The 56,299-nt window shown below is 70.2% G+C and carries 51 protein-coding genes and 2 pseudogenes (2 of these 53 cut by a window edge); 21 read left to right on the forward strand and 32 right to left on the reverse strand.

The features are described 5' to 3' along the window. Together G3I71_RS04765 and G3I71_RS04770 are read left to right on the forward strand one after the other, a co-directional pair. On the forward strand, window positions 1–381 hold the 3' end of the coding sequence (locus G3I71_RS04765) for a diacylglycerol kinase (RefSeq protein WP_164312632.1). 510 nt of this gene lie to the left of the window's left edge; 381 of the gene's 891 nt are visible here — the last part of the coding sequence; the start codon falls outside the window, past its left edge; its stop codon occupies window positions 379–381. Window positions 382–629: 248 nt separating this feature from the next. Further along, entirely contained in the window at window positions 630–1,046 is a 417-nt protein-coding gene (locus G3I71_RS04770) for a DUF6086 family protein (protein ID WP_164312633.1), read from the forward strand. An 89-nt stretch (window positions 1,047–1,135) separates the two neighbouring features. Here the strand turns inward: G3I71_RS04770 and eutC are convergent, their stop codons facing one another. Continuing rightward, entirely contained in the window at window positions 1,136–1,945 is an 810-nt protein-coding gene (eutC, locus tag G3I71_RS04775; protein ID WP_164312634.1) for an ethanolamine ammonia-lyase subunit EutC, read from the reverse strand. Further along, window positions 1,942–3,336 (reverse strand): ethanolamine ammonia-lyase subunit EutB, encoded by a 1,395-nt coding sequence (locus tag G3I71_RS04780; RefSeq protein WP_164312635.1) that lies wholly within the window; start codon window positions 3,334–3,336, stop codon window positions 1,942–1,944. The genes eutC and G3I71_RS04780 overlap by 4 nt, the downstream gene beginning before the upstream one ends. A 144-nt stretch (window positions 3,337–3,480) precedes the next feature. On the opposite strand from G3I71_RS04780, the gene G3I71_RS04785 reads away from it, so the two are divergent. Next, the gene (locus G3I71_RS04785; RefSeq protein ID WP_164312636.1) at window positions 3,481–5,010 is read left to right on the forward strand and encodes an APC family permease; all 1,530 of its coding nucleotides are present in this window, start codon (window positions 3,481–3,483) and stop codon (window positions 5,008–5,010) included. Between the two features lie 210 nt (window positions 5,011–5,220). On the opposite strand, the gene G3I71_RS50185 is transcribed toward G3I71_RS04785, so the two are convergent. Further along, window positions 5,221–6,876, reverse strand: coding sequence for a hypothetical protein (locus G3I71_RS50185; protein WP_203729296.1), 1,656 nt, complete (start codon window positions 6,874–6,876; stop codon window positions 5,221–5,223). Between the two features lie 135 nt (window positions 6,877–7,011). Here G3I71_RS50185 and G3I71_RS04795 point away from each other — a divergent pair, with 135 nt between their 5' ends. Further along, window positions 7,012–7,257 (forward strand): hypothetical protein, encoded by a 246-nt coding sequence (locus G3I71_RS04795; protein ID WP_239148889.1) that lies wholly within the window; start codon window positions 7,012–7,014, stop codon window positions 7,255–7,257. A gap of 123 nt (window positions 7,258–7,380) precedes the next feature. Then, complete coding sequence (locus G3I71_RS04800; protein WP_164312637.1) at window positions 7,381–7,959, forward strand: maleylpyruvate isomerase N-terminal domain-containing protein; 579 nt, start codon at window positions 7,381–7,383, stop codon at window positions 7,957–7,959. 38 nt (window positions 7,960–7,997) lie between these two features. Here the strand turns inward: G3I71_RS04800 and G3I71_RS04805 are convergent, their stop codons facing one another. Together G3I71_RS04805 and G3I71_RS04810 are read right to left on the reverse strand one after the other, a co-directional pair. Then, window positions 7,998–8,207 carry a DUF397 domain-containing protein gene (locus G3I71_RS04805; RefSeq protein ID WP_164312638.1) on the reverse strand — a complete coding sequence of 70 codons (210 nt, stop codon included), beginning with the start codon at window positions 8,205–8,207 and terminating at the stop codon, window positions 7,998–8,000. Then, the gene (locus G3I71_RS04810) at window positions 8,204–9,073 is read right to left on the reverse strand and encodes a helix-turn-helix transcriptional regulator (RefSeq protein WP_164312639.1); all 870 of its coding nucleotides are present in this window, start codon (window positions 9,071–9,073) and stop codon (window positions 8,204–8,206) included. Before G3I71_RS04810 ends, G3I71_RS04805 begins: the two co-directional genes overlap by 4 nt. A 173-nt stretch (window positions 9,074–9,246) precedes the next feature. Between G3I71_RS04810 and G3I71_RS04815 the strand changes: the two genes are divergently transcribed. Then, window positions 9,247–9,702 (forward strand): ATP-binding protein, encoded by a 456-nt coding sequence (locus G3I71_RS04815; RefSeq protein WP_164312640.1) that lies wholly within the window; start codon window positions 9,247–9,249, stop codon window positions 9,700–9,702. Beyond that, window positions 9,690–10,040 carry a hypothetical protein gene (locus G3I71_RS04820; protein WP_164312641.1) on the forward strand — a complete coding sequence of 117 codons (351 nt, stop codon included), beginning with the start codon at window positions 9,690–9,692 and terminating at the stop codon, window positions 10,038–10,040. The genes G3I71_RS04815 and G3I71_RS04820 overlap by 13 nt, the downstream gene beginning before the upstream one ends. A gap of 106 nt (window positions 10,041–10,146) precedes the next feature. On the opposite strand, the gene G3I71_RS04825 is transcribed toward G3I71_RS04820, so the two are convergent. Next, on the reverse strand, window positions 10,147–10,662 hold the full coding sequence (locus tag G3I71_RS04825; RefSeq protein ID WP_239148891.1) for a GbsR/MarR family transcriptional regulator: 516 nt from the start codon (window positions 10,660–10,662) through the stop codon (window positions 10,147–10,149). Between the two features lie 73 nt (window positions 10,663–10,735). Here G3I71_RS04825 and G3I71_RS04830 point away from each other — a divergent pair, with 73 nt between their 5' ends. After that, window positions 10,736–11,662 (forward strand): ABC transporter ATP-binding protein, encoded by a 927-nt coding sequence (locus G3I71_RS04830; protein WP_164312643.1) that lies wholly within the window; start codon window positions 10,736–10,738, stop codon window positions 11,660–11,662. Next, a complete protein-coding gene (locus G3I71_RS04835) occupies window positions 11,659–13,281 on the forward strand; it encodes an ABC transporter permease (RefSeq protein WP_164312644.1) in 1,623 nt (540 codons plus the stop codon). Before G3I71_RS04830 ends, G3I71_RS04835 begins: the two co-directional genes overlap by 4 nt. A 103-nt stretch (window positions 13,282–13,384) precedes the next feature. Here the strand turns inward: G3I71_RS04835 and G3I71_RS04840 are convergent, their stop codons facing one another. Continuing rightward, the gene (locus G3I71_RS04840) at window positions 13,385–14,608 is read right to left on the reverse strand and encodes a cytochrome P450 (protein WP_164312645.1); all 1,224 of its coding nucleotides are present in this window, start codon (window positions 14,606–14,608) and stop codon (window positions 13,385–13,387) included. 241 nt (window positions 14,609–14,849) lie between these two features. On the opposite strand from G3I71_RS04840, the gene G3I71_RS04845 reads away from it, so the two are divergent. Continuing rightward, window positions 14,850–16,001, forward strand: coding sequence for a peptidoglycan bridge formation glycyltransferase FemA/FemB family protein (locus tag G3I71_RS04845; RefSeq protein WP_164312646.1), 1,152 nt, complete (start codon window positions 14,850–14,852; stop codon window positions 15,999–16,001). 66 nt (window positions 16,002–16,067) lie between these two features. Here G3I71_RS04845 and G3I71_RS04850 read toward each other — a convergent pair whose 3' ends face one another. The 5 genes from G3I71_RS04850 to G3I71_RS04870 form a co-directional block, all read right to left on the reverse strand. Further along, window positions 16,068–16,742, reverse strand: a complete 675-nt coding sequence (locus G3I71_RS04850) for a response regulator transcription factor (protein WP_164312647.1) — start codon at window positions 16,740–16,742, stop codon at window positions 16,068–16,070. Further along, the gene (locus tag G3I71_RS04855; protein ID WP_343242849.1) at window positions 16,739–18,133 is read right to left on the reverse strand and encodes a histidine kinase; all 1,395 of its coding nucleotides are present in this window, start codon (window positions 18,131–18,133) and stop codon (window positions 16,739–16,741) included. The genes G3I71_RS04850 and G3I71_RS04855 overlap by 4 nt, the downstream gene beginning before the upstream one ends. A 100-nt stretch (window positions 18,134–18,233) precedes the next feature. Next, a complete protein-coding gene (locus tag G3I71_RS04860) occupies window positions 18,234–19,130 on the reverse strand; it encodes an alpha/beta hydrolase (protein ID WP_164312648.1) in 897 nt (298 codons plus the stop codon). 214 nt (window positions 19,131–19,344) lie between these two features. After that, a complete protein-coding gene (gene kynU / locus G3I71_RS04865; RefSeq protein WP_239148893.1) occupies window positions 19,345–20,589 on the reverse strand; it encodes a kynureninase in 1,245 nt (414 codons plus the stop codon). Then, the gene (locus tag G3I71_RS04870) at window positions 20,582–21,427 is read right to left on the reverse strand and encodes a tryptophan 2,3-dioxygenase family protein (protein ID WP_164312649.1); all 846 of its coding nucleotides are present in this window, start codon (window positions 21,425–21,427) and stop codon (window positions 20,582–20,584) included. Before G3I71_RS04870 ends, kynU begins: the two co-directional genes overlap by 8 nt. A 386-nt stretch (window positions 21,428–21,813) precedes the next feature. Between G3I71_RS04870 and G3I71_RS50850 the strand changes: the two genes are divergently transcribed. From G3I71_RS50850 to G3I71_RS04895, 5 genes are all read left to right on the forward strand, one after another. Then, the gene (locus G3I71_RS50850) at window positions 21,814–22,023 is read left to right on the forward strand and encodes a hypothetical protein (protein ID WP_164312650.1); all 210 of its coding nucleotides are present in this window, start codon (window positions 21,814–21,816) and stop codon (window positions 22,021–22,023) included. A gap of 40 nt (window positions 22,024–22,063) precedes the next feature. Continuing rightward, window positions 22,064–22,675, forward strand: a complete 612-nt coding sequence (locus tag G3I71_RS04880; protein ID WP_164312651.1) for a hypothetical protein — start codon at window positions 22,064–22,066, stop codon at window positions 22,673–22,675. Further along, complete coding sequence (locus tag G3I71_RS04885; protein WP_164312652.1) at window positions 22,675–24,906, forward strand: ABC transporter substrate-binding protein; 2,232 nt, start codon at window positions 22,675–22,677, stop codon at window positions 24,904–24,906. Before G3I71_RS04880 ends, G3I71_RS04885 begins: the two co-directional genes overlap by 1 nt. Continuing rightward, a complete protein-coding gene (locus G3I71_RS04890) occupies window positions 24,906–27,143 on the forward strand; it encodes a bifunctional serine/threonine-protein kinase/ABC transporter substrate-binding protein (RefSeq protein ID WP_164312653.1) in 2,238 nt (745 codons plus the stop codon). Before G3I71_RS04885 ends, G3I71_RS04890 begins: the two co-directional genes overlap by 1 nt. A gap of 125 nt (window positions 27,144–27,268) precedes the next feature. After that, a complete protein-coding gene (locus G3I71_RS04895) occupies window positions 27,269–27,688 on the forward strand; it encodes a DUF3151 domain-containing protein (protein ID WP_164312654.1) in 420 nt (139 codons plus the stop codon). Window positions 27,689–27,865: 177 nt separating this feature from the next. Here the strand turns inward: G3I71_RS04895 and G3I71_RS04900 are convergent, their stop codons facing one another. From G3I71_RS04900 to G3I71_RS04960, 13 genes are all read right to left on the reverse strand, one after another. Further along, a complete protein-coding gene (locus tag G3I71_RS04900; protein WP_164312655.1) occupies window positions 27,866–29,374 on the reverse strand; it encodes an MFS transporter in 1,509 nt (502 codons plus the stop codon). 72 nt (window positions 29,375–29,446) lie between these two features. Beyond that, a complete protein-coding gene (gene fbaA / locus G3I71_RS04905; protein WP_164312656.1) occupies window positions 29,447–30,478 on the reverse strand; it encodes a class II fructose-bisphosphate aldolase in 1,032 nt (343 codons plus the stop codon). A 222-nt stretch (window positions 30,479–30,700) separates the two neighbouring features. Next, the gene (gene pyrE / locus G3I71_RS04910) at window positions 30,701–31,282 is read right to left on the reverse strand and encodes an orotate phosphoribosyltransferase (protein ID WP_164312657.1); all 582 of its coding nucleotides are present in this window, start codon (window positions 31,280–31,282) and stop codon (window positions 30,701–30,703) included. A 23-nt stretch (window positions 31,283–31,305) separates the two neighbouring features. Then, complete coding sequence (locus G3I71_RS04915; RefSeq protein ID WP_164312658.1) at window positions 31,306–32,106, reverse strand: aldose 1-epimerase; 801 nt, start codon at window positions 32,104–32,106, stop codon at window positions 31,306–31,308. 93 nt (window positions 32,107–32,199) lie between these two features. Next, window positions 32,200–33,102, reverse strand: coding sequence for a carbon monoxide dehydrogenase subunit G (locus G3I71_RS04920; RefSeq protein ID WP_203729299.1), 903 nt, complete (start codon window positions 33,100–33,102; stop codon window positions 32,200–32,202). Between the two features lie 129 nt (window positions 33,103–33,231). Then, window positions 33,232–34,860 (reverse strand): polyamine aminopropyltransferase, encoded by a 1,629-nt coding sequence (locus G3I71_RS04925; protein WP_164312659.1) that lies wholly within the window; start codon window positions 34,858–34,860, stop codon window positions 33,232–33,234. Window positions 34,861–35,047: 187 nt separating this feature from the next. Then, window positions 35,048–35,566 carry a DUF2617 family protein gene (locus tag G3I71_RS04930; RefSeq protein ID WP_164312660.1) on the reverse strand — a complete coding sequence of 173 codons (519 nt, stop codon included), beginning with the start codon at window positions 35,564–35,566 and terminating at the stop codon, window positions 35,048–35,050. Between the two features lie 921 nt (window positions 35,567–36,487). Further along, a complete protein-coding gene (locus tag G3I71_RS04935; RefSeq protein WP_164312661.1) occupies window positions 36,488–37,753 on the reverse strand; it encodes a site-specific integrase in 1,266 nt (421 codons plus the stop codon). A 772-nt stretch (window positions 37,754–38,525) separates the two neighbouring features. Beyond that, entirely contained in the window at window positions 38,526–38,768 is a 243-nt protein-coding gene (locus G3I71_RS04940; RefSeq protein ID WP_164312662.1) for an AlpA family transcriptional regulator, read from the reverse strand. 250 nt (window positions 38,769–39,018) lie between these two features. Then, a complete protein-coding gene (locus G3I71_RS04945) occupies window positions 39,019–40,647 on the reverse strand; it encodes an ATP-binding protein (protein WP_239148894.1) in 1,629 nt (542 codons plus the stop codon). After that, on the reverse strand, window positions 40,644–41,192 hold the full coding sequence (locus tag G3I71_RS04950; protein WP_164312663.1) for an HNH endonuclease: 549 nt from the start codon (window positions 41,190–41,192) through the stop codon (window positions 40,644–40,646). Before G3I71_RS04950 ends, G3I71_RS04945 begins: the two co-directional genes overlap by 4 nt. Then, window positions 41,189–41,335 (reverse strand): hypothetical protein, encoded by a 147-nt coding sequence (locus G3I71_RS04955; RefSeq protein ID WP_164312664.1) that lies wholly within the window; start codon window positions 41,333–41,335, stop codon window positions 41,189–41,191. The genes G3I71_RS04950 and G3I71_RS04955 overlap by 4 nt, the downstream gene beginning before the upstream one ends. Then, on the reverse strand, window positions 41,332–42,228 hold the full coding sequence (locus G3I71_RS04960) for an RNA polymerase sigma factor (protein WP_164312665.1): 897 nt from the start codon (window positions 42,226–42,228) through the stop codon (window positions 41,332–41,334). Before G3I71_RS04960 ends, G3I71_RS04955 begins: the two co-directional genes overlap by 4 nt. 210 nt (window positions 42,229–42,438) lie before the next feature. On the opposite strand from G3I71_RS04960, the gene G3I71_RS04965 reads away from it, so the two are divergent. The 3 genes from G3I71_RS04965 (at window position 42,439) to G3I71_RS04975 (ending at window position 46,292) form a co-directional block, all read left to right on the forward strand. After that, a complete protein-coding gene (locus G3I71_RS04965; protein ID WP_164312666.1) occupies window positions 42,439–43,200 on the forward strand; it encodes a GntR family transcriptional regulator in 762 nt (253 codons plus the stop codon). After that, window positions 43,197–43,754, forward strand: a complete 558-nt coding sequence (locus G3I71_RS04970; RefSeq protein ID WP_343242850.1) for an ATP-binding protein — start codon at window positions 43,197–43,199, stop codon at window positions 43,752–43,754. Before G3I71_RS04965 ends, G3I71_RS04970 begins: the two co-directional genes overlap by 4 nt. A gap of 1,347 nt (window positions 43,755–45,101) precedes the next feature. Further along, complete coding sequence (locus G3I71_RS04975) at window positions 45,102–46,292, forward strand: pyridoxal phosphate-dependent aminotransferase (RefSeq protein ID WP_164312668.1); 1,191 nt, start codon at window positions 45,102–45,104, stop codon at window positions 46,290–46,292. 221 nt (window positions 46,293–46,513) lie between these two features. Here G3I71_RS04975 and G3I71_RS04980 read toward each other — a convergent pair whose 3' ends face one another. Beyond that, window positions 46,514–47,260, reverse strand: coding sequence for a UPF0158 family protein (locus G3I71_RS04980; protein WP_343242851.1), 747 nt, complete (start codon window positions 47,258–47,260; stop codon window positions 46,514–46,516). Between the two features lie 428 nt (window positions 47,261–47,688). Next, window positions 47,689–48,243, reverse strand: coding sequence for a Uma2 family endonuclease (locus G3I71_RS04985; RefSeq protein WP_164312669.1), 555 nt, complete (start codon window positions 48,241–48,243; stop codon window positions 47,689–47,691). Between the two features lie 179 nt (window positions 48,244–48,422). On the opposite strand from G3I71_RS04985, the pseudogene G3I71_RS04990 reads away from it, so the two are divergent. Next, window positions 48,423–48,854: pseudogene (locus G3I71_RS04990) on the forward strand (aminotransferase class I/II-fold pyridoxal phosphate-dependent enzyme); the annotation flags it as partial. A 275-nt stretch (window positions 48,855–49,129) separates the two neighbouring features. Here the strand turns inward: G3I71_RS04990 and G3I71_RS04995 are convergent. The 5 genes and pseudogenes from G3I71_RS04995 to G3I71_RS05015 all read right to left on the reverse strand — a co-directional run bounded on the left by G3I71_RS04995 (window position 49,130) and on the right by G3I71_RS05015 (window position 54,918). Then, a complete protein-coding gene (locus G3I71_RS04995) occupies window positions 49,130–49,297 on the reverse strand; it encodes a hypothetical protein (protein ID WP_239148925.1) in 168 nt (55 codons plus the stop codon). Window positions 49,298–49,381: 84 nt separating this feature from the next. Then, entirely contained in the window at window positions 49,382–50,338 is a 957-nt protein-coding gene (locus G3I71_RS05000; RefSeq protein ID WP_203729301.1) for a hypothetical protein, read from the reverse strand. 531 nt (window positions 50,339–50,869) lie between these two features. Next, window positions 50,870–51,400, reverse strand: a complete 531-nt coding sequence (locus tag G3I71_RS05005) for a YbjN domain-containing protein (protein ID WP_164312670.1) — start codon at window positions 51,398–51,400, stop codon at window positions 50,870–50,872. Window positions 51,401–51,641: 241 nt separating this feature from the next. Continuing rightward, window positions 51,642–54,236: pseudogene (clpB, locus tag G3I71_RS05010) on the reverse strand (ATP-dependent chaperone ClpB); the annotation flags it as partial. A gap of 328 nt (window positions 54,237–54,564) precedes the next feature. Continuing rightward, entirely contained in the window at window positions 54,565–54,918 is a 354-nt protein-coding gene (locus G3I71_RS05015) for a hypothetical protein (RefSeq protein ID WP_164312671.1), read from the reverse strand. A gap of 332 nt (window positions 54,919–55,250) precedes the next feature. On the opposite strand from G3I71_RS05015, the gene G3I71_RS05020 reads away from it, so the two are divergent. Together G3I71_RS05020 and G3I71_RS05025 are read left to right on the forward strand one after the other, a co-directional pair. Then, entirely contained in the window at window positions 55,251–56,228 is a 978-nt protein-coding gene (locus G3I71_RS05020) for a helix-turn-helix transcriptional regulator (RefSeq protein ID WP_164312672.1), read from the forward strand. Window positions 56,229–56,255: 27 nt separating this feature from the next. Further along, window positions 56,256–56,299, forward strand: partial view of a helix-turn-helix transcriptional regulator gene (locus G3I71_RS05025; protein WP_164312721.1) — the 5' end (the start) only. It continues 955 nt past the right edge of the window; only the first 44 of its 999 coding nucleotides appear in the window; it begins with the start codon at window positions 56,256–56,258; its stop codon lies off the right edge, out of view.

The raw sequence follows: 56,299 nt of genomic DNA on the forward strand, positions 1-56,299 counted from the left end.
CTGCGGAGCTGCCAGTCCCTGGTACGGACTCTGGCGGCACGGCCGGTCCGAGGAGCGCGGGGAGCCCGGTCGGCCCCGCTGCCGGGCGGCCCCAGGCCCTCACGGCTGCGCGTCGAGGTGGACGGGGTGACCCTCGTGGACCTCGACCAGCCGGTGGAGGCGGTGACACTGACACCCGGGGTGTCCGGGGGCGCCCGGGTGGAGATCCGTCCGGTGTCGGTGGGGGCGGAGGCGTCCCCACTGGGAGCGGTGGGGGCGCGGGTGACGGTGTCCGGGGCGGATTTCCGGTACCGGGCGGACGCGGGGCTGGTCAGCGGGCCTGTGCGGCGGCGGACGTGGGTGGTGCGGGAGGGGGCGTGGGGGCTTACCTTGCCGGGGTGAGTGCTCGTACTCGTCGACCAGGCCACGGAAGCCACGGGCGACACGGGCGACACGATCCGGTTCGTACCAGCCGGGACGGCCCGGTATGGCGTCCCGGGCCACCGCGTCGCGGCCACTGGCCGCTGCCTTCCGTCCGGGCCACGACGCCCTGAGGACCGCCGAACGGGCCGGAGCCGCGAAAACCGGCTGACTCCGACGGATCCCCCGGCCTACTCTGCACTCCGCGATCACGGCCAGGAGGGGCAGCCATGAGCCAGTACTTCGACATGGGCGACGAGACTCTGTGGAATCCGTCGAACGGGGCCGCCCAGCTCTTCGTCGGGCAAGTCGGGCTGTACGAGGACGTGTTGGGGGTCCCGTCGGGCATCGGGCCGATGGAGAGCGACGAGTGCCAGGTCGACCCGGTCGTCTACGAGGCGTTCGTCGGCGCCCTGCTGACGTGGCGCGACCGTACGCAGCACCGCGTCATCGACGCCCTCAGCGCCGGGTTCATCGCCACAGCGCTGGCCCTTGGGGAACGGGCCCGCATCCGCGTGGACTGGCCGGAACCACGCATGGGCCACGAGGGCCGGACGGACATCGAGGTGCCGGCATTCCCACAGCACGACTGGGCAGGCACCGCACGCGAACAAGCCCGCGAGCTGGACCGGTCCATGGCCCGCTGACCCCCGCTGCCCCTGCCCGTCCCGTCCCGGCCCGGTCTTTCCGCCCGTCCGGGGTCCCCCTGCGAGAGCGATTCGGGGACAGGGCCCGTTCAGGGCGAAGCGGGGTCCGGGGCGGCAGCCCCCAGGGACGGGACAGGTAGAGGCGGCGGGGGCGAATCCGACTCGTCCTTCAGCCCCACCCCTGTCGCCCCCAGCTCCCGCGCCCTCACCATCAGCGCCGCCAGCTTCCCCGCCGCCGTCTCGTACGTCAGGCCCAGCGGGGGCCGGATGTTGGACAGACAGTTGCGGTCCGCGTCCGTGGTCGTACCCGGGCGCGGGGCGTACGTCAGATACGCGCCCAGCGAGTCCGCCGCCGACATGCCTGGCCGTTCGCCGATCAGGACGACCACCATCGCGGCACCCATCGCGTGGGCCACGTCATCGCCGAGGGCGACCCGCGCCTGCTCGGCCAGGATCACCGGCGCCACCCGCAGCCCCGGGTCCAGCAGTGCCGTGGTCGCCCGCACCATCGGCGCCGCGTGCTCGTGCACCGCCCGGCTGGACAGCCCGTCGGCCACGACGAACACCAGATCCCAGTCACCGCCGGGGAGATGCGCACGGTCGATGTCGTCCAGACGGCGCCCCAGGTCGGGGCGCTGGAGGTACGTGAACCGGTCACCGGCGGCGCTGCGCACCCGTACCGTCGGTTCGCCTGTCAGGCCGGCCGCGACGATCTCCGGTTCGAAGGGCGAGTGCACCGCGTCCCGGGCGGCGGCATGCGCGGCCTGCAGCTCCAGGCGGTGGCGGGTGGGGAGGGCCGAGCCCGCGCGGCCCAGGCCGATCCTGGCCTGCGTGTGCCGCCGTAGCGCCGCCCACATCGTGAAGTCATCGGCCACAGCCGACAGTTGACGATCCGTCATGCCGCCAGTTCCTTTCCGATCGCCGTCAGCGGATGTGCCGTACCGGAGACGTCCCGGATCGCTCCCCGCTCGTCCAGCAGGCCGATGCCGTCCAGCCACGCCTCGAACTCCGGTGCCGGGCGCAGCCCGAGGACCTCGCGGAGGTACAACGCGTCGTGGTACGAGGCGGATTGGTAGTTGAGCATGATGTCGTCGCCGCCCGGCGTGCAGATCACGAAAGACGCCCCCGCGACCCCCAGCATCGTGAGCATCGTCGCCACGTCGTCGTCATCGGCGTCGGCGTGGTTGGTGTAGCAGATGTCCAGGCCCATGGGCAGGCCGAGCAGCTTGCCGCAGAAGTGGTCCTCCAGGGCGGCGCGGAGGATCTGGCGGCCGTCGTAGAGGTACTCGGGGCCGATGAAGCCGACCACCGTGTTCACCAGCAGGGGGTCGTAGCGCCTGGCCACCGCGTAGGCGCGCGCCTCCACCGTCTGCTGGTCGACCCCGTGATGCGCGTCGGCGGACAGCGCGCTGCCCTGCCCGGTCTCGAAGTACAGGGCGTTGTGCCCGACCGTCCCCCGGTTCAGCTCCCCCGCCGCCGCGTACGCCTCGTCCAGCAGCCCCAGGGTCACCCCGAACGAGGCGTTCGCGGCCTGCGTACCCGCGATGGACTGGAAGACGAGGTCGACCGGGGCCCCGCGCTCCATCAGGTCCACGCTCGTCGTGACATGGCACAGCACGCAGGACTGCGTGGGGATCGCGTACCGCTGGATGACCCCGTCCAGCAGTTCCAGCAGGTCGCGTACCGCCCTCGGGCTGTCGGTCGCCGGGTTGATGCCGATCACCGCGTCGCCAGAGCCGAGCAGCAGCCCGTCCAGCAGGGCTGCCGCGACACCCGCCGGGTCGTCGGTCGGATGGTTGGGCTGGAGGCGGGTGGCCAGCCGCCCGGGCAGCCCGATGGTCGACCGGAAGGCGGTCACGACCCGCACTTTCCGGGCCACCGCGACCAGATCGGCGTTCCCCATCAGCTTGGACACCGCCGCCACCATCTCGGGCGTCAGCCCGGGCGACACGGCGGCCAGTACCTCCGCGTCCGCCGCCTCCGACAGCAGCCACTCCCGGAACCCGCCCACGGTCAGCGCGGCCACCGGCGCGAAGGCGGCCAGGTCGTGCGTGTCCACGATCAGCCGGGTCACGTCGTCGTCCTCGTACGGAATGACGGGCTCGGCGAGGAATTGAGCCAGCGGCACCTCCGCCAGCGCCCAGCGCGCCGCGACCCGTTGCTGCGCGGAGTCCGCGGCGAGGCCGGCCAGCCGGTCGCCGGAGCGCTCGGGGCTCGCGGCGGCGAGCAGGCGCGCGAGGGAGTCGAAGCGGTAGCGGTGGCCGCCGAGTGTGGAGGTGTACGTGCTCATGGCGACGACCGTACGAGCCACGTGTTGCCGTCAGATTTCTAAAGGTCTGGTTGACAAACATTTAACGCGCCGACACCCTTGAACGACTCATTCGGACTACAGAGTTCCACTCCACCGGCAGCGCATACAGGAAGGGGCCACCCGATGGCAGTGGACGAGGGCGTAGCCCCGGCGGCAGACAGGGACACAGGGACGGGGACCGACGACGACGGTACGGTCCACCGGCTGAAGCCGAACGCGATCGGCCTGCTGGGCGTGGTCTTCATGGCCGTGGCCACGGCCGCGCCGATCACCGCGATGACGGGCAACGTGCCCTTCATGGTGTCGTCCGGCAACGGCATCGGCGCCCCGGCGAGCTACTTGGTCGCAATGGTCGTCCTGGCAATCTTTGCCGTCGGCTTCACGTCGATGGCGAAGCACATCACGTCCACCGGCGCCTTCTACGGCTTCATCTCCTACGGCCTCGGCCGCACGGTCGGTCTCGCCTCCGGGCTCCTCGCGACCTTCGCGTACGTCGTCTTCGAGCCCGCCCTGATCGGCATCTTCTCGACCTTCGCGACCGACACCATCAAGGACCAGACGGGCGTCCACGTCCCCTGGTGGGTGTTCGCGATCGTCATGCTCGCGATCAACGCCACGGGCACGTGGTTCGGGGTGTCGGTGGCCGAAAAGCTGCTGATCGTCCTGCTCGGCACCGAGGTGACGATCCTCGCCGCGATGGCGATCTCGGTCGCCCTGCACGGCGGCGGCCCGAACGGCTTCACCTTCGCCCCGGTCAACCCGGTCAACGCCTTCCAGGGCACCAGCGCCGGGCTCGGCCTCTTCTTCGCCTTCTGGTCGTGGGTCGGCTTCGAGTCGACGGCGATGTACGGCGAGGAGTCCCGCGACCCGAAGAAGATCATCCCCAAGGCGACGATGATCAGCGTCCTGGGCGTCGGCGTCTTCTACGTCTTCGTCTCCTGGATGGCGATCACGGGCAACGGCGAGGCGGCGGCGGTCAAGGCGGCCTCCTCCTCGAACCCCCTCGCCCTGTTCTTCAACCCCACCGAGCAGTACGTCGGCCACTGGGCGGTCGTCGTCATGCAGTGGCTGATGATCACCGGCTCGCTGGCCTGCGGCATGGCCTTCCACAACTGCGCCGCCCGCTACATGTACGCCCTGGGCCGCGAAGGCGTGATCCCCTCCCTCAAGAGGACGATCGGCCGCACCCACGCCGACCACGGCTCCCCGCACATCGCGGGCCTCGTCCAGACGATCATCAGCGCCCTCCTGCTGCTCGCCTTCTGGGCCGCGCACAAGGATCCGTACAACGGTACGTACGTCCTGCTGGCCATCCTCGGCACCATGGCGATCCTCGTCGTCCAGGCCGTCTGCTCCTTCGCGGTCCTGGCCTACTTCCGCAAGCACCACCCGGAGAGCCGCCACTGGTTCCGGACGTTCACGGCCCCGCTCGTCGGCGGCGTCGCGATGCTCGCGGTCGTGGTGCTCCTGGTGTCCAACATGGGCGCCGCGGCGGGCACGGAATCGGGCTCACTCGTCCTCAAGTCGACACCGTGGCTGGTCGCCCTGATCGCGGCGGGCGGCATCGGCTACGCCACCTACCTCAAGTACCGCGCCCCCGACCGGTACGCACTGCTGGGGCGGACGGTGCTGGAGGAGACCAAGGAGCGTTAGCAGCAAGGAAGTTGAGGACTTGGGCTGCCCCAACACCGGTCAGGGTTCCTGAGGCGCCGTACGGCGCCTCAGGAACCCTGACCGAAGGTGTCCTGGCGCGCTCCTCGTGTCCCCGGTCCATCAGCGGGGTCAGCTAGCTCGCCCTCCAGGTACTCGAAGAAGGCGAGCGTCTCAGCGATGCGCCGGGCACCCTCAGCGCCGAGGGTGCATTCAGACGGGTTCCAGCAGATCGACTACGGAGAGCCCGGTTTCACCATTGACGAGTTGGAGGGCCACCTCGGCACGGGCAGCGAGGTCCAGCGGGACAAGGTCTTCGGCATACGCAGCGTGCACGATGCGGTCCAGGCCCGCGCCTACCAGCGGGGCGGCGGTACGTAGCGAGGCTTCCAGTGCCACGCCTCGCGTGGCACCCCCGTGCAGGATGATGTTCCGAGTGCGGTACAGGCGTCGTAGCGCGATCCGGAAGGCGCCCGCCACTTCGTTCAGAACCGGTCGGGGGTCCTGGACGAGGTCGGCCATGCGCTGAGCGGCAGGATTGTCGGAGTATTTGGTGGATGCCCTGGTGAAGTCCAGCGTCTCGGCTCCTTTGACCCTTAGTGCCTCTGCCACCAGTCTGGCGCGTTCCTGATTCGTCGCGCAGGCGTCGATCGCGCGGCTGAGAACGTCTGCGTTCCGGGGCTTGTGACGGTGTGCGAGAGCAGTGAGTTCGGCGCGGGGCCAGGAACAGGCGATGATGGCCGCCATCCGGTCAGCTGCGACCGCTTTACCCGAGCGCTCGTTCTCCTTGGGGTCGTCCGGGTGTGACAGGAGCGATTCCACAGCGGCCCAGGCCCCCGCGACGGCCGGAGCCATCGGACCACGATTGACCGCAGCCGCGAGTTCCAGCGCGTCGTCGATCCGGCTCCGCCGGCTGGTGATCCGGTACAGGTGTCCCTCGTTGACCAGGGTCAGTACATCTGCACCCCGAGCCGGAGGTTCGAGCGGGACGGATCGCGGGTGGCCGGCGACCCAGATATACGGGAGAGGCTCTACACCGCCCCGATCCCTGCGCAGAAACTGGGCGCGTGCGGTCATACGCTCCACCAACTGCCGTGCCTGCTCGGCGGCACTGAACGGGTCGCGGGCCTGAACCTGGTAGAGGAACCCGCCTCCAGGACGGACACCCGATGTGTCGTGGCCGTGCTCGCGCAGCCAGTTCACGACCTGGCCCTTGCCCAGCCAATTCTCCAGCGGCTCGGCAAGCTCCCGCCGGGGCACCTTCTCCAGCACCACCAGCACCTCGAACAAGCCGGCCGGGGTCCTGGCGAGTCCTGCGGCGCTGTCCGCGATGTCGGCCGTGGTCGCACGGACCTGATAGAGATCGTTCGCCCATGCCTTCAAGTGGCTGGCGCTGTATCCCAAATCCAGGAGATGTGAGGCGACCATGCGGGAATAGCGCTCCGGCTTGACGCGCTTCTCGGCAGGAACGTTCACGGCGGCTGCCCAGCGTTGCAGGTAGCCGACCCGCACGTGCCCGATGATCTCCTTGAGCCGCCGACGGGCTGGGCTCGGATCCGGCAGCGGCTTTTTCAGCAGCTCCGTGAGCTCCTTGCGCAGCTCGCGGTCGCCGAGGCCGCGGTCGGGACCGATGAGGGCATTGAGTTCATTGCGCTGCCAATCACACGCGGTCTGTGACAGCACCCCGTGGGCCTGCCAGTGGCCGGCCTCCCACAGTTCCTCCAGCGCCAGCACGGACCCTATGTCCCACAGTCGACGAGCCCACGGCGTGCCCTCGTCGGTGAAGTAGTCCGCCATCCGAGCCAGCACGTGTCGGGCATAGGGATCCGAAGCAGAGAGCGATGACATCGGAACACCGTAGTCGATCACCGCACAGCGTCCTGCCCGTCCGAGAGAGTCCGTGCTATGTTGAGAGCAGACTTGAAGGGGCACTCGCCGTTCTGCGGCCACTGCCCCTTTCTTCTTGCCCTTCGATACCTGCTTCACAGATCGCAAGACCAAAGAGTGGGCCACCCGGACACCCGGCTGCCCTGCCCCCGTACAGCCACAGACCGGTACCGGCCAGCAGGCAGCGCCCCCTATGCCTCCTGGGCCAACCCGATCAAGACCCGCTTCGGACCGCTGCGGCAGTTCACCCTGGCCAAGTCCCACCACCGAAGCCATCCTGCGCAGACCCGGGCCTTGCACCGCAAGCTGCACGGGCGCAACGCCAACGCCTGCCACCCCGACGTGCTCGCCACACAACACTGAGAGCGTGCCCGCATCCGCAGCGAGAAAGGCATCCGCCGGGGTGGACGTGCCAGATGCCCGGCGGCGTGAAGGACAGACAACCGGCACAGCCCACTCCCATAGACGGACCGCGAGGAGCTCTGCATGGACCATCAGGACGTCGATGCCGCCGTGGCAGAGATGCTGCGTGTGCTTGGCCCCCATACCGCCGAGGACTGGACGGTGCCGGCGGGGCCGCTCGAATGGACCTGCTGGCAAACAGCAGCCCACATCGGCCACGACCTGTTGGCCTACGCAGGGCAGTTGGCAGCACAGCCCGCCGACGCCTACCTTCCCATCGACCTGAACGTTCGCCCCACTGCCTCGCCGGCCGAAGTACTCCAGGCCGTCACCGCCTGCGGCGGACTGCTCAGCAGCGCCCTGGCCACAGCCAATCCGACCCTGAGTGCCTGGCACTGGGGCCCGTGTGACCCCGAAGGTTTCGCGGCGATGGGCGTCGCCGAAGCCCTGCTGCACACCTACGACATCACGCAGGGACTGTCGGTCGACTGGCTGCCACCAGCACCGCTGAGCGCAGCAGTACTCAACCGGCTCTTCCCCGCCGCCCCGCCTGGAGACCCCACGCAGGTACTCCTCTGGTGCACCGGCCGCGGAGAACTCGACGGCCTCCCTCGCCAAACCTCATGGAGGTGGGAAGCAGCACGATCAGGCCGATCGAGCTGACCCCGGCGAACGTTCCCGGTCACAGCACCAGGCGAGTTTCAGCCTCGCGCGGAGTGGCCGAACACCCCGGGCTTGGCCCCGGCGATGAACGCCTGCCAGTCGCCGGGGGCGAAGGTGAGCATCGGGCCGGTCTGGTCCTTGCTGTCGCGTACGGCACGGCCGCCGGTGGCGGTGGGGGCCACCTCGACGCAGTTGCTCTGTGTCCCGGAGTACGACGACTTCAGGAAGGGGCCTACAACCTCGGTCACGATGTGTCTTCCTTGGGGGTCCGCAGTGCGCGCCGGATGAGCTTCGCGCTCGCGTCCGGCGCCAGTGCTGCCGAGCGTAGTAGGTCGTAGGCGTTGGCGTAAGCGGTTAGATCCTCGGGCCCTTCGAGGACTGATGTGCCTCGCAGATTCTCCAAGGTGACAGCCTCGACGATCGGCTCCGCGTCAAAGCTGAAGGTGGAAAAGGCAGAGGTCAGGGCCGCCAGCGCACCCGCGCCGAACGGCAGCACTTGCACGGTGACGTTCTTCCGCGTCCCGATCTCAAGGATCGCGGACAACTGGTCCCGGTGAACCTCGGTGCTCACCAAGGGATGCGTGACGACGCCTTCCCAGAGGATGGCGCTGTACGTTGCCCCGCCCTCCTCGATCTTGGCCTGCCGCACCTTTCGCACCTTCAGCAGGTCAGCGACCAGTTCTGGAGCAACATAGTTGGGGTCGGCCGCAATATTTCCCTCCGTGTAGGCCGGAATCTGCAGGAGCCCCGGCACCAGAACCGGCTGCCACTCGCGGATGTATGTCGCGTCGTCCTCCAGCGCGATGTGGTCGAGGTAGTCCGGACGCAGGTGCGCGGCATGTTCGAGCCACCAGCCGCGCCGGTTCGACTGCTTGGCCAACTCCTCCAACTTCACCCGCACTTCGGGTTCATCGGCGCCGTACGCCTTCAGCATCGCCCGAATCTCGATGGGGCGAGCGATGACATGTCCGGTTTCGATGCGGCTGACCCTGGTCTGATGTGCCGCGATCACCTCGGCGGCCTGCGGCTGGTCGAACCCGGCCGCCTGCCGGTACCTCCTTAGCGCAGCCCCAAGTCGCCTGCTGCGCACGGTCGGTCGTCCCCCTGCGGGCATTGCAAACCCCTCTCTGTCGCAACCTCACTGTAGGACAGGGCAGCAATCGAACAATTAGTAATACCGCATGCATGCGGGCTTTTAGATTGCGGACATCTCCTTTGTGGCTCTAGCCTCAGTGTGCACGCTCCATCACAGAGCGCGAACATGACCGAGCGTCAGGGGGTACCGCCATGCCCGAACCCACCTCACCCCAGGCCCAGTTCCAGCCCGAGCCCCGCCAAACAGCCACCTTCCGCATCCCCAAGCACCCCAGAAACGTCCCCGACGCCCGCGCCCAGGTCCGAAAAGTCCTCGCCGACTGGGGCCTGCCCACCGAACTCGCCGCCGACATCGCCCTCGTGGCCACCGAGTTCGTCACCAACTCCGTGCAGCACTGCGAAGTGACCTTCTCCCTCGTCGAGGTGACCCTCACCCTCCAGGACACCCAACTCCTGCTGGAGGTATCCGACCCCGACAAGGAGAAGACCCCGGCACCCCGCACCTCCGGGCAACACGACGAGAACGGGCGCGGGTTGGCCGTCATCTCGGCGCTCACCAAACAATGGGGATACGAACTGCGCCGCTTCACCAAATGCTCCTGGGCCACCTTCCCGCTCCCGGAAGCCGCCCCCGCATGCTCCGGCTGACCGCCCGACTGATCACCACGCTGACCGCCGCACTCCGCCCCCGCACGCCGAGCCCACCAGCCATCCCCGCCGTCACTCAGCCCCCACGCACCCCGGACCCGTACGTCTGGACCCTGCCCAACCCCCACCACGCCCGACGCCGACGCAGGGACCGGCACCGGCGCGCGAGCCCGACCGACCCGCTCCTCCCCGAAGAAGACTGCTGGCAGGCATCCGTGGTCAACCCGCCTCACCGCCCCGTGGCCTGGGCGCCGTACGACGACCCCGTACGCCTCTACGTACTCCGAGCCGAGAAGACCAACGCAGTCAAGAAGCCACACCACCACGGGAGTTGGTGAACGGAACCTCCGGCACCGTCGGCACGCCCCTCGCAGGCACAGGACAACGTGCGCAGGCCGCCGAAGGCTGTCTACGCGTCGCCCCTCGGAGCTGGCGGTGGGGCCGTCAGGCCCCCTGCCCGAAAGTCCTGGCCCGCTCCTCCCGCCACCGCTCCATCAGCTGGGTCAGCTCGCCCTCCAGGTACTCGAAGAAGGCGAGCGTCTCGGCGATGCGCTGACCTCCGGGCGTCTCGGCGCCGAGGCTGTCGACGCCCACGCGCAGGGTCTGCCCCCAGTGCTTGAGGATGGCGTCACGGCTGGTCAGCGCCTCGTACCACTGGTCGCTGTGCACCCGGTACCGCTCGCGCCGCGAGCCGGGTTCGCGCTCACGCGAGACCATGTGCACCTGGGACAGATAGCGCACGGCGCCGGACACGGCGGCCGGGCTGACCTGGAGCTGTTCGCCGAGTTCGGCCGAGGTCAGGGCGCCGGCGTCGGAGGCGAGCAGCGCGGCGAAGACCCGGGCGGCCATGCGCTGCATTCCGGCCTCGACCAGCTGGGCGGCGAAGCCCTCGACGAACTTGGACACCGCCTCGGGGTCCCGCCCGCTCTCTGCCGCACCCGGATTCGGTTCCGTCGTCATACGCGGAGTGTATCCACCATTCATATATTTCCTTAACTTCACAAACTTCTGAAATAAGTGTACGTTCGGAAACATGACGAAGGCCAGCCCCGCTGTCGAGGTGTCCGGACTCCACAAGTCGTTCGGCAGGACGCACGCCCTGGACGGTCTCGACCTGACCGTGGAGACCGGCGAGGTGCACGGCTTCCTCGGCCCCAACGGCTCCGGGAAGTCCACGACCGTCCGCGTCCTGCTCGGCCTGCTGCGCGCCGACTCGGGCACCGCGCGGATCCTGGGCCGGGACCCGTGGGCGGACGCGGTGGAGGTGCACCGCCGGATCGCGTACGTCCCCGGCGACGTCACCCTGTGGCGCAACCTCTCCGGCGGCGAGGTCATCGACCTGTACGGCCGACTGCGCGGCGGCCTCGACTCGGCGCGCCGCGCCACCCTGATCGAACGGTTCGAGCTGGACCCGACCAAGAAGGGCCGCACGTACTCGAAGGGCAACCGCCAGAAGGTGGCGCTGGTGGCGGCGTTCGCGTCGGACGTCGACCTGCTGATCCTCGACGAACCGACCTCGGGCCTCGACCCGTTGATGGAGGAGGTCTTCCAGGCCTGCGTGGAGGAGGAGCGCGACAGAGGCCGTACGGTCCTGCTCTCCTCCCACATCCTCAGCGAGGTCGAGGAGTTGTGCGACCGCGTCAGCATCATCCGCAAGGGCCGCACCGTCGAGAGCGGCTCCCTGGCCGACCTGCGCCACCTCACCCGGACGAGCATCACGGCGGAACTGGCGGGCGCACCGAACGGGTTGGCGCACCTGCCCGGCGTCCACGACCTGGATGTTCAGGGCACACGGGTCCAACTCCAGGTCGACACCGACAAGTTGGATGCGGTGCTGCGCTCCCTCACGGAGGCGGGCGTGCGGTCGCTGAGGTCGACACCACCGACGCTGGAGGAGTTGTTCCTGCGCCACTACCAGAACGACCCGGCCGACCCGGCCGAGGAGACGGTGACCCGATGACACCCGCGACAGCGACCACCCCCACGCCCTTCGCGGTACGTTCGGGAGGCGCACGCCAACTGGCGGGCACCGGAACGCTGTTGAGGTTCAACCTGCGGCGCGACCGGGTGATGATCCCGGTGTGGGTGGCGGTGACGGCCCTCATGGTCCTGTCCCTCCCGGGCTCCCTGGAGAGCGTGTACTCCACCCCCGCCGAACGAGCCGACATCGCCCGCCAGTTGTTCACCAACAGCTCGCTGCGGGCCACGTACGGCCCGGTGTTCAGCGACTCGATCGGCGGCCTGACCGCCTGGCGCATCGGCGGTTACGCGGCGGTCCTCGCCGGCATCATGAGCCTGCTCGTCGTCGTACGGCACACCCGCGACGAGGAGGAGAGCGGACGTCAGGAACTGATCTCGTCGGCGATGGTGGGCCGCCGGGCACCGCTGACTGCGGCCCTGCTCACCGCCCTGGTCGCCAACACCGCGCTGGCGCTGCTGATCGCGGGCGGACTGGCCGGCCGGGGCGCGTCCGGGGCTCTGGCGCTGGGCCTGGGCATCGGGGGCGTGGGAACGGCGTTCGCCACCCTGGCGGCGATCGTCGCGCAGTTCACGGAGAGCGCGCGGCTGGCGAAGGGCCTGACGGGCGGCCTGCTCGGCGCGGCGTTCGTGCTGCGCGCGGCGGGCGACTCCGCGACCAACGACGGTTCGTCACCGCTGACCTGGATGTCACCGATCGGCTGGCTGGAGAACGTCCGGCCGTTCGCGGACGAACGGTGGTGGGTACTGGGGCTGTTCGTGGCCGCGACGGCTCTACAGGGTTGGCTGGCCTACGAGTTGGCGGGCCGCCGGGACGTCGGCATGAGCTTCTTCCCGACCCGGCCGGGACCGGCGGCCGGCCGCCTGGCCGCGGCCGGCGCACTGGCCTGGCGACTGCAACGAGGGGCCGTCCTCGGCTGGAGCATCGGGTTCCTCGCCGCCGGGGTCGCCTTCGGCGGGCTGACGAAGGGCGCGGCGGACCTGGTCGGCGACAACGCGAAGACCCGGGAGATCATCGAGCGGATGGGCGGGCAGTCGGGCATCGAGGACGCGTTCCTGGCCACGATGGCCGGCATGTTCGGCATGGTGGCGGCGCTGTACGTCGTCTCGTCGGTACTGCGGCTGCACGCCGAGGAGACCTCACAGCGGGCCGAGCCGATCCTCGCCAACGCGGTGGGCCGGCTGCGCTGGGCCGACGGCCACCTGGTGATCGCCTTCGGCGGCGCGGTGTGGATCCTCCTGCTGAGCGGCCTGGGCCTGGCACTCGGGTACGGGGAGGAGCTGGGCCCGGTCCTGGCGGCGAGCCTGGTGCAGGTCCCGGCGGTGTGGGTGCTGGGCGGACTGGCGGTTCTGCTGTACGGGGTGTCACCCCGACTGGCGGTCGGCGCCTGGGGTGTTGCCGGGTTCGCGCTGCTGGTGGGGTGGATCGGACCGGCACTGGACGTACCGCAGGGGGTGCTGGATCTGTCGCCGTTCGGGCATCTGCCGAAGTTGCCGGGCGGGGAGATGACGTGGGGGCCTGTGGTGGTCCTGACCGGGGTCGCGGCGGGATTGGTGGCCGCGGGGCTGGCGGGGTTGCGGCGGCGGGACCTGAGCGCATGAGAGAAGGCGACCGCCGGACACGGCACCGTGCCGTTGCCGCTCCTCGCCGGAACCGCCGGTGGACCGGTCCTCCGGGCGGTCCTGCGGGGCGTCGGATCCCGCCTCAGCTCTCGACGCTCACGCGCAGTCCCTCCAACCCCCTGATCACAAAGTTCGGTTTCCGGGCGGGTTCCGCCGCCAGGGTCAGCCCCGGCGCCCCCTCCAGCAGCGCCCCCATCGACGCCGCCAGCTCGATCCGGGCCAGCGGAGCCCCGATGCAGTAGTGGATGCCCGCGCTGAACGAGATGTGCGGGTTCTCCGTCCGCGTCAGGTCCAGCGCCCCGGGGTCGGTGAAGACCGCCGGGTCGTGGTTGGCCGCGCCGAAGAGCAGGGCCACCTCACTCCCCCTCGGGATCACCGTGCCGTCGATCTCGATGTCGTCCAGTACCCAGCGTTCGAAGAGCTGGAGCGGGGTGTCGTAGCGCATCAGCTCCTCCACGGCGGAGGGGATCAGGGAGGGGTCCGCGCGCAGCACCGCCAGCTGGGCCGGGTTGCGGAACAGGGCCCACCAGCCGTTCACCGTCGCGTTCACCGTCGCCTCGTGGCCCGCGTTGAGCAGGAGCACGCACGTCGAGATCATTTCCTGTTCCGTCAGACGGTCGCCCTCGTCGTACGCGGCGATCAGGCCCGAGATCAGTTCCTCGCCGGGCTTCTCGCGGCGGGCCGCGATCAGCTCCCGCAGGTACTCCGTGAACTCCTCCGACGCGCGTACCGCCTTCGCCGCCGTGTCCTCGGACGGGCTCAGCTCGTACATCCCGCAGATGTCCGCCGACCAGGGGCGCAGCGGGGCACGGTCGCTCTCCGGGATGCCCAGCATCTCCGCGATCACCGCCACCGGCAGCGGCTCCGCCACGTCCGTGAGCAGGTCGCCGCCGCCCGCCTTCACCAGGTCGGCCACCAGCTTCGCCGCCAGCTGCTCCACGTACGGCTTGAGCCCCTCCACCGTGCGCGGCGTGAACGCCTTCGACACCAGGCGGCGGATCCGCGTGTGGTCCGGCGGCTCCAGGTCCAGCATGCCGTGGTCGTTGAGGGTGTGGAACGGCTCGTGTTCCGGCGGGGGTGCCGTGCGGCCGAAGTCCTCGTGGGTGAAGCGGTGCTGGTAGGTCCGGCCCAGGCGGCGGTCGCGCAGCAGCGCCGAGACGTCCGCGTGGTGCGGGACCAGCCACTGGTTCGTGGGTTCGTAGTACACGACCCGGCCCCGGGCGCGCAGTTCGGCATACGCGGGGTACGGATCCGCGACGAACGCCGGGTCCCAGGGGTCGAAAGCGAGGTCAAAAGCAGCTGCCATGCACGGACGCTAGCCCGAGCCACCCCCATCTGACCAGGGACGTCTCACCGTACGACGCCTCGGGCCACCGACCGGCGATGGGCTGAGTTCGGGTTCCCGTCAGCGGCCCTTCGCCTGTCCTTCGCCTGTCCCGCCCGTCCGGTACACCGGGCCCGACTGGGATACGGAGAACCAGTGAACCCTTGACCCGTCCGGTGATCCCCGGCTTAGGGTGGCCGCCCCGAACAGGAGTACCCCACCCATGACCAGCCTGTACGTGCGGGAGATCACGCGCGAGGAGCATCTGGCCCACCTGCGGCAGCATCCCGACGCGAGCCATCTCCAGATCCCCGAGTGGGGCGGCGTGAAGCCCGACTGGCTGCCGGAGAGCATCGGCTGGTTCGAGGGCGAGGCAGCGAATCAAGCGGTGGGCGACGCGATGGTCGCGGCGGCGCTCGTCCTGTACCGGCCGCTGCCCGGCACGCGGCGCTACCTCGCGTACCTTCCCGACGGGCCCGCGATCGACTGGCGGACCCCTCGGCTGGAGCGCTGGCTGGACCCGCTCGTCGCCCATCTGGAGCGGATCGGGGCGTTCTCGGTGCGGATAGGGCCACCCCTGGTCGTACGTCACTGGGACCCGGCCACCGTGACGGCGGGCCTCGCAGACCCCGGCGTACGGCATCTGCGCGAGCTGCCCGCCGGCGGCATCGACGGACACGCGCTCGACGCCGGCGAGCGGCTGCGGCGGCTCGGGTGGCGGCCGTGCGAGGAGGACGACGGCAGCGGTTTCGGCCTCGGCCAGCCGCGCTACGGCTGCCGGATCCCGTTGTCGGGCCGCTCGGAGGACGACCTTCGCGCCGCCCTCGCCCCGCACTGGGAACAGGCCCTGCACACCTCCGAGTTGGCGGACGTCCAGGTCTCGTGGGTGTCGGACGCCGACCTGCCCGAGTTCCACCGCCTGTACACCGCGACCGCCGCCCACGACGGCTTCAAGGCACGCCCGTTGGACTACTTCCGGCGCATGTGGCAGGCCCTGAACGCCGAGGACGACGACCGGCTCCGCCTCTACGTCGCCGAGTACGAGGGCGAGGTGCTCTCCGGGGCCCTCATGATCAACGTCGGCTCCCGGGCCTGGCACTCGTACCCCGCATCCGGCCGCCGGGGACGCCAACTCCGGCCCAGCAGCGCGCTGTTGTGGCGCATGCTGTGCGACGCGCTGTCGTCGGGCGTCGAGACGTACGACCTGCGTTCCATCACCCCCGCCCTCACCGAGGACCGCCTCCTCGGCCGGCTCCACTTCAAGACGGGGGCCGGCGGCCAGGCCGTGGAGTACCTCGGGGAGTGGGAACTACCGGTGGGCAGCCAGGGCAAGCTGCTGCAACGGGCGTTGCGGGTCTATCTCGGCCGCAGATGACCCACCGTCCCGCACTCCACCATCCCGCACTCCACCGTCCCTCACCCCGGAGTCACGCGCCGACCCTCACCCGGGCGTCACCAGCCGTGCCTCGTACGCGAACACCGCCGCCTGGGTGCGGTCCCGCAGGCCCAGTTTCACCAGGATGCGGCTGACGTGCGTCTTGATCGTCGACTCGGCGACCACCAGTCGCCCCGCGATCTCCACGTTCGACAGGCCCTCCGCGATGAGCACCAGCACCTCGGTCTCCCGGTCGGTCAGCTCGCCGTACGCCGACTGCGCGCCCGCCATGACACGCGGCGCCTCGGAGAGTTTCGAGAACTCCGTGATCAGGCGCCGGGTGACCGAGGGGGCGAGCAGCGCCTCCCCGGCCGCCACCACCCGTACCCCCTCGGCCAGTTGACGTGCCGACGCGTCCTTCAGCAGGAAGCCCGACGCGCCCGCCCGCAGCGCCTGGTACACGTACTCGTCGAGGTCGAACGTCGTCAGCACCAGCACCTTCGCCGAGTCGTCCGCCGCGACGATCTCCCGGGTCGCCTCGATACCGTTCAGTTCGGGCATCCGGATGTCCATCAGGACGACGTCCGGGGCGAGTTCACGCACCCGGTCCACCGCCTCTCGGCCGTTCACCGCCTCGCCGACGACCTCGATGTCCGGCATCGCGTTCATCAGCACGGAGAAGCCCTCGCGGACCATCATCTGGTCGTCCACGATCAGTACGCGGATCGCAGGGGCGCTCATGCCTCGCCCGCTCCGTCCTCGTCCGTGACGCGCGCGACCGGGAGGAAGACCGTGACCTCGTAGCCGCCGTCGGCCGCCGGGGCCGCCGTCATCTCGCCGCCGAGCATGGAGACCCGCTCGCGCATCCCCGTGAGACCGTGCCCCGCGCCCTCCGTCGGCGTCTGCTTCACGAACGACACCTCCCCAGCCGGGCCGTTGACGATCCGCAGGCCCAACCCGCCGAGCACGTAACCGATTTCGACCCGCGCGCTCGCACCCGGCGCGTGCCGGAGCGTATTGCTCAGCGCCTCCTGCACGATCCGGTACGCCGACAGCTCGACGCCCTGCGGGAGTTCACGTACCGCGCCCGTCACCACCTTCTCCACTCCCAGGCCCGCTTCCCTCACGTTGGCAAGTAGGGCGTCGAGGTCGGCCAGGGTCGGCTGCGGGGCGTCGGGAGCCTCGTAGTCCTTCGCGCGTACGACGCCCAGGACCCGGCGGAGTTCGGTGAGCGCGGCCACCGCGTTCTCGCGGATCGTCGCGAAGGCCTTCGTCAGCTCCTCGGGCGGGTCCTCCACCCGGTAGGGCGCCGCCTCCGCCTGGATGGCCACGACCATCATGTGGTGCGCGACGACGTCGTGCAGTTCACGTGCGATGGTCGTGCGTTCCTCCAGCAGGGTGCGCTTGGAACGCTCGTGCGCGGTCACCGTCTGCTGGGCGGTCACCTCCTGCTCGGCGGCCCGGCGCACCAGCAGCACGGTCACCACGAGCAGCGCCAGCGCCGAGACGAAGAGGAAGGGCAGGGCGTTGCTGCTGAAGTAACGGTCGCCGAAGAGGATCTCGGCGCCCATGGCGTACGCCGCCGTCAGCGCCCACATCCAGGCGGCCGTACGCTGCCGGGTCCGGGCGGCCACGACCGTCAGCACCACCAGGTGGGCGACGAAACTCGGGGGCGCCCAGGGCCAGTCGCCGGACCCGTAGTCGCGGGTCTCGTCCTGGCCGATCGCGGCGACGGCCGGGATCGAGGCCAGGGAGAACCAGAAGGCCCCGACCGGCCGGACCAGCGTCAGCAGGATCGGCCCCAGCGAGAAGAAGGTCATCGCCAGCGCCACCAGCACATCCCCGCGGCTGGTGGCGAAGGAGACGAGCGCGGCCAGCATCCCGGCCGCGCCCACCAGGGCGTGCGGCGTCCAGACCGCGTACGGGCGCAGCCGCCGGGGCAGCACACGGGCGATCCCGCCGGGCTTGTTCCTCGGGGGCAGCGGGCGGTAGGCGAGGGGGTCGTTCAGCAGGTCCGCGCGCAGCCCTGCCAGGGCGTCCATGGCCAGCCGGAGCTCGGGGCTGCGTGACAGCAGCCCGTCGCCCGCCGGGCTCGGCTCGGGTTTTGTCTGCGTGTGGGTCGTCTCAGTCACATACAGAACGGTAGGAGGCGGCCGGGCCGCGGTCGTCAGCAGTGAGGGGGGTTCTTCGCCGTCCGCCTCAGGTACTACGACGGCTGCTACGAGTACGACCTCACCACGCGAGCTGGGCGATCTCCTCCGCGACCACCGCGCACGCGTCCGCCACCGGGTCGATCAGCGGAAAGTGACCGACGTCCGCCAGCAGCGTCACACCGACCACCTCACCGGCCTTCGCCGCCGCGTCCGCGTACGACTCGGCGACCAACTCCGGTACGTCGGTGTCGGCGCGCCCCTGTACGAGGGTGGTCGCGATGCCGGTGGGGAGCAGCAGCGCCGGGTCGGCGTAGGGCTGACGCTCGGCGAAGTGCCCTTCCCCGCCCAGGAGTTGACGGACGGCGTTGGAGCAGACGTCCAGCTTCGCGGCGACGCCGAAGTCCGCGACCGGGGCGAGGGCGACCACACCGCGCAACGGGGCGGGGCGGGCCAGGAACCAGGGCGCGTCGGCGGGGAGGAGATGCCGGGCGGCGACCCACAGGGCCAGGTGCCCGCCCGCCGAGTGCCCGGTGACGACCGTGCGGCGCGGGTCGGCCTGCGGGAGGTGGGCCGCCGCGAGCGCGGGCAGGGCGTCCAGCGCCGCCGCGACGTCGTCGAAGGTGTCGGGCCAGCGGCCGGCGACAGTGGGGTCGTCCCCGCCCCGCCGGTACTCCACGTTGGCCACGGCGAACCCGCGCCGGGCCAGGAACGCGGCGAACGGCGTGATGTGCCGGCGGTCGTACGGCGCCCGCCAGGCACCCCCGTGCAGCACGACGACCAGCGGCGCGCTCTTGTCGTCCGGCAGCGACCGGGGGCCCTGCGGGGCATAGAAGTCGATCACCTGGTCGGGGTGGTCGCCGTACGCGGCGGTGGCGTCGGGGTCGACGGGCGGGTGCGAGAAGGCCGACGCCTCTTCCGCAGCGCGCGCGGCAGCCTCCGCAGCGCCGTGCTCCCTTGCTACGGCATCGTCCGGCATGGTCCAACCTCTCAGCGACGTACGGGATTTGGCGGACCTGGAGAGAATTCGGCCGTTGCCGGGACGCTATCAGGCCCCGTGACGTGCGCTGACACGCGGAAGTGACGCTCGGTGCACATATGTACATTCCCGGCGGCGGCCGTCGTACATGTCACGCCGACCGTCGCCGGATCAAGCCCGAGCCCGGGGCTGAGCCCGAGCCCGGACAGAGAACTCAGCCCGCCACGACCTCGCCCAGCACCCGGGCCGCCCGCTCCACGTCCGCGAACCCGACGTACAGCGGCGTGAACCCGAACCGAAGCACGTCCGGCCGCCGGAAGTCGCCGACGACGCCCCGCTCGATGAGCCGTGCCATCACGTCCCCCGCGTCCGAGCACCGCAGCGCGATCTGGCTCCCGCGCTCGGCATGCGCGACCGGCGTCACGCACTCGACGCGCCCCTCCGGGACGTACTCGTCGACGCACTCCAGGAAGAAGTCGGTCAGGGCGAGGGACTTGGCCCGGACGGCGTCGATGCCGACCCCGTCCCACACCTCCAGGGCCGCCTCCAGGGCGAGCATCGAGAGGATGTCCGGCGTACCGACCCGCCCACGCGTCGCACCCGGGGCGGGGGCGTACTCGGGCCGCATGCCGAAGGGGTCGGCGTGCGAGGTCCAGCCGGGCAGGGGCGAGTCGAACCGCTCCTGGTGCGCCTGGTTCACGTACAGGTAGGCGGGCGAACCGGGCCCGCCGTTCAGGTACTTGTAGGTGCAGCCGACGGCGAGATCGACCCCGTGCTCGTCCAGCCCGACCGGCAGGGCGCCCGCGCTGTGGCACAGGTCCCAGACGGCCAGGGCGCCGGACGCGTGGATCGCGGCCGTGAGGGCGGGCAGGTCGTGCAGCCGGCCGGTGCGGTAGTCGACGTGGTTGAGCAGCACGGCGGCGGTACGGTCGCTCAACTCCCCGGGTACGGCGCCAGGTTCGAGCGCACGCAGGGTGCAGCCGGTCATCCGGGCGGCGGACTCGGCGATGTAACCGTCGGTGGGGAAGGTGGCGGCGTCGACAAGAATCTCGTCACGACCGCCCGCCCCGCCACCCCCCGCCAGCCGCACCGCACCCACAACTGCCTTGAAAACATTGACACTTGTCGAGTCACCGACGACGACCTGACCGGGCGCCGCACCCACCAGCGGAGCGATACGGTCACCGATCCGCTCGGGCGCGGTCCACCATCCGCTCTCGTCCCAGGACCGGATGAGCAGCTCGCCCCACTCCCGGCGCACGACGTCGTCGAGCCGGCCGGGGACGGACGCGGGCAGCGCGCCGAGCGAGTTCCCGTCCAGGTAGGTGACACCGAAGTCGAGCACGAACCGCTCGCGCAGCTTGGCGAGTTCGTCGCGCGAGTCCAGTTCCCGGGCCAGATCGTCCTTGGCGGGCAGCAGTTTGGAGGAAAGGGGCTTGGTGGCAGGCAGCTCAGACATGGGACCTCGCCGTCCACAGTTCGGGGAACACGTTCTTCTGCGCCCGCTTCTCCAGCCAGGCGACCCCGGCGGAGCCGCCGGTACCGGCCTTGGCGCCCATGGCCCGCCGGGTGGCGACGAGATGGTCGTTGCGCCAACGCCACACCAGCTCGGCGACGTCCGTCAACGCCTCACCGAGGCGGGCGAGTTCGGCCTCGGGGTCACCGGAGTACAGCGCGGTCCAGGCGGCCTCGACCTCGGCCGACGGCTCGTACCGCCGGGACACGTCCCGGGACAGGACGGCGTCCGGGACGGCGTACCCGCGGCGCGCGAGCAGCGCCAACACCTCGTCGTACAGGCTCGGTTCGTGCAGCGCCTTCTCCAGCTCGGCGTACACACGGGATGCGGCGCGGTGCGGTACGAGCATCGACGCGGACTTCTCGCCGAGCAGGAACTCCATCCGCCGGTACATCGCGGACTGGAACCCGGAACCCTCACCGAGGGCGGCGCGGTACGAGTTGAACTGGGCCGGGGTGAGCTGGGCGAGGGGACGCCACGAGGCGTTGAGCGCGTCCAGCTCACGCACGGACCGCTTGAGCGCGGCGACGGCGGTGGGCACGTCGTCTCCGCGCAGCGCCTTCGCGGCGGTCTCCCACTCGTGCACGATGACCGTGAACCACAGCTCCATGACCTGGGTGGTCACCAGGAAGACCATCTCTCCGGGGTCGTCGGAGAGGGGGTGCTGGAGGTGGGTGAGGACGTCGGCCTGTACGTAGTCCTCGTACGGGGTGGTTCCGGCGAAGTCGAGATGCGGGGTCTCGGGCTCCGAAGCCTCGGAGTGCTGGGCCTGGAGGGACATCGCTGTCTCCTGTTGTACTCAGGGTAGCGGTCCGCCCCTGCCGAATTCCGACACGGGGGCCCCGGTCCCCGGGGCATTCAACACAATCGTGCCCCGAATCCGCAAGGCCCGCCTGTTCACAGGCGGGCCTTTTGTACGGACAAACGGTTGCCCAAGCCGCCCCGGAGGCGGAGGGGGTGTTCTCCGGGCATCCGGCGCGGGTGGTGGAGCGGTCGTCGGGACGTGCCGGCGAGGGCGGGGCCGAGGCACGCCGGCGCCGTCTGTCCCCCTTTTCACCGAACCGCCCACCCACTCCACACGTACTTTTGTACGATCACCGCACGCAAGGCGGGGGTACCAAGGGGGAGGGCGTGGATGTGCGACAACTCAGGTAGACGCGGGGCGACTTGGCGGCTGAGGACCGTGACATCGGTTGCCGCGGCGGCTGTGCTGGTCGGCGGCTGCGGTGCCGGGGACGAGAAGGCGGCCGGACCCAGCCCTTCGGCGTCCGGCCGGTCCGCGACTCCGACCGCGGCAGGCTCTCCGTCATCGACCTCGTCCTCGTCGTCACCCGCGTCTCCCTCAACCCCGTCGGCTTCGCCGTCCACGAGTGGTGACGCGTCGTCGCTGACACCGTTCCAGGCGGACCCCGCCCAGGTGCCCCGGACGAAGCAGCAGGCCGAGAAGCTGGCGATGGCTGTCGCGCTGCAACCGGCGGCGTGGGGCGCGGACTTCCGGGCTCAGCAGCCGGCCGCGAGTACCCCCGGCACCGTCGCCGTGCTCGGCGAACAGTGCCGGTGGGAACGCCGGGCTCTCCCCAAGGGTGTCCTGGCCTCGCGGTCCCTCTACAGCGAGATTCCCGGCAGCGGAGCCAAGGGCGAGGTCAGGGTGACCGCGGCGGTCACCGTGCACGCCACAGTGCTCGACGCCGACGACCAGTTGTCCACCACGCTGGAGGAGCCGTTGCGCTGCCAGGAACAGCAGGTCCGTACCGATGAACGGATATCCGGGCTCATCTCGGTCGGCAATCCGTACGGCCAGGGCGGCAACACCTACGCGGACGACGCGGTCGTCGAGATAGGCAAATACCTCACCGGGAACAGCGAGCAGACATATCGCTGGCAGGTCGCCCGGCTCGGCACGGTGGTCGTGACCGTGTCGGTGAAGGGCGCCAAGGGCCACTCGGACGACGAGTTGTCCCAGTACGCGTCGCAAGCCCTCGTCACGATGCTCGACCGCGTGAAGTCCGAGCTCGGGGGGAAGAACTGATGGAGCCGCTGCGTTCGTCCGATCCCGCGCGTATCGCGGACCATCGCCTGCTCGGGCGGCTCGGCGCCGGAGGCATGGGCGTGGTGTACCTGGCGCGCACGCCGGGTGGCTCCCTGGTGGCGCTGAAGGTGCTGCTCGCCGAGTACGCCGAGGAGCCGGGCTTCAAGGAACGGTTCCGCCGCGAGGTCGAGGTCGCCCGGCAGGTCGACAGCCCCTGGTCGGTGCCGCTGGTGGACGCCGACGCGGACGCGGAGGCACCGTGGCTGGCGACCACGTTCGTACCCGGTCCGTCCCTGGGCGAGGCGGTGGGCGCGTACGGGCCCCTGGCGGAGCACGGGCTGCGGCTGCTCGGCGGCCGGCTGGCCGAGGCGCTGAGCCAGGTGCACCGGGCCGGGCTGGTCCACCGGGATCTGAAGCCGGGCAACGTGCTGATCGCCCACGACGGGCCTCGGCTGATCGACTTCGGCATAGCCCGGGCACCGGAGGACACGACACTCACGGCGACCGGGATGGTGGTCGGCACGCCCGGCTATCTGTCGCCCGAGCAGGCCGAGGGACGCGGTGCGGACGGCGGTATCGGGCCGGCGAGCGACGTGTTCTCCCTCGGGTGTGTCCTGGTGTACGCGGCGACCGGCCGGGCGCCGTTCGGCAGCGGAGCGGTCGACGCCCTGCTGTACCGGGCGGTGCACGATCCGGCGGACCTCGACGGGGTGCCGGAGGGGCTGCTTGAGGTGCTGGGCCGCTGTCTGGAGAAGGATCCGGCCCGGCGGCCGGACGCCCAGGAACTGGTGCGGGAGCTGGCCTCCGACAGCGACGCGCAGGACGCGGAGGACGCGGAGGCGTCCGAGTGGCTTCCCGAACCGGTCACCCGGCTGATCGCGGAGCGATCGGCCGCCGCGCTCGCGCTGCCGGACATCGAGCACACGCTGGCGCCGTCCGACGCGCCGCCGGATTCCGGGCCCGCGGAGCCCGACACACGCGAGACGTCCGGGTCGCCGGAGCCACAGGACGCCGGCCCGGCCGGCCGGCGCCGTTTCCTCCTGCTCGCCGGTGGCGCCGTGGTGCTGGCGGCGGGCGCGGGCGGGACCTGGTGGGCGGTCGCCCGGGACAACGACTCGGGAGACGACAGCCCTGCCGCCGCCACGTCTCCTCGGCGCCCGGTGCACACCGTCGCGCTGCACGGTGACCTCACCGGCCCACAGCGGGAGACGGGCAAGGCCCAGGAGCGCGGACTGCGGCTGGCCGTCGCGGAGTTCAACGCGCGCGCCGACGCCCCGTTCACCGTGAAGGTCAAGGTCGTCGACGACGCGGGCGATCCGACGACCTCGGCCCGGCTCGCCACGGAACTCACCGACGATCCGGCGGTCCTCGCCGTGGTCGGCCCGACCACCGACGCCACGGCGCAGACGGCGCTCGCGAAGTACGACGCCGGGCTGCTGCCGGTCGTCGCCGTGTCCCCCGGCGGGATCAGCCTCGTCCTCCAGGGGTTCCGCTCGTTCCTGCTCGGACGGCTGCCCGACTCGGTGCTTCCCGTCTACGTCAGCAACTATCTGCGCGGGACGGCCCGTTCACGCAAGGTCGGCATCGTCCTCGACCGCCCGGCCGGCAACTACGGTTCGGCCCTGGCCAGTTCCCTCAGCACCGCGCTCAACAACGTGCAGCAGCCGTTGGTTCCGGAAGTGGTCAGCGCGATGCACCGCGACTTCGGCAGCACGGTGGACTCCATGCTCTCCGCCGGCGCCGACTCCGTGTTCTTCGCCGGTCTGGCCGACCGGGGGGCGTTGATCGCCGAGACGCTGCGCGAACGCGCCTTCAAGGGTGCACGCGTGTCCGGTCCCGCGCTGCTCGACGGGCGGTTCCTGACGGAGGCTCAGGAGGCGGCCGAGGGCTGGGCCCTGGTGGCTCCGGTCATCGACGCGACCCGGAAGCCCGAGGCACAGAAGTTCGCCGCGGCCTACCGCGAGCGCTGGAAGGAGGCGCCGCCCCGGTACGCGGCGGAGGCGTACGACGTGACCGGGATGCTGTTGAAGGCCCTGGCCGGCCTGCCGTCGAAGGACCGTACCCGGGAGAAGCTGCTCGCGGCCGTGCGGGCGGGGAAGTACGAGGGCATCACGAAGTCGTTCGCCTTCCAGGCCACCGGCATGATGGTCATCGACGGCACCGGCGGCTTCCTCTGGCGGGTCGAGCAGGGCGACTTCGTGTACGGCGGCCCCGCTCCGCTCACCGTCTGATGGAGCCGCTGCGCACCGGCGACCCGTCCCGGCTGGGCCGCTACCGTCTGCTGAGGCGACTGGGCGCCGGCGGCATGGGGGTGGTCTTCCTGGCCCGTGCGCCCAGTGGTGCGATCGCCGCGGTGAAGGTGGTGCGGTCCTCGTACGCCGATGAGGCGGGCTTCCGGGCCCGTTTCCGCCGTGAGATCGAGGCCGCCCGGCAGGTGGACAGCCGGTGGGTGGTCCCGTTGCTGGACGCGGACGCCGACGCGGAGACTCCGTGGCTGGCGACCTCGTACATACCGGGACCCTCGCTCGCCGAGACGGTGGACGCCTTCGGACCGCTGTCGCCGGCTTCCGTGCGGGTGCTGGGCCTGCGGCTCGCCGAGGCGCTGGAGTCGGTGCACGGGGCCGGTCTCGTGCACCGCGATGTGAAGCCGGGCAACGTCCTGCTGGCACCGGACGGGCCACGGCTCATCGACTTCGGGATCGCCCGCGCGCCGGAGGCCACCGCGCTCACCTCCAGCGGCGTGATCGTCGGCTCGCCCGGCTTCCTGTCGCCCGAGCAGGCGCAGGCGAGGGGTGGGGAGATCGGCCCGCCCAGCGATGTGTTCTCGCTGGGGTGTGTGCTGGCGTTCGCCGCGACCGGCGTACGGCCGTTCGGCGGCGGAGGGGCCGCCGGCATGCTGCTGCGCACCGTCTACGACGAACCGGATCCGACGGCGATCCCGGACGACCTGACGCCCCTGGTGAGGGCGTGCCTGCACAAGGATCCGCCCGCCCGGCCCTCCCTCGCCGCACTCCGTGAGGCACTCACGGAAGGAACGGAGCCCGACTCCGCCCAGCGGTCGGGCTGGCTGTCCGCGCCGGTCACCCGACTGATCAACGACCGGTCCGCCGCCGTGCTCACCATCGGCACGATCGAGCCGACCCAGGTGTCCGCGTCGTCAGCGTCGTCGTCAGCGTCGGCGAGCACGGTGTCACCGGAGGCCGCGACCCTGACGGCCGTCACCGCCACCCGGCCCACCCCTCCCGCCGTCGACCGCCGCGGCTTCCTGCGCCTCGGCTCGACGGCGGGCGTCCTGGCGGCGGGCGGCGGCGCCTGGTGGTGGAACACCCGCCCGGAGAAGGGGGCGGCCACGCCGTCCGGGACCGGGACCGGTCGCCCGCGCCCCGAGCTGGTCGTGGCGTTCCACGGCGACCTGACCGGGGCCCAGAAGGTGCGCGGGAACGCCCAGCTCAATGGGGCCCGGCTGGCCGTGGAGCAGATCAACGCCAAGGGCGGCCACCCCTTCCGGCTGAAGCTGCCGACGTACGACGACGGCGGCGACCCGAAACGGGCCGGTGAACTGGCCGGCCGACTGACGAAGGACACCGCCGTACGCGCCGTACTGGGACCCACCACGGACGCCTGCTTCCTCGCGACCGAGATGACCTACACCAAGGCGGTGATGCCCGTCGTGTCCGTCTCGGTGGGCGCCGACACACAGTCCAGGCCGGTCGGCGCCAAACTGTTCCCCACCCATGCGGCACTGCGCGTCACGGACCAGCTCCTCGCCGCCCCCTGCGTCCGCTACCTCAGCAACCACGTCGACTCCCGTCAGGCGTTCCTCGTGGACGACCGGGCGCAGGGCGACTTCGCCTGGACCCTGTGCGACCAGACCGGGCGGGCACTGCGGCAGGCCAACCGGGACTCCACGGTGACCACTGTCGCCGCCGGAAAGATCGACTACGCGTCGCTCGCCGCCCAGGTGGTGTCCGCCCGCGCCGACGCGGTCGTGTTCACCGGCGACGCGGCACGGGCCGCGGGACTCGCGTCGGCACTGAGCACCGCCGGGTTCACCGGCACCCGGATGGCGACGGAACGGGCCTTCGACCCACAGTTCCTCCGCTCCGCCAAAACCGCCGCGAGCGGCTGGGTCTTCGCCACGTCCTTCACCGACCCGACGGCCCGCCCCGCCGCCCGCGTCTTCACCGCGGCCTACCGCGCCCGCTTCGGCACCGGCCCCGGCTGGTACGCGGCGGAGGCCTACGACGCCGTGATGTTCCTGGCGGCAGCCTGCACCAAGGACGGTTCGGCGGTGACGGAGCGGGGTGCCATCGCCCGCCGGATGCCCGAGATCACGTACTCCGGCATCAGTCGGACCATCAGGTACGAGAAGGGATACGGCTACAACCACGACGCCATGTTCGAGTTCCAGGCCGCCGACGGCGCGTTCCGGTACCTGGGGCAGTACCAGGAGGCGGCGGTCTCCTGAGCGGGGAACACAGGCTTGGGGGTGCACGAACCGACAGAATCCACAGCGCCGACAGAGCCACGAGGCAAGCAGCAAGAGCCAAGGGCAAGGGGCATGAGCCAAGGGACAACTGACAGACTGCGGGCATGAACCTTCACGAGAACCTGCTCGGCGGACCGCCCCCCACCCACCTGCCGGAGAACACCGAGGCGTACCGGATGCTGGCAGAGGAATCCGCCTCACCCGCCGAGGTCGCGGCCGCCCACCCCACCTTCTCGCTCGCCTGGGCCATGCTCGCCGAGGACGCCTTCGAGGCCGGCCGGACCGTGGAGTCCTACGCGTACGCCCGCACCGGATACCACCGGGGGCTCGACGCGCTGCGCCGCTCGGGATGGAAGGGACATGGGCCCATCCCCTTCAGCCACCAGGCCAACCGCGGCTTCCTGCGCTGCCTGGCCGCCCTCGCCCGCGCGGCCGACTCCATCGGCGAAGTCGAAGAGGCAGCGCGCTGCTGGCAGTTCCTCAAGGACAGCAGTGCCGAGGCGTACACCGAGCTGAAGCGGTAGTTACCGCAGCTCAGACGTCTGTGCCCCGGGCGGGCGAGAAGGGCGGGTCCATCGCGGCGACGTCGGCGGGGCAAGGCGGACCGCCGAGCAGGTCTTCGCGAAGGGTCACGGCTCCAGTCCGGCGTTTTCAGCCCGTCTGGGGGTCCCCCCTCTGGGGGAGTTCGAGGGCGAGCGCGTTCAGCGCGAAGGGGGGTCCGGGGGCGCAGCACCCAGAGGACGGTCACCCTCCCCCGCACGCACCCCTTCCAGCGGCGGAGCCGTCACCCACCCGTGCGTACGGCACTCCGGATGCAGGCACCCCGCCTCCGGCCTCCGCACCCTCGCGAACGCCAGCACCGACCCCACCACCAGAACCCCCGCACACACCACCATCGCCCGCCGGAACGCCGCGTCGAACAGCGCGCCGGACCGGTACGCCTCCGCCCCCATCCCGGTCACCAGCGGCAACGCCGCGACCGCCACCAGCCCGGCCGCCCGCGCCGCCGCGTTGTTGACCCCGCTCGCCAGCCCCGCCCGCTCCGTCCCCACCGACGCCAGCACGCTCGCCGTGAGCGGCGCGACCAGCGTCACCATGCCCATCCCGAGCACCAGCACGGCGGGCAGCACATCGGCGACGTACGACGCCCCGGCGCCCACCCGCAGCATCAGCAGCATTCCCGCCGCACACAGCAGCGGCCCGACCGTCAGCGGCACGCGCGGCCCGATCCGCTCCGCGAGCTCGCCCGAGCGCGCCGACAGCACCAGCATCAGGGCGGTGGTCGGCAGCAGGGCCGTACCGGCGCCCAGGGCCGAGTAACCGGCCACCACCTGCAGCTGGAGCGCGGAGAGGAAGAAGAAGCCTCCGAAGGCCGCGTACACGCACAGGGTGACCAGGTTGACGGCCGTGAACTGGCGCGAGGCGAAGATGTCGAGCGGCATCATCGCGTCCTCGGCGCGCCGTCGCTCGACGTACACGAAGGCAACCCCCGCCGCGAGGCCGACGACCGCCGTGAGTACGACGACCGCGGAACCGGACCTGGCCTCGATCAGCGCGTACGTCACCATCGCGAGGGCGAAAGCCCCCAGAGCCGCGCCGAGCACGTCGAAGCGCCCGTGCCGCGTACGGCCGTCGCCGGACTCGGGGACGTGGCGTACGGCGATGGGGGCGCAGAACAGCGCCACCGGGACGTTCAGCAGGAACACCCACCGCCAGCCCGGACCGTCCACCAGCCAGCCGCCCAGGAAGGGCCCCACGGCCGCGCCGATGCCCCCGAAGCCGGACCACAGGCCGACCGCGCGGCCCCGGTCGTCGGGGTGGAAGGACGCCTGGATGATGGCGAGGGAACCGGGGGTGAGGAGCGCGCCGCCGATGCCCTGAAGGGCGCGGGCGGCGACGAGGACACCGGCGTTCGGGGCGAGGCCGCAGAGCAGCGAGGCGACGGCGAACCACACCACCCCGACCACGAAGACCTTGCGGCGGCCGTACCGGTCCCCGAGCGAACCGCCCAGCAGGATCAGCCCGGCCAGCGTCAGCATGTACGCGTTGACCGTCCACTGGAGGGCGGCCAGATCGGCGTCGAGGTCACGGCCGATGCGCGGCAGCGCGACGTTCACGACCGTCGAGTCCAGCAGGGCCATGCTGGAGCCGAGGACGGTGGTCAGCAGGATCCACCTGCCCTGGGGCGAGGCGAGGCGTACGTCCGACATGCCCCAGGTATACAGCGAGCCCGGCGCGGTAGACAGCCGCCGGGCTCGCGGAAAAACGTACGGACGTACGGACTACTTGATCTTCGTACCGGCCGAGCGCAGGTCCTGCGTGGCCACGACGACACGCGCGGCCATGCTCGCCTCGGCGAGCTTGCCCCACGTACGCGGGTCGTAGGTCGACTTGGAGCCGACCTCGCCGTCGACCTTCAGGACGCCGTCGTAGTTGCGGAACATGTGGTCGGCGACGGGACGCGTGAAGGCGTACTGCGTGTCCGTGTCGAGGTTCATCTTCACGACGCCGTTCTCCAGCGCGGTGGCGATCTCCTCCGCCGAGGAGCCGGAGCCGCCGTGGAAGACGAAGTCGAACGGCTGGGAGCCGGCCGGCTTGCCGTACTTCGCGGCGACGCCCTCGTTCAGCTCCTTGAGGAGGTCGGGGCGCAGGACGACGTTGCCCGGCTTGTACACGCCGTGGACGTTGCCGAAGGACGCGGCCAGCAGGTAGCGGCCCTTCTCGCCGAGGCCGAGAGCCTCGACCGTGCGCAGGGCGTCGTCGACGGTCGTGTAGAGGGAGTCGTTGATCTCGTGCGAGACACCGTCCTCCTCACCGCCGGTCGGCGTGATCTCGACCTCAAGGATGATCTTCGCGGCGGCTGCGCGGGCCAGCAGCTCCTGCGCGATGGAGAGGTTGTCGGCGAGGGTCTCGGCGGAACCGTCCCACATGTGGGACTGGAACAGCGGGTTGCGGCCGGCCTTCACGCGCTCCTCGGAGACCGCGATCAGCGGACGTACGTACCCGTCGAGCTTGTCCTTCGGGCAGTGGTCCGTGTGCAGGGCGACCGTGACCGGGTACTTCTCGGCGACGATGTGCGCGAACTCGGCCAGGGCGACGGAACCGGTGACCATTTCCCTGCTGTACTGGCCGCCGAGGAACTCCGCACCACCCGTCGAGATCTGGATGATGCCGTCGCTCTCCGCCTCCGCGAAGCCGCGCAGGGCGGCGTGGAGGGTCTGGGTCGAGGTCACGTTGATGGCCGGGTAGGCGAACTTGCCTGCCTTTGCCCGGTCAAGCATTTCGCTGTAGACCTCAGGGGTTGCGATGGGCATGTGTCCGCTCCTCGTGATGTGCGGGTTGGCGATCCGAAGATCTGGAGATCTGGCGTACTGCGTACCTGCGGCCCTGACCTAGACCCGGTTGCGAGACCTGGGAAGCGACGTCATCGTCGGCCCCATCTTTCCAGACGTTTCCGTCCAGATGCCCGGCCCGGTACTCGGAGCTGTACGCGGAGCTGCACTCGGAGCCGTACTCGGAGCGGTGGCCCGAGGTGGTCAGTCCAGGCCCAGGTCGCTCTTCGAGTACGCGAAGAGGTACGGCACCCCGGCGCCCTGCTCGATCTTCTCGGCGGCGCCCGTCGCCCGGTCGACGATGGTCGCCACGCCCACCACCTCGGCGCCGGCCTCGCGCACGGCGGCCACGGCGGTGAGAGGCGAGTCGCCGGTCGTGGAGGTGTCCTCGACGACCAGCACCCGCCGTCCCTCGATGCTCGGCCCCTCGACGCGCTTCTGCATCCCGTGCGCCTTGGCCGCCTTGCGCACGACGAACGCGTCCAGGCGCTGTCCGCGAGCCGCGGCGGCGTGCATCATCGCCGTGCCGACCGGGTCGGCCCCCATTGTCAGCCCGCCCACGGAGTCGAACTCGAGCCCCGCCTCGGCCGCCAGGTCGAGCAGCACCTGCCCGACCAGCGGCGCGGCCTGGCCGTCGAGGGTGACGAGGCGGAGGTCGATGTAGTAATCGGCCTCGAGACCCGACGACAGGGTCACCTTGCCGTGCACGACGGCCTTGTCCTTGATCTGCCGCAGCAGCGCGCCGCGTACGTCTGCGTCGTTGTCGCTATCAATGCCTGCACTCATGGCAGTCAGCCTAGACGGGGTCGTCAGAGGGCTCGCCAGCTCCACGTCATCGTGGCTTCGAGGGGCTCGATGGGCGTGACGAGACGCGGCAGGGTGTTGAGCCCGTTGGGCGGGCCGGTCTGCGGCTCCACGCACACGGCGGCGTCCTGCTCGTCGTAGACGACGACCCATTTCTCGGGGCTGGTCACCTTCAGTTCCAGGCGCTGCGGCCAGGTGAGGGTGACGTCGACACCGTCGGGCATGCCGAAGCAGTCGTCCCAGGGCCCGGGCTTCGGGTCGATCCGCTCGCCGGTGGGCAGGTGGTCGTCGCCGCGCTCCTCCTGCCAGGCGGGCGTGAAGGCGACCTGCACCTCCGCCGGTGCGTCCGCGCCGCCGAGGTTCCGGTTGAACCAGGGGTGCCAGCCGATCTGCGCCGGGAAGGAATCGGCGTACGTCTCCACGGACATGGTGAGCGTGAGGCTGTCCGGGGTCAGCGCGACGACCTGCGTGACGCGCCCGGAGTAGGGCCACGGCTCCACGAGGTCGTACGTGATCACGGCCTCGTCTGCGGTCGTGCGGGCGACGCGCCAGGCGCCGTCGCGGACGGTGCCATGGATGGCGTGCGGCGGGGAGTTGAGGGGGAGTTGGCGTACGGTGCCGCCGTCGAGGAACCGGCCGTCGCGGGTACGTCCGCACCAGGGAACCATCGGGAAGCACCCGAACCGCTCTCCCTGGCGCAGCAGTTCGACTCCGTCGACGCGCAGCCCTCCGACCCGGCCGCCGTTCCCCGGCTGCACGGTCACCTCCGCGTCACCCGCGGCCAGCGTGATCTCATCGTTACTCACAGGCCGACCCTACCGGGCCCCTCACCCGGCGTTCACAGCCGAGGCCGCTGCGGCGCGGGCCGTGGTTTCCCACCCGGCCACGGGTTCACCGCATCAGCGCCGCTTCCTCAGCACCCGCCCCACCACGATCACCGACGCCACCACCAACGCCGCAGCCGGCGCGGCCCATCGCAACGTCACGTTCCCCGCCACCTGCTCCGGAGGCGGCACCGGGGCGTACCGCCCCCGGGGCGGAGCGTGGTCCACTTCCTCCGCGCTGCGCCCGATCATCGTCCGACGCGCGTGCGCGGCCTCGGCAGGCGGCTCACCGGGATCCACGAACCCCTCGGAGACGTGCTCCCCCTCGTCGAGGTCGTCGTCAGCGAGCGCGCCAGGATCGTCGGGCACCTCGGGCACCTCAGGAACTTCGGCGTCGGAAACCTGGATCTCCACAACCGCCGACGACTCCTCGACCCCCCCGGACGGCTCAGCCTCCTCCGCCGCCTCAGCCTCCTCCGCCGCCTCTGGATCCTCCGAGGCCTCAGGCTCCCTCGCGACCTCGCCCAGTCCCTCCCCGAACCGCCGCAGCAACCGCACTCCCGCCGCAGCAACGGCATCCGCGGGAAACTCGGCCACTCGCCCGTCGGCCGTGACCGTGCCCCCGAACACCAACAAGGACCCGCCTCCGCCCTGGACCCCCCGGACCCGCAGCGTCAGGGCGACCTTCACCGCGCCACCGCCGCGCACCTCGACGGCGTCGCCCTCCACGACGTACGCGTGCTCCCCGTCGCCCTGGCCGCTGCCCTGCCCGTCCGCGACAGCGACCCGCAAGGACCCCCGATACGTGATCGTGTGCCCCCCGACACGCACCTTCAGCCGCCCGGCGACCCCGGCGGCGGCAGGCTCGCTGCCCGCGTCCTGCTGGAGTCCGGGGACCGCGCGGGCGATGCGCGCGGGGTCGGCGAGCACGTCCCTCAGCCGCTCCGCCAAAACCGGAACGAACACCTCATGGTCCATGGAACCCGAGGGTACCCAGCACGACCCGCACCGCACCCGCGCATCCGGGGATTCCCACGGGATCCCCCAGGATCCGCACCCACGCGGCCCCACCCACCGCCCCCTCCCGGCACCCGGCCTCCCCGGCCCTCAGTAGCGCGGATGCACCAAGGTCGAAGCCCGCACCCCCACCGCCCCCGCCACCCGCATCCGTGCCGCAGTCCGCGCGTCCGCCGCCAGCCCCGCCTGGGTGAGCGTCCGCAGCCGGGGCGCGGTGGCACCGTCCACCCGCAGCCGGGGCGTGGGCCCCTCGGCCGTCGCCAGCACGAACCCCCAGTCCTGCGGGGCCCGCACCGCCCCCGACCCCGTACGGTCCGGGCCGGCCACGCGATACGGCACCGTCCGGAATCCCGCGGCCCGCATGGTCGTCTCGACGGTCCAGAACGCGCGCGGCCGGGCGGAGACCGGGCCTCCGTGCACGACCAGCCGGCCGCCGTCGGTCAGCACCTGCCGGGCCAGCCCGTAGAACTCCTGCGAGTACAGCTTCGTACTCGCCGTGATGCCCGGATCCGGCAGGTCCGAGATGACCACGTCGTACGCGGCCCGCGCACCGCGCAGCAGCCGGAAGGCGTCCGCCGTCGTGACATGGACGCGCGGGTCGTCGAACGCGTGCGCGTTCAGCGCGGCGAGGGCCTGGTCCCGGCGCGCCAGCCGCACCACGCCCGCGTCGAGCTCGACGACGTCCACCCGCCGCACGCCCGGATGGCGCAGCACCTCCCGTACGGCGAGCCCGTCGCCGCCGCCGAGGACGAGCACGCGCGCGTGCGGGCCGTCCATCGCGGGGTGGACGAGCGCCTCGTGGTAGCGCCGCTCGTCACGCCCGCCGACCCGCAGCCGGCCGTCCAGGAACAGGTTCAGCGGCCGGCCGTCCGAGCCGCCCGTGAGAACGACCTCCTGTACGCCGGTCCGCAGCGCCACGCGTACGTCGTCGCCGTACATCGCGTGCCGGGCGGCGCGTTCGAAGTCGTCGACGAGTACGGCCGCGGCGGCCAGGACCCCGATCACGGTCACGTTGGCCACCACCAGCAGCCAGCGTCCCCGCCGGGTGAGGTCCCGCCGGAACAGGCCGAGGACGAGGGCGCCGCCGACCAGCGCGTTGACCGTGCCGGTGAGCAGGGCGCCGGTGAGCTGGCCGAGCCAGGGCAGCAGGAGGAAGGGGAAGGCTAGGCCGCCGACCAGCGCGCCCACGTAGTCGGCGGCGAACAGGTCGGCGACCGCGCCGCCCGCGTCCTGGCGGCGGATGCGCTGGATCAGCTCCATGAGCAGCGGCACCTCGGTGCCGATCAGCAGACCGATGACGAGGGAGAAGGTGACGAGGAGGACGCGGGGGCCGTTGGTCCACGGGCCGCCCCAGTCGCCGGTCCACGCGAACACCGCGTACAGGGCCATCGCGCTGCATCCGCCGACCAGCGCGAGTGCCGCCTCGACCGCGGCGAAGCCGGCCGCGGCGCGGCAGCGCAGGCGTTTGGCGGCGAGCGAGCCGATACCCATCGCGAACACCATCACGGAGAGCACGACGGACGCCTGGGTGACCGAGTCGCCGATCAGGTACGAGGCGAGCGCGACGAGTTCCAGTTCGTACACCAGTCCGCAGGCCGCACAGACGAAGGCCCCGGCGAGGACCAGGAACCGACCGGCGCCGGGCCGGACGGGCAGCCGCGCGGGGCTGCCCCAGGACGGGGGACTGCCCGGCGGGGCCGACACGTGCGGTTCAATCACGCCGGGAACGCTACGTCACACCCCCGGTACTCTTCGTCACCCACACGTGTGGTCTTTGTTTACGTGGAGGCAGTCGGCGTGAGGGCTCGGATCCGCCCGGCGGCCGCCCCTCGGACGGCCGCAGCCACCCGTAGGCCGGCACCTACAGGCGCCACCTGGGCAGCCGCTGCCGCCCAGGTGGCGTAGCTCAGAGGGGCGCCGCCACCCGTACTCCCACCCGTGTCCTGGTCGCCACCAGCTGCCCGTCCTGCGGATAGGCGTGCCAGGTCCGCCAGTGCACCTGCCCCTCGTGGCGCTGGGCCAGCATCGCGGTGAAGGCGTGCGGGCTGCCGGGAAAGACGCCTGCCAGGCCGTTGGGATGGTCGGCGACCAGGGCCAGCAGCTCCTGGGCGCGCCCGGCGAACGAACCCGGCGACAGGATCTCGACTCTCGCCGCGAACTCGTACTCCCAGTCGTCGACGCGTTTGGCCACGCCGAGCGGGAGGGGGGTACTGGAACCCGGGATGCACGCGACCGTCTCCGAACAGATGCCCTGTCGCTCCTCCAGAAGGACCTGGTGGGAGGCGCCGAGGAGTCTCAACTGGAGTTTCGCGTCCGCCAGTTCGAGGTCGAGGGTGGCGAGAGCGGGCAACGGCTCCCGGCCCAGGGCCCAGGCGAGGTCGGCCGCGCGCGTGTCGGTGTAGGTGGTGTTCAGGGTCGTGAGCATGGATCGGCTCCGCTAGCACGCAAAGGGAGGTGAGGGTGGGTGAGCGACGTACAGGTGAGCAAGGTGTGAACGAGCGAGGTGGGGGGTCCGGCGCGCTCCGGTCGACACGGGTCGACACCGGGTGATCGGCCCGGTCAGCCCAGTCATGAGGAACGTCCAGGGGCAGGGGACGTCCGAGGGGCTGTGTTGGTGATTTAGAGGGAATCATGAACGGTGGCGCCGTCACAGCGTTTTTACCCAACTTCGTCGGGTTTCCATCCCTCAGAGGGCTTCACAGCTCAACTGTTCAAGCGCGGCGTACGCCCGAGCGTGCGAAGGACGCCCGCGAGCGGTCGTACGAACGCCCGCCGGGACGACGTGTCAGCACGTCGTCCCGGCGGGCGCTCACCCCGCGGTCCGGATACGGTTCCCCCTGCCGGAGCTCAGCTGCCCCGTGTCAGCTGCCTCCACCGCATCCGCCCCCGCCTCCCCCGCAGGACGATCCGCCGCCACAGGACGAGCTGCCTCCGCAGGAGGAACTCGAACCGCACGACGAGCTGCTCCCGGCGTCACCGGAACTGCTGGAGCCCGCCGCTCCCCCGGCCCACCAGCTGTCCCTTCCCCCGCTCCGCCGCCCGCGCCGGTAGTGCGCGGCCTGGGCTCGCCGCCCGTTCCCCCGTGCGGCCCGGACCGCCGTGCTCACAACGGTCACCACGATGAACAGGCCCGTCAGGATGACAATGGCGATGATGGCTACGGCCATGACGTCACCCTCCTTTCGTTCCCCCGAGGCGGCCCCCCGTGGGCGCCTCGCCGTCTTGCGTGACGGGGGGATGCCCGCTTGTCTCACCTGCCAAAGCAGAGTTGAGGAAGTTCAGAGGGTTCTCTTGGGGCAATGACCCCTGACCTGCACGGAAGGCCAGTTCAGGGGCCGTCCGCACCTCACTGGGCCGTCTGTGGGCCGTGATCTTCCTGGGAGACGCGCTGAAACACCATGTCGATGGCGCGGCGGGCACGCTGGAGACTGTCAGGCATCAGGTGGGCGTACACCCGCAGCGTCAGCCCCGGGTCGGCGTGTCCCATGTACTCGCTGACGGCCTTGATGTTCTCTCCCGCGTCCAGCAACGCGGACGCGTAGAAGTGCCGTAGGGCGTGCATCCCGTGCTCGCGCGCCGACTCGTACTTGCCGTTCTCATCCGCTTCCGGCGGGATAAGGCCCGCGACCGCGAGAGCGGGCTTCCACTCCTTGCCGTTGAAGTTGCTCCGCCACACCATGCCCCCTTGCTCAGCCGTAAAGATCAGCCGGGCAGACACCTTCTTCCCCTCCGGCACGTCCCACGGAAGCGTGATCTCCACGGGCTTGAAGGCGTCCATGTGCGCCCGGAGGGCTTCCGCCACGCAGCCGGGCAGCGGCACATCCCGCTTCTTGCCGCCCTTGGGGAGGGCGAACACCGGGTGCCCTTCCACGTGCTTGATCTGCCGGACCACATGGAGCGTGCGCCCGTCGGCGTCTATGGCGTCCTCCGTCAGTCCGAACACCTCGCCCTGACGCAGACCGCACCCGGCGCCGACGTCGACCATCGCTCGGTACCGCTCCAAGAGAGCCGCTCGAACGGCGAACACCTGAGCGGGCGTCCACGGGACCACCGGATGCGCGTCAGGCTTGGGCCGCCGTACGGTCTGCGCGCCGCACGGGTTGCGCGACAGCAGCGTGTCATCGACAGCGGCGGACAGGACCGCCTGAACGTCCGCGAAGATGTTCCGCGCGTAGGAAGGGCCCACGCCCGGCTTCGCTTCCAGCGCGGCGAGAAGCTCCCTGATGTGCTCCGGCCGGAAGGTCCCGATCGGCCGGGAGCCGAGCACCGGATAGACGTGCAGCCGTAGGCGCCGGCCGAGTTCCTTCCGGCTCATCGGGCTGGAAGTCCTGGTGTCCAACCACTTCTCTGCGTACTGCCGGAACGTGATCTGCATCGACTTGGGGTCGGTGTACTGCCCGCGCGTCATGTCCGTCTCGACAGCACTGAGCCACTTCTCGGCGAGACGCTTCTTGCCGTCGGGGAAGCTCTTGGACTTCTCGGTGCCGTCGGGCCCGACGTACCGAGCGCGGTAGCGCAGTCCGGTCCCGTAGCGGTCGCTCTTGACGCGGGTGGTCTTGCCGTTGGTGTCGGTTTCGGTCTTGTACCAGCGGTCTTGGATATGGCCAGCCATGGGGGCTGTGTCCCTTCTCGGTAGCAGAGCGGGGCGGGGTCCGATGGACGCCGTCCGGCCGGTTTCGGGGTGTGCGGTGCCGTGCCCGCTACTCGCTACGGGCCTGATCACTGGGGGTTTGGGTTGCTAGCGGGGGTGCTACCGGTAGCGGGTCGGGTCGCTACCGGTAGCACCCTCCGGGCGGTGTCTCAGGGAGGCTGAGACAGGGGCTGTCGGTGGCTTCCTGAAGGGGTTTTTCGGGGGTGTCGGGGGTGTGCCTCCCTGCCTCCCTGAGGGGGTGTCCGTGCTGGTCAGGCAGAGGGAGGCGGGCCAGGGAGGCGGTCAGGGAGTCCTCCCTGCCTCCCTGTGTCGGCGGGCGGTTCCTCCCTGCCGTTCGTGGTGTTCGCCGGGGTCCGGTCGGGTGACGAAACCCGGCGCAGCTGGCACGGGTTTCGTCACCCGGCGGGGAGGCTGAGACAGGGGCCCCGGGATGGCTTCCAGGGGCTGTTTTCGGGGCTTCCGGGTGGCGCCTCCCCGCCTCCCCAAAGGGCTGTTTGCGCTGATCAGCGCGGGGGATGCGGGGTGGGGAGGCGGTGGGGGAGTCCTCCCCGCCTCCCCGTCCGGCGGGTGGCGCCTCCCCCGCCGGAACGGGCCCGGTTTCGGGAGCGCCGGCGGACGGGTCGCTTGCTGCTTCGCCGCTGATCAGCGCGGGTTTTGGTCGCTAGCGGGGTCGCTTGCGCAAGCGGCGGTCCTCGCTTGCGCAAGCGGCGGTCCTCGCTTGCGCAAGCGAGGCTCAGGCAGCGTCTTCGAGGGCGGTCCGTTCCGCCTCCCACGCCTGTACGGCGGCCGGGTTGAAGCGGAGGTAGCGGCCGACGCGGAAGCCGGTCGGACCGATGCGCTTACGGCGCCACTGGTAGACGGTTTCGACGCTCGGGAGGCTGAACATGGTGACCAGGTCTTCGGGGGTGAGGTAGCGGTCCGGGAGGCCACCGCGCAGGGTGGCGCGCGGGTCGGTCGGCTCTTCGGTGGTGGCCATGACGGTAGTTACTCCTCGTGTCCGGGGTGCGGTGCGTGGGAGTGGTGCCGGTCGCCGTCCTAGAGAGTTGTGGTATCGCAGCGTCCGCAGCACCCCAGCGTCCACACAGCCGCATTACGGCAGCTCAGAGGCGGTGCGAGGTGCGGACGCTAGTGCGGACGCTGCGGACGCTGGACGGCTGTAGCGTCCGCAGGTTCGACGTGTCCGGGCCGCTGGTGTGCGGCCCGGCCCGGCGGTGTCTCCGGTGACGTCAGGGCTGTTCAGATGGGGTATCGCGCTCCCCCGGCGGTCCTCCCTCAGGCCAGAGAGAGCCTTGGTCGGGTGCGGACGCTGACTCGTCCTCGGGTGCCGCACGGGCCAGCGTGAGGAGCTTGTTTCGGTGTCGGTCACGGCTACGCTGCGTGTCGTCCACCGTGATCCCGGTCGACCGCAGCAGCGGCGCGAGCCGTTTGACCCTGCCGCTCGCGCGGGTGGCGTCCTTGGGCCAGTTCGGCGGCCGGATGCCGCCGGGCAGCGGGAGGGCTTCGAGGAGCTGCGCGGCGGTGCCCTGCCAGGTTCCGGCCTGGTCGACCAGGCGGCCGATGGCCACCGCGAACGGGTCGCCCTCCAACGCGTCGGTGGCGACGTTCGCGGACGTGGCCAGGTAGTCGCCCAGGGTGTTCCAGCCCTGCGTCTGGTCGACGGCCGCCAGCACCCGGGCGAAGTCGGCCATGCGCGGCATGGACTCCAGCCGCACCGACGGCAGCACCGCGAGCACGCACGCCAGCACGTCGAACAGGGCCCCGAGCACGGACGGGCGCACGGCCGCGAACGTGGCGTCCAACTCCTCTTCCGAGCGGCGCCGTTCGGCGTCGATGAGCTGCAAGTCCAGCATGAGCAGCCGTTCGGCGAGGTCCCCCGCGAGAGCTCCCGCGTCGATCGTCGTCATGGCCAGCACCCGCCGGAAGGTGAGGACCACCACGTCGTCATCGGTGTACAGGGCGCGGCTGACGACCCCGTCACCGGTCACCGCCTTGCACAGAGTGTCGGACAGCCACGGTGTGATCGTTGAGACGTTGTCCAGACACAGCGCCCACGAGGAGAACGCCTGTGTGTTCCATTCCTGGGGGTCGCGGGGCTGGCTGCGCTTGGCGGCCGGGGACGGGTCGATGAGGTTGATGAACATCTGCGCTGCCTTGGACTTGCCCGTACCCTGCTCTCCCTTGCAGGTGAGGATCGGGTGCGGGATGTCGGGAATCCAGGCCGCGACCAGCCACGCAACGAGCTGATGGAACGCGGATTCGTCCATGTTCAACAGGGCGTACAGCTTGGCCAGCCCGTCACCGTCCAGCACGGGCGGGGGCATCGGGGCCATGGCGCCGGATCGGCGGAAGAGCACCGGGGACCGGTCGACGACGTTCCAGCCGGTCGGGGCGACCTCGACCGCGCGGCCGTCGGCGGTACCGAGGTCGACCACGATTGCGCCGGCGGGAGCGCGCCCCACCCGCAGGTGCACGGCCACCGGGTCGCCGTCCTCCGCGATGCCCTCCATGACCGTCATGGCATCGGCCAGCGCGGACTGTGAGGCGACCTCTCCGGGGTAGGAGTCCGCGAACCGGCGGGCGAGACGCTGCCTGAGTCCGGCCCGGCCGCGTAGCGGGAGTGCGAGGTTCGGGCCGTCCAGGGCGACCGCGTAGGGGCGGCCGTCGGAGGACATGACGAACGTGTATTCCTCGCGTGCCATGGCCACGATCCGCGCGGCGGCCGGTGGCGGCTTGCCCGCATCGTCGGAGCCATGGTCGGGTCGGCGGCCGGTCGATCGAGTCGGGTCCACCACCGCCCGACTCTTGCCGGGGTGAGCGTGCCCGTTGATGGGCCGGTCGGATCGGGTCGCTGTCACGCGAACACCGCCTCTCCAGTCGGGCCCGCGCACACCCGCACCGGGCGGGGCGCACGCAGGCAGTCGGGTCGGATCGAGGGCCGACGATCGGCCGTGCGGCAGGCCGGTCGGGCCCCTCGTACGGCGCTGTGACGTCGGGTGTGACGCGGCTCGTCACGCAGGTCAGGGGTAGACCGACGGTCGATCGGGTCGGGCGACCAGACGGCCGCGTAGGTCGGCTGGTTGGCGGCGGCGAGTCGGGCCAGCACCGGCCACAGGTCGGGGCCGACGACCGGCGCGGTCGGGTCGGCCCACCGCAGCAGAAACAGGGCGAGCGAGAGCGGCAGCCGGTCGGCCTTGGCCTGGTTGCAGTCGCCGCACGCGAGCATGAGCGCGGTGACCGACCACGTACGCCACAGCGACTGCGGCGCGATGTGGTCGAGGGTCGCCTCACGCAGGGTGGCGAACGGGCGACGGCAGTACGCGCAGCGCCGCCCGTGACGGCGCGCGAGCTGTTCCTTGCGCACGCGCCGCCGTGTCGAGTTGAGGGGACGTCCGTGGCTCATGCCTGCTCGTTCTCCTGTGAGGCACGGAGCTGAGCGGCCATCAGTTCAGCCTGGGCGTCGGCAACCTGTGCGTCGAGAATGCGCTGATAGATGGCCTCGCTCTCCAGGAACATCCGGTCCTGGAAGTTCGGGTCGGCGCTCATGCCGCCACCGCCAGGTCATCGGCGGTCAGGCTGCGCAGGTGCGGCAGGCAGCGCGACACCGCCTTGACCCGGTCAATGGGCACGCTGAGCCGCTTGGAAGCATCGACGCACGTCACACCCTGCTCCAAGAGCAGCAGGACCGACCGCACCTCGTCATCCAGGCGCAGCAGGACCGTGCGCCGTACCAGGTCCATCCCGCCAAGTGCCTCACGCTGCCAGAGCGGCAGTGACATCGGGTCCACAGGACCACCGGTCAGCACAGGGTTCGACACCTTGAGCATGAGGACGGCCGCCTTGAGCAACCGCAAGGCGGTCTTCTTGTTGCACCCGACGTGTTCGCCGATCGGCTCAGCGGACGTGCCATCCAGCGCCAGCATCAGAGCCTCGCGCTCCTTGTCCGGCAGCTTCGCAACCATCCGGCGCAGGTGCGTGGGGAGTTCCGCCATCGCGCACTGGTCCGTCATGAACAGGCACAGCGTCTGGCAGTCCGCCGCGTCCTCCCCGGCCATCGGCTCCTCAGCCGCCATCGGCACGGCGAAGTACTCGGTGATGCGTTGCTGCACAGTCCGGAACAGCATGGCGTGAAGCTGATCCCGCGTCAGACCCGGCTGGAGGACATCCTTGGTGCGGGCAACCCGCACCCACGCCTCTTGCGCGATGTCCTCAGCGAGCGCCCCGGCCCGCGCAATGGACAAGCCCCGCCACGTCATCAGCTTGCGCCGGGCGTAGGGCACCATCAGGTGGTTGAACTGCGCGAACAGCTCCCCCAGCCGCTCCGACTCCTCAGGCGCCAGCGGGATCATCTCGCCCCACTTCAGACGGCGCCCACCGGGGCCCTTGCCCCGGGCCCCGACCTGGTCGGCACTACCTTCTGCGATGGTTCCAGGCATCATGGAGGTACCCCTTCGAGGGTCTGGGAGCGGCGGCTTTACTTGGCGGTTTGGGCGCCGCTCCCTGCTTTTTCCTGGCGTTCACCAGGACTTTTCTTGCAGTTCCGATCGATGGGGTCGACCGTGAACACACCCCTAGGGTTCCCTAGGGAACCCTAGGGTGTCAAGCGGTATGCTAGGGAAGTGACCCACTGAGACAAGGGAGCTGACGAGATGTCGGATCAGGCCGTCAATCGAGCGCCATACGCGCAGATTGCCGCCCACTACGCGGAACTGATCACGTCCGGAGAACTGAGGCCGGGCTCACTCTTGCCGAGCATCAAGAACGTCTCGGAGGAGTGGAAGGTCAGTACTGCGACCGCCGAAAAGGCGTTGCGGAAGCTGCGCAACGATGGGCTTGTCCGGGGGATTCACGGAATCGGGACAGAGGTGCTGGACCATCCCGCACCGATGTCCTCAGGATCTCAGCGCCAGGACCGAGGGCGCCGTACCGGCTCTAGTTGGGGGTCTGGCGAACGGTCCGACTCACACCATGCATCCGTAGCGTCGGCACCCGCTGACGTGGCCCAAGCACTGGACATCAAGCCGGGCTCGGATGTGATCAGGCGAAGTCGCGTATATCGCGACCGGCACGGCATCGTGGCGCACTCGACATCGTGGATTCCCACCCGGTACGGGAAGTTGATCCCAGAGTTGGCGAAGAGCGAGCGCCTCGCCGCTGGAGCAACCTCGCTACAGCTCATCGCTCAGGCCACCGGTCGACCGATCAGCCACCGGATCGACACCGCGTCGGCACGCCTGCTGACCCCGGAGGATGCGGAGCTTTTGGAGCTGGACACCGCGAGGCTACCGATGGAGCCGGTGGTCGTGATGACGGCGAAGTTCGTCGACAGCGAGGGCAACGTCGTTGAGTACGGCGTCGACCTTGGGGGCCCCGGCCGTGCGTGGCGAACGGAATCGGAAGTCTCTCAGTGACGGCCGCCAACACCCGCCGGCCGTTCTGCGTTCTGATGGCAGGACTGCCCGGCTCGGGTAAAACGACACTGTCCCGCGCGCTTACAGCTCATGGCTTCGTCAGATTGTGCCCTGACGAAGAGATGTATCGGCGGCATGGTGTGTACGGGGTCGACTTCCCCCGGGGCACGTTTCCGACCCTTGAACGTCCGGTCCTCGAAGAGATCTCCGCCGAACTCCGAGAGCAACTCCGTGCCGGGCGCGATGTGGTGGTCGACCACGGATTCTGGACGCCGGAAGAGCGCGAGCGATGGCGGTCGATCGCAACCGATGCCGGGGCAACCTCCATGTTGGTCTACCTAGAGGCGAGCCACGAAGAGCTCTGGACGCGTGTGAATACGCGGAACGCGCGGCATGAGGCCGACCCGAACTCGATCTACTTCTCCGAAAGCGACCTGATCCGGTATCAGACCCGGTTCCTGCCTCCCGAGCCGGATGAGCCCCACCTTGTCTACAACGGTGACCCTGATTCGGTACTGAAGGCACTGAAGGAAGATGCAACGCGCCGTCCCTGACCCTGCCGCAGTAACACTAGGTAGCTAATTGGGGCGCTCGTCTAGCGACGGTTCGCCCCGTCCGGGGCCTCGGTTCCAGGGTGGAACCGGGGCCCTTCGTACGTGGGCTGCTAGATGCTAGGAGGCTGATCAGAACCAGTGTTGGCCGCTAGTGGCGGTGCTAGGCCTAGCAGGGCGACCTGCTAGGCCTAGCACCGGCCCGGCCGCCTGTTGCCGCTACGGAGGGTGATAGAAGGTGCGCCCTACGGCCGCGCGATCCTTGGCAGCTCGCTGCGCTCGCGCGCGACGGCCGCCGTATCGAGCTGGGCGCCGTCGCGCTGTGTGGCCGTGCCCGTGGACAGGCGGTGACCCCCACAAGCAAGAGGAGCACCACGCGCCCGGGGTGCTCCTCTTGCTTGTGGGCTACGGACGAAGAGACCACTCGCGCGGGGGTGGTCTCTTCGTCATTCCGGGGGCCAGCGTCCGCAGCGTCCGCAACTCGCCTCCTTCTAAGAGGCGCTCTGACCTGCTGAAACGCGCTCTTAGTAGCAGAACGTGTGCGGACGCTGCGGACGCTAGCGGACGCTAAACAATTTGTTTAGCGTCCACACGAACAGTGCAGGTCAGACAGGGTGAGCGATGCCCGGCGGACGCTGCGGACGCTGTCTTTCCTAAACTCTCTAGTAAGAGAAGGAAGAGCGCTCTTCAGCGGGGCGGGATCTCGGTGCGCACGGCCGTCTGCCCCCTCCTGAAGAGCCTTGGGGAACGGCACAGAGCGGGAGGGGCCCGGCGGCGCCTGCCCGCGTCTGCCGTCTGCCCCTTGGAAGGCACCCAGGACGGCTTTTACCTGCGGGGCGGGCCGTCTGTCCCTCCGAGGGTAAAAGCCGCCCGCAGACGCCTTCCAAGGGAGAGACGCCTGCGGGGCCCGGCATCAGGCGACGGCTGGCGCGCGAGCATGGCGAGCCCAGAGACGTGCGGCCGTAGGCCGCTCCTTCTCGCTCTCCCCCACGACGGACCGACGGCCGGACACGGCCCGGCCCGATAGCGATCCGCCGGCGCCCCTGCCGAGCGGCGTCTAACGGCCCGATTCCGGGGTCTGCCTAGATAGCTCGCTATCCGCTAACGTGCTGGTCACCTGCGGTTTTGGTCGCTAGCGGGGTCGCTAACGTTAGCGACCCCTGCCGCTAGCGCTAGCGGCTCTTCGGGGCCCTGCGCCGGGCCGTCTGTGGGCCGTCCGGCAACGGCCGACGTTGACAGGCGACGACAGTTGTCGACCGTTCTCCCCCTGGTCAGAGGCAGTGCGTTGGGTGTCGCCGCAGGCGCCAACCCCCGGACGTGAGTTGAGGAAGTCCAGAGCTTCGGCGCAGGATGACGACCATGACCAGCAGCGCACGCCCCTTCCTCAATCGCCGGCTCGCCGAGTTCGGGACGACGATCTTCGCCGAGATGTCGGCGCTCGCCGTCGCCACCGGCTCGATCAACCTCGGCCAGGGTTTCCCGGACACCGACGGCCCCGAGGAGATCCGCGAGGCGGCCGTGCGGGCGCTGCGCGACGGCCGCGGCAACCAGTACCCGCCGGGTCCGGGCGTCCCCGAGCTGCGTACGGCCATCGCGGCGCACCAGGAGCGCCGGTACGGACTGTCGTACGACCCCGACCGCGAGGTCCTGGTGACGGCGGGCGCGACGGAGGCCATCGCGGCGACCCTGCTGGCCCTGGTGGAGCCCGGCGACGAGGTGATCGCCCTGGAGCCCTACTACGACTCCTACGCGGCGTGCATCGCGATGGCGGGCGGCACCCGCGTGCCGGTCACACTGCGCCCCCACGACGGCTCGTTCCGCCTGGACCTGGACGAACTTCGGGCGGCGGTGACCCCCCGCACCCGTCTGCTCCTGATCAACACTCCGCACAACCCGACAGGCACCGTCCTGACCCGTGACGAACTGACCGCGATCGCACAGCTCGCCGTGGAACGCGACCTGCTGGTGGTCACCGACGAGGTGTACGAGCACCTGGTCTTCGACGACGCCGGCCATCTGCCGCTGGCCTCCTTCCCCGGGATGCGCGAACGAACGGTCTCTATCGGGAGCGCCGGGAAGACGTTTTCGTTCACCGGATGGAAAGTGGGCTGGGTCACATCGACCCCGGACCTGGTCACGGCCGTACGTTCGGCGAAACAGTTCCTGACGTACGTGGCGTCGGGGCCCTTCCAATACGCCGTGGCCGAGGCCCTGCGCCTGCCCGACTCGTACTTCGCGGACTTCCGCGCGGACATGCTGGCCAAACGGGACCTGCTCGCGGGCGGCCTGGAGCGGGCGGGCTTCAAGGTCTTCCGCCCGGCCGGCACGTACTTCATCACCACCGACATCCGGCCCCTTGGTGAGAGCGACGGTTTCACCTTCTGCCGTGCGCTGCCGGAGCGCTGCGGGGTGGTCGCGATCCCCAACGCGGTCTTCTACGACCACCGTGAGCAGGGCGCACCCTTTGTCCGCTTCGCGTTCTGCAAGCGGACAGGCGTGCTGGAGGAGGCGGCCTCCCGACTCAAGACGCTGGCCGCCTGACAGCCACAGACGTACCAGCATGTGTACCGGCCACACGGCCTGGTTGCTCCGAGCCGCCGCGACCCGCACTCGACTGCTGCCTGGTCGACCGGGACACCGGTGATCGGCAGGCGTATCGCGCGGCCCGGCTGTGGGCGGAACCGCTTCCACCAGCGATCAACCGGCGCCGCCAGGCCCGGTGACAGCGCCCCCGGATCATGCAGGACAGGGGCAGCAAAGAGTCATACCGGCCCCGAAGGATACGAACCCGAGCTGGGCTCTCCGAAGAAGGTGATGTGCGGGCAGTAGCCCTCCTCTGCCAGCCAGGCGCGGGCCCGGCCGCGCTGTCGCTCATCGCAGAACCGGTGGTACCGGCTCCAGGAGCGCTCGTCACCAGCGAGCATGTCCTTGAAGCGCCGGAAGGCGCCCCGCCCACCGAGGTCGATCCGCAGTCTGTCGGCAAGGGCGGCGTCCTCGACCTCTTCGATGAACAGCTCCATGTCCCGGTAACCGGCCCGGGACCCCAGAGCCGGCGCGTACAGCCATCGCTCGGGATCGTCGTCCTCCTCGACCCCGGGCCCAGGCCCCAGCTCATCGGTGAACGCAGGCCAGCACTCCCCGGTGGACAGATCGATCCGGCCACCGGACTCGGTCGGGTCGCCCTCCAGCAGCATGGCGAGCATCTCCAGATCGACCGCGAGCGGGCGCAGGAGGGGGATCGCCGCGTCTCCCGTGGCCGCGCGCAACCGGTCCGCCAGCTCCTCATCGCCCCGGAAGCCGCGCTCCTGGAGCGCGCCGAGAAACAGGGCCGCCATCTCCGCAGCCCCCGGCAGGCCCTGCGCCGCGGCCACCGCCACACCATCGCCGACCAGTTGCAGCACCTCGCGCGCGGGGCCACGGTGCAACGCGGCAAGCAGCGCCACGCCGTCCTGCGCGTGGAGCACGCCACGCAGGGCCCGCAGCCCGTCCTTGTCCCATCCGTCAGCCACGACCCCGACGGTAACGCGCCCCCGAGGACGTACGACGCCGGGACCCATCGGTTTCCCTCCGCCCGGCTCCGTGTCAGTGCCGGCGCACCCGGCGCCTGGGGGCCAGGCGGTGTTGCCCGGTCATCGGCGCCGCTTGCGGCCGCTCTTGCCTGAGGAGCGCCGAGCCTTCCGGACGCGGCCGAGGCGGGCGCCGTGGGTACCCAGTGCCCGGGCCGCCAGCTGCCTGAGCTCGTCCCCGCGACGCCCAGCAGCTCCGCGAGCTCCGGCGGCATGTCCGTGAGCAGCTCGGGACCGGCATCTGAGAGGTCTATGCCGAGGAACACCGGATCGGCCATCCCACGGTCACGCTCGATCGCGCCCAGGTCGTACGACCACGTCCGGCGACGGCGGTGCCGACGGCACGGGCCTGGCCGACGGGTAGTCCCTCGTCAGCGGGCGTCCGCCTCGGGATCCGGGCGCGGGAGTTCGTCGAGGTCGAGGGTGAAGGTGCGGCCGTCGGCCAGGGGGATGGGGAGCTTGCCCGTGCCGTACTTGTGGGTGTGTGCGGCGATGTAACCGGTGGCGGTCGGCTGGGTGTGAAGGACGACTTCCTGGGTGTAAGGGTCTACGACCAGGTAGACGGGGATGCCGTAGCGGCCGTACTTCGCGGTGCAGTCGTCGTAGTCCTTGCGCGCGGAGGAGGTCGAGACGACCTCGGAGATCAGCAGGACGTCCTCGAAGCTGTAGCGCTTGCCTTCCTTGCGTGCGTCCTCGCGCAGGATGGCCAGGTCAGGGGCGGAGTTCTCGTCGGCGGGGAAGTCGATATAGACGTCGGAGGTGACCTTCGCGTGACGGCCGAGAGCGTGAGCGGTGTCGATCTGCATCGACTTGATGGTGCTGGAGTGCTCTTCGCTCTGCGGGGTCATGATCACCTTTCCGTCGGCCCCGAACAGGACCGTGTACCCCTTCGGGAACTCAATGTGCACGATCGCGTCGACGCTCATGGACGGCTCCTTCCCGTGTGCGATCAGGATACGACGGACAATGCCGCGTCACCGAGCCCGTCGGTACGGCCGGCAGACCGGTCCGGACAGGTTGTGCGGCCCGCTCACCGCCGGTGGCGGAGATCCGCAGCGGGGCCTGTCGCACGACATGGGAATAGGTAGGCCAACAAGGCGTCGCCTGGGTCACATCCGCCCCGGACCTGGTCACGGCCGTACGTTCGGCGAAGCAGTTCCTGACGTACGTGGCGTCCGGCCCGTCCCAGTACGCGGTGGCGGAGGCACTGGCGCTCCCGGACACGTACTTCGAGGCGTTCCGCGAGGACATGCGGGTCAAGCCGGACCTGTTGTCCGCAGGGCTCACGGAGGCAGGCTTCAAAGTGTTCCGGCCCTCGGGCACGTACTTCATCACCACCGACATCCGCCCCCTCGGCGAGACGGACGGCTTCGCCTTCTGCCGTGCCCTGCCGGAACGGGCGGGCGTGGTCGCGATCCCTAACGCGGTCTTCTACGACCACCGGGAAGAGGGCGCCCCCTTCGTACGGTTCGCGTTCTGCAAGCGGACATCTGTGCTGGAGGAGGCGGTGACCCGGCTCAAGATGCTCGGGGGTTAGCGGACAGCGGCGTACGGGGGAGGCTGGAGCGATGTCGCGCGGTACGGGTACGTACCCGTACCGCGCCTGGTGAGTGAAGAGGAGCATGCGTCATGCCCGACGCCAACGTCCGTATCCCCGCCGAGCACGAGCAGGCCGAACTGGACGCCGAACTGGACCGAGGTATGAGCGAAGCGGGTGCCGCGTGACCCGTGACGTGCATGTGTTCCTCGACGAGAGCGCGATGGTGGCGCTGGGCGAGGTGACGCCCTGGCCTCCCGACTGATCCATCGCGCTCACGCCGAGCCGGGCTGGTTCCTGTTCCGTACCGGCTCCACCTGGTGGACCAGTGGTGCTCCGGCGGCCCTGCCCTTCAGCCACGACGTGAGAGTCGACTGCGGGATCTCAAGGTGGGAGGCCGTCTCCGTGGGCGTCAGCAGCCCGTCCTGGAACCTGTCGACCATGCCCACCTCCTCTTGACGCTGAGTCTCGCATCGCCGCACATCAAGGCTTCGACCTACGGGCGGACCACATGCCCGGCCACCGGCTCAGCCGGCCGCACGGAGACGGTTCCCGGACCGGCAGTCCCGGCAACGTCCGGGTTCCGCCGCGCGGAACGCCCGGTCGCAACCGTCGCAGTTCTGCATGAGCGCGATCGCCGGACGCACTGAGGCATCTGTGCTTCTGGCCAGTGCGGGCACGGCAAGCGGAGTCTCCTTGAGCCGGTAGGCGAGGATGCCCGCCGGGCGGGTCAGGAAGGTGTCCGGGAGCCGTGCGGTGAGGTGGTCCGTGATGTGTGTGGGCAGGATGCCTGCCGCGAGCCACCGGGTGACCGCAGGGGCAAGGCGGGCGGCTTCCTGGGCGGTCAGGGCAAGGCGGGGGTCGATGCGGCGCAGGGCGGCGAGTACGGCGATGGCCTGCGGGTCGGCCTCGGTGTCGATGTAGGTGTCGGTGTCGGTGTCGGTGTTGGCGAGCGGGATCGGTGTCTCCGGCTCGGCCACGGCTTGTACGGGCACGGCCACCGTTTCCTCCGCAGGCGCAGGCTCGGGCGCAGGTGAGACAGCGGCGGCGGCGGCCTGCCTTCGGGGCCGAGGCGGCTCGGGTGGCTCGGGTGGCTCGGGAGGCCCGTCCGGATCCGGATCCACGCCCGGATCGCTGCCCGGGACGTCGTAGAAGTACGTCCGGGTACGGATCTGGCCGGTGGACAGTCGCTCGCGGCGGCGCTCCAGGTATCCGGCCGCTTCGAGTTCCCTGAGTGCCCGTGAGATGAGGATCTCGCCCTCGCTGAAGTGCGCGCACAGGGTGGTGATGGTCACGGAGGAGCGGTCGGGCAGGGAGGCGATGTACGCCGCGACACCGACCGTGACCGCGCTGCCGCGTCGCTGGGCGAGGGCGTTGGAGATCACCGTGAAGTCGGCCGTGAGGCGGGTACGGACATGGATCACGCCGGAGGTCGGTGCTCCGGCGTCGGCGCGCAGGCGCGCGTTAGACTGCGAGTTAGCCATTGGGAAGGTGTTCGCTTCCTGGTTGGTCAGGCCCTCGTTCGGGACGGGAATCCCGGCGGGGGCCGTTTCTGTTTTCGGTTGTCGCGGCGAACGTAACCGCCCGCATCCCGCCCCCGCAAGCCGGTCACTCGTACGGGTGACGCGGGCCTCGCGGCCGGGGAGGGAGGGTGGGTGGGTAGTTCTTTCCCCAGTATTTTTCCCCGGTTCTTTGGGGAGGCCAGTGGCCCACCGGACCCTCGCGGACAAGGGCCCGGTGAGCCCGTACGACGGACGGCGACCGGGGCCCGGCGGCCTCAGAGGCGGTGGCGGCCGGCCTTCAACTCACCTATGAACGTTGCCCAGGAGGCGTCCAGGCGATCGTCTCCCGCCTGATTGCTGTGGGCGCCTCGGCGGCCCGTGGGCAAGACGGTTTGGGCGGAGTGCGCTATTGAGGCACATGGCATCGGTTGATCGGTCAGCCCGGAAACGGCGAGAGCCCGGCCTCCCCGGCCGGGCTCCTCCATGCACAGGCGTCAAGGCGTAGAGACAGGACTACTCCGCGTCGTCCTCGGGCTTCTCGTCGGCGTCCTCGGCGTCCGGCTCCAGGCCGAGCTGCTCGACGAGCCACTTGTCGAACTCGATCGCGGCCCGCACCCAGCTCACCGTCGAGGACACGAAGTGCTCCAGGCTGACGCCCGTCCCGATCAGCATCTGCGCCTCGCCGATCAGGCGAACGGTGCCGTCGTCGTGCGTGTGGCTGTACACCTTGGGCCACAGGGTCCGCCGGTTCCAGTCGTCGATCGACTCGAGCAGCGCGGGCTTCCCCTCGATCGGGTGGGGCCGGTCGTAGAACGTCCGCACCGAGAAGACCTGCTGGTCGCCCTCACCACGGAACATGAAGTACGTACGGAACTGCTCCCACGGCGCGGCGAGGTCACCCTCGTCGTCGATGACGTACTTCAGCTCCATCTGTTCCAGGAGCTGCTTCACAAGGTCCTGATCCGGGACTACGGGGCCTGCCGGGCCTTGCTGCGGCTCGGACTGGCCCCCGAAGTTAGGGATCGAGGACGGGTCGATGGTCATACGTGAACACTCCTGCAGTCGTCTGGCTCGTCCGGCCATCGCTGAGACCAGACGTACGCTCCCCACCCTCTCTTGCTTCGCCCCCGACCGGCAACAGTCGCCCTCCCGCACCGGCCGGGAGCGTCCGAAAACAGCGTGCCGCAGCCAGCGACTACAGCGTCTTGCCCGTGGCCGACCCCGTCGTCGGACCCGCCGTCGGTCCCTTCGCCGGTCCAGCCGCCGGTCCAGCCGCCGGTCCAGCCGCCGGACCCACGATCAGGCCCTCCCCGAACGCGTCCACCCGTACCGTGTCGCCGTCCTTCACCTCGCCCGCCAGGATCTCCTTGGCGAGGCGGTCGCCGATCGCCGTCTGGATGAGGCGGCGGAGGGGGCGGGCGCCGTACGCCGGGTCGTTGCCCTCCTCTGCGAGCCAGGCCAGGGCGGCCGGGGTGACGTCCAGCGTCAGGCGGCGCTCGGCCAGTCGCTTGGCGAGGCGGCCGATCTGGAGGCCCGCGATGCGCTCCAGTTCCTGCCCGTTCAGGGCGGAGAAGACGACCATGTCGTCCAGGCGGTTGAGGAACTCCGGCTTGAAGGAGGCCCGGACCACCTCCAGCACCTGCTGCTTCCTCACCTCCGCCGACGTCGGCGGCTCGGCCAGGCTGTGCCCACTCAGGAACTGGCTGCCGAGGTTCGACGTCAGGATCAGGATCGCGTTGCGGAAGTCGACGGTGCGGCCCTGGCCGTCCGTGAGGCGGCCGTCGTCCAGAACCTGGAGGAGGACGTCGAAGACCTCCGGGTGGGCCTTCTCCACCTCGTCCAGGAGCACCACGCTGTACGGGCGGCGCCGCACCGCTTCCGTCAGCTGGCCGCCCTCCTCGTAGCCGATGTAGCCGGGCGGGGCGCCGACGAGGCGGGCGACGCTGTGCTTCTCGCCGTACTCCGACATGTCGATGCGGACCATCGCCCGCTCGTCGTCGAAGAGGAAGTCGGCCAGCGCCTTCGCGAGTTCCGTCTTGCCGACGCCCGTCGGGCCGAGGAAGAGGAAGGAGCCGGTCGGACGGTCCGGGTCCGCGATGCCCGCGCGTGTACGTCGTACCGCGTCCGACACCGCCTGGACCGCCTCGGACTGGCCGATCAGGCGACGGCCCAACTCCTCTTCCATACGCAGGAGTTTCTGGGTCTCGCCCTCCAGGAGACGGCCGGCCGGGATACCGGTCCAGGCGCCGACCACGTCCGCGATGTCGTCGGGGCCGACCTCCTCCTTGACCATTTTGTCCCTGGAGGCCTCCACCTCGGCCTCGGAGGCCTCCTCCAAGTCCCTTTCCAGGGTGGGGATCTCGCCGTAGAGGAGTTTGGAGGCGGAGTCGAAGTCGCCGTCGCGCTGGGCCCGTTCGGCCTGGCCGCGGAGCTCGTCGAGCTTCTCCTTCAGCTCGCCGACCCGGTTGAGGGACTGCTTCTCCTTCTCCCAACGGGCCGTCAGGCCGCGCAACTCCTCCTCCTTGTCGGCGAGATCGCGGCGCAGCCGCTCCAGACGCTCGCGCGAGGCCGGGTCGGTCTCCTTCTCCAGCGCGAGTTCCTCCATCTTCAACCGGTCGACCACGCGCTGGAGTTCGTCGATCTCGACGGGGGAACTGTCGATTTCCATCCGCAGCCTCGACGCCGCCTCGTCGACCAGGTCGATCGCCTTGTCGGGGAGGAAGCGGGAGGTGATGTAGCGGTCGGAGAGGGTCGCCGCCGCGACCAGCGCGCTGTCGGCGATGACGACCTTGTGGTGGGCCTCGTACCGCCCCTTGAGGCCGCGCAGGATCGCGATCGTGTCCTCGACCGAGGGTTCCGCGACCAGGACCTGCTGGAAGCGGCGCTCCAGGGCGGGGTCCTTCTCGATCCGCTCGCGGTACTCGTCGAGCGTCGTCGCGCCGACCATGCGCAGTTCACCACGCGCCAGCATCGGCTTCAGCATGTTGCCGGCGTCCATCGAGGAGTCGCCGCCGGCGCCCGCGCCGACGACCGTGTGCAGTTCGTCGATGAAGGTGATGATCTGGCCGTCGGAGCCCTTGATCTCCGCCAGGACCGTCTTCAGGCGCTCCTCGAACTCACCCCGGTACTTCGCCCCGGCGACCATCGCGCCGAGGTCCAGGGAGACGAGGCGCTTGTTCTTGAGCGACTCCGGTACGTCGCCCTTGACGATGCGCTGGGCGAGGCCCTCGACGACGGCCGTCTTGCCCACGCCCGGTTCGCCGATGAGGACCGGGTTGTTCTTCGTACGGCGGGACAAAACCTGGACGACCCGGCGGATCTCCTGGTCACGGCCGATGACCGGGTCGAGCTTGCCCTCCCGGGCCGCGGCCGTGAAATCCGTACCGAACTTCTCCAGGGCCTTGTACTGACCCTCGGGGTCGGCTGTGGTCACGCGACGCCCTCCCCTGCTCTTCTGGAACGCGTCCAGCAGCTTCTTCGCACCGGCGCCCTGCTGGGAGAGTACGTCCCCGGCGGGGCCGCCCTTCGCGGCGATGCCGATGAGGAGATGCTCGGTGGAGAGGTACTCGTCGCCGAGCTCCTTCGCCCGTTCGGCCGCATCGGCGATGACCGAAAGAAGTTCCCGGCTGGGCTGCGGGGGCGCGACGGTCGAGCCGGTCACGCTGGGCAGGTTCGCGAGGACGCGCTCGGCGCCCGAGCGTACGGCCGCCTGGTCGGCCTCGACCGCGACCAGCAGGTCGACGAGGTTCTCGTTGTCCTCCCCCGCGAGCAGCGCCAGCAGCAGGTGCGCGGGAGTCAGGTCCGGGTGCCCCCCGGACACGGCCCTGCCGGTGGCCGCGTTGATCGCGTCCCGGCTCCTGTTGGTCAGTTCGGCGTCCACAGTCGCTGTCTCCCTTTCCTGTCCCGGTCGTTACTGACACGGCCAGCGTACACAAAGTTGAGTCTATTCCACTCAAGGTGGGAGTGGGGCGGCTGGGCAGACCAAAAACCGCCCATCCTCAATGACGGATGGGCGGTGCGAGCGCAGGCGGCGGACGGCTACTTTCAGCCAAGCGAGCAAGTGCGGTACTCATGACGGAGGGCATGCGGGATGCACCCGAACTCTGACATTTCACCGGAAACAGCAGCGGCGTCACCGTGTTCAGGTCACGGTGACGCCGCTACTGGGGGGAAGCACCTGAGCGATCTACTGCGACGGGGGAATCGCGTCAGGCACTGCGGGGGGTGGCTGAGATGGTCTGCACGTCCTGGAAATCGGCGATGTCCGGGATGTCAGGGTGGTCCAGGCGGTGGTCGCGCTGGTCCAGGTTCACAAAGATCATTCCGTACCGAATCGCACACCGTACTGGCTGCGGCGCCCCCCGAGGCCGCCGCAGACACCGGTATGCCTTCACATCCTCTTCGTCGTCCCGCGTCACGACGACCGGCTCTCCGAACACGGTCACCATCAACGAGTCACCGCTGTGGGGGACGGCGGTGACCAGATCGATGAAGTGCCAGCCGGAGCGGTAGGCGGTGGCCATTTCGCGACGGAAGGAACGGTCGTCGGGGGGAGTGGTCATGTCAGCTCCACGCACTGTCATCCGTGGTGGCGACGGCGCTAGTGTCGTCACCGGACGCGACGGTGGCGGTTGACCGTGACCAGGCACTGTCCGCTCGAATGTCACCCTTCTCGACAGAGAGGCCACTCAGTGCCCCAAAGGCCACAACGGCGGAGAAGGCGGCGACAAGCACCGAGCGAAGCATTCTCTTACCCATAGTCGGCTTCGTCCTCACTTGAAGGTCCCTCTTCCCCCGTCGGATACGACGATGGCTCATTCGGGCACATCATGGCCACACAATCGATGCATCATGTTCCTGCATGTTCAGGACCCTGGGGGGTGGAGATTTCGGAATGAATCGGACTAAAGCGACACATCCCCATTCGGTGACGGAGCTGTGCGCCGATGGTAGTCGTCTCTATGCGAATGCGCTTCGCATGGGACGCGTCTCCCGCGCGGACGTGGAGTCAGCCCCGTGTCTGATGGAGTTCACTCTGCTTCACCCCGACCCGGACGACGCGACCTGGCTGCGTCCCGTGCCTCCATCGGTCGCTCTGGCCCAGCGTCTCAATCCCCTTGAGCACGAGATCACCGAGCGCAGGCGTCTGTCGATCGAGCTGGCCGACTCCTTCGAACCGTTCATGGCTCTCAGCGCCCAGGTGACGGCGTCCACGCACTCGATCACGGTGTTGGAAGGGCTCGACCGCATCAACACCGCACTCGACCTGGCCACCGCCCAGTGCCAGAACGAGATGGTCACGGTGCAGCCGAGCCACCGCCACCCCGAGGGCAGACTCATCGCCGCCCTGGACCGCGACCGGCCGCTGATCGAGCGAGGGGTACGGATCCGGACGCTCTACCAGCACACGGCCCGCTACAGCCCCGAGCGGCTGGCCTGGGTGGACCAGTTCACGGACGGCAAGGCCGAGTACCGCACCATCGACGAACTCGTCGAGCGTCTCATCATCTGCGACGAGACCGTGGCTTTCATCCCCATCAGCGACGACCGTCAGGTGGCCCTGGAGCTTCGCCACCCCGGCCTCGTCCGCTACCTGGTCAAGGTCTTCGAGTTCATGTGGGGCCGCGCCGTCCCGCTGAGCGCGGGCGCCCCCTACGAAACCGCGCCCGACGGCCTCACCGACATCCAGCACTCCATCGCCAAGCTCCTCGTCGAAGGCCACGTCGACGAGGCCATCGCCCGCCGCCTCGGAATGAACGTACGCACCTGCCGCACCCACATCGCCAAGCTGGCCACCGCCCTGGGCAGCGGCAGCCGTGCGCAGCTCGGATTCCTGATCGCGCAGTCGGGAATCCTGGACCAGGAACACTGAGGGCAAGTGAAGGCAGAAAAGTCACCGGTGAACGTGGGGCACCCGCACGGGGCCGAGGAACTGTGCGAGGC

This window comes from Streptomyces sp. SID12501, from assembly GCF_010550245.1.
Classification (GTDB): Bacteria; Actinomycetota; Actinomycetes; order Streptomycetales; family Streptomycetaceae; genus Streptomyces.

Excerpts from the sequence above, each read along its gene's own strand:
- G3I71_RS04850 (WP_164312647.1), bottom strand. The coding sequence starts at position 16,742 with ATGAGCGCCCCTGCGATCCGCGTACTGATCGTGGACGACCAGATGATG.
- G3I71_RS04845 (WP_164312646.1), top strand. The coding sequence starts at position 14,850 with ATGACCAGCCTGTACGTGCGGGAGATCACGCGCGAGGAGCATCTGGCC.
- G3I71_RS04780 (WP_164312635.1), bottom strand. The coding sequence starts at position 3,336 with ATGAGCACGTACACCTCCACACTCGGCGGCCACCGCTACCGCTTCGAC.
- G3I71_RS05000 (WP_203729301.1), bottom strand. The coding sequence starts at position 50,338 with ATGGCTAACTCGCAGTCTAACGCGCGCCTGCGCGCCGACGCCGGAGCA.
- G3I71_RS04820 (WP_164312641.1), top strand. The coding sequence starts at position 9,690 with ATGCTCCGGCTGACCGCCCGACTGATCACCACGCTGACCGCCGCACTC.
- G3I71_RS04860 (WP_164312648.1), bottom strand. The coding sequence starts at position 19,130 with ATGCCGGACGATGCCGTAGCAAGGGAGCACGGCGCTGCGGAGGCTGCC.
- G3I71_RS04895 (WP_164312654.1), top strand. The coding sequence starts at position 27,269 with ATGAACCTTCACGAGAACCTGCTCGGCGGACCGCCCCCCACCCACCTG.
- G3I71_RS04985 (WP_164312669.1), bottom strand. The coding sequence starts at position 48,243 with ATGAGCGTCGACGCGATCGTGCACATTGAGTTCCCGAAGGGGTACACG.
- G3I71_RS04960 (WP_164312665.1), bottom strand. The coding sequence starts at position 42,228 with ATGATGCCTGGAACCATCGCAGAAGGTAGTGCCGACCAGGTCGGGGCC.
- G3I71_RS04810 (WP_164312639.1), bottom strand. The coding sequence starts at position 9,073 with ATGCCCGCAGGGGGACGACCGACCGTGCGCAGCAGGCGACTTGGGGCT.
- G3I71_RS04965 (WP_164312666.1), top strand. The coding sequence starts at position 42,439 with ATGTCGGATCAGGCCGTCAATCGAGCGCCATACGCGCAGATTGCCGCC.
- G3I71_RS04995 (WP_239148925.1), bottom strand. The coding sequence starts at position 49,297 with ATGGTCGACAGGTTCCAGGACGGGCTGCTGACGCCCACGGAGACGGCC.
- G3I71_RS04770 (WP_164312633.1), top strand. The coding sequence starts at position 630 with ATGAGCCAGTACTTCGACATGGGCGACGAGACTCTGTGGAATCCGTCG.
- fbaA (WP_164312656.1), bottom strand. The coding sequence starts at position 30,478 with ATGCCCATCGCAACCCCTGAGGTCTACAGCGAAATGCTTGACCGGGCA.
- G3I71_RS04835 (WP_164312644.1), top strand. The coding sequence starts at position 11,659 with ATGACACCCGCGACAGCGACCACCCCCACGCCCTTCGCGGTACGTTCG.
- G3I71_RS05015 (WP_164312671.1), bottom strand. The coding sequence starts at position 54,918 with ATGACCACTCCCCCCGACGACCGTTCCTTCCGTCGCGAAATGGCCACC.
- G3I71_RS04825 (WP_239148891.1), bottom strand. The coding sequence starts at position 10,662 with ATGACGACGGAACCGAATCCGGGTGCGGCAGAGAGCGGGCGGGACCCC.
- G3I71_RS04785 (WP_164312636.1), top strand. The coding sequence starts at position 3,481 with ATGGCAGTGGACGAGGGCGTAGCCCCGGCGGCAGACAGGGACACAGGG.
- G3I71_RS04935 (WP_164312661.1), bottom strand. The coding sequence starts at position 37,753 with ATGGCTGGCCATATCCAAGACCGCTGGTACAAGACCGAAACCGACACC.
- G3I71_RS04890 (WP_164312653.1), top strand. The coding sequence starts at position 24,906 with ATGGAGCCGCTGCGCACCGGCGACCCGTCCCGGCTGGGCCGCTACCGT.
- G3I71_RS04800 (WP_164312637.1), top strand. The coding sequence starts at position 7,381 with ATGGACCATCAGGACGTCGATGCCGCCGTGGCAGAGATGCTGCGTGTG.
- G3I71_RS04955 (WP_164312664.1), bottom strand. The coding sequence starts at position 41,335 with ATGAGCGCCGACCCGAACTTCCAGGACCGGATGTTCCTGGAGAGCGAG.
- pyrE (WP_164312657.1), bottom strand. The coding sequence starts at position 31,282 with ATGAGTGCAGGCATTGATAGCGACAACGACGCAGACGTACGCGGCGCG.
- G3I71_RS04830 (WP_164312643.1), top strand. The coding sequence starts at position 10,736 with ATGACGAAGGCCAGCCCCGCTGTCGAGGTGTCCGGACTCCACAAGTCG.
- G3I71_RS04870 (WP_164312649.1), bottom strand. The coding sequence starts at position 21,427 with ATGTCCCTCCAGGCCCAGCACTCCGAGGCTTCGGAGCCCGAGACCCCG.
- kynU (WP_239148893.1), bottom strand. The coding sequence starts at position 20,589 with ATGTCTGAGCTGCCTGCCACCAAGCCCCTTTCCTCCAAACTGCTGCCC.
- G3I71_RS05005 (WP_164312670.1), bottom strand. The coding sequence starts at position 51,400 with ATGACCATCGACCCGTCCTCGATCCCTAACTTCGGGGGCCAGTCCGAG.
- G3I71_RS04885 (WP_164312652.1), top strand. The coding sequence starts at position 22,675 with ATGGAGCCGCTGCGTTCGTCCGATCCCGCGCGTATCGCGGACCATCGC.
- G3I71_RS04930 (WP_164312660.1), bottom strand. The coding sequence starts at position 35,566 with ATGCTCACGACCCTGAACACCACCTACACCGACACGCGCGCGGCCGAC.
- G3I71_RS04900 (WP_164312655.1), bottom strand. The coding sequence starts at position 29,374 with ATGTCGGACGTACGCCTCGCCTCGCCCCAGGGCAGGTGGATCCTGCTG.
- G3I71_RS04975 (WP_164312668.1), top strand. The coding sequence starts at position 45,102 with ATGACGACCATGACCAGCAGCGCACGCCCCTTCCTCAATCGCCGGCTC.
- G3I71_RS04815 (WP_164312640.1), top strand. The coding sequence starts at position 9,247 with ATGCCCGAACCCACCTCACCCCAGGCCCAGTTCCAGCCCGAGCCCCGC.
- G3I71_RS04950 (WP_164312663.1), bottom strand. The coding sequence starts at position 41,192 with ATGAGCCACGGACGTCCCCTCAACTCGACACGGCGGCGCGTGCGCAAG.
- G3I71_RS04920 (WP_203729299.1), bottom strand. The coding sequence starts at position 33,102 with ATGGACCATGAGGTGTTCGTTCCGGTTTTGGCGGAGCGGCTGAGGGAC.
- G3I71_RS05020 (WP_164312672.1), top strand. The coding sequence starts at position 55,251 with ATGAATCGGACTAAAGCGACACATCCCCATTCGGTGACGGAGCTGTGC.
- eutC (WP_164312634.1), bottom strand. The coding sequence starts at position 1,945 with ATGACGGATCGTCAACTGTCGGCTGTGGCCGATGACTTCACGATGTGG.
- G3I71_RS04840 (WP_164312645.1), bottom strand. The coding sequence starts at position 14,608 with ATGGCAGCTGCTTTTGACCTCGCTTTCGACCCCTGGGACCCGGCGTTC.
- G3I71_RS04940 (WP_164312662.1), bottom strand. The coding sequence starts at position 38,768 with ATGGCCACCACCGAAGAGCCGACCGACCCGCGCGCCACCCTGCGCGGT.